The 57,671-nt window shown below is 41.3% G+C and carries 56 protein-coding genes and 1 tRNA gene (2 of these 57 cut by a window edge); 22 read left to right on the top strand and 35 right to left on the bottom strand.

Annotation, left to right across the window (positions count from 1 at the left end; translation table 11 throughout):
- Window positions 1-609, top strand: partial view of an acetyl-CoA hydrolase/transferase family protein gene (locus FPL27_RS07965; protein WP_143960586.1) — the end only. The gene continues 687 nt to the left of window position 1, outside the view; only the last 609 of its 1,296 coding nucleotides appear in the window; the start codon falls outside the window, past its left edge; the stop codon is at window positions 607-609.
- A gap of 4 nt (window positions 610-613) precedes the next feature.
- Here FPL27_RS07965 and FPL27_RS07960 read toward each other — a convergent pair whose 3' ends face one another.
- From FPL27_RS07960 to FPL27_RS07930, 7 genes are all read right to left on the bottom strand, one after another.
- Window positions 614-2,485 (bottom strand): tetratricopeptide repeat protein, encoded by a 1,872-nt coding sequence (locus FPL27_RS07960; protein WP_185974327.1) that lies wholly within the window; start codon window positions 2,483-2,485, stop codon window positions 614-616.
- A 172-nt stretch (window positions 2,486-2,657) separates the two neighbouring features.
- Window positions 2,658-3,248 (bottom strand): DUF2911 domain-containing protein, encoded by a 591-nt coding sequence (locus tag FPL27_RS07955; protein ID WP_143960584.1) that lies wholly within the window; start codon window positions 3,246-3,248, stop codon window positions 2,658-2,660.
- A gap of 73 nt (window positions 3,249-3,321) precedes the next feature.
- Window positions 3,322-3,918 (bottom strand): DUF3347 domain-containing protein, encoded by a 597-nt coding sequence (locus FPL27_RS07950; protein WP_143960583.1) that lies wholly within the window; start codon window positions 3,916-3,918, stop codon window positions 3,322-3,324.
- Between the two features lie 25 nt (window positions 3,919-3,943).
- Window positions 3,944-5,701 (bottom strand): efflux RND transporter periplasmic adaptor subunit, encoded by a 1,758-nt coding sequence (locus FPL27_RS07945; protein ID WP_143960582.1) that lies wholly within the window; start codon window positions 5,699-5,701, stop codon window positions 3,944-3,946.
- A gap of 33 nt (window positions 5,702-5,734) precedes the next feature.
- Window positions 5,735-7,219, bottom strand: coding sequence for a TolC family protein (locus FPL27_RS07940; RefSeq protein WP_235893394.1), 1,485 nt, complete (start codon window positions 7,217-7,219; stop codon window positions 5,735-5,737).
- Between the two features lie 30 nt (window positions 7,220-7,249).
- Window positions 7,250-11,119: an efflux RND transporter permease subunit gene (locus FPL27_RS07935; protein ID WP_143960581.1), complete on the bottom strand. Its 3,870-nt coding sequence runs from the start codon at window positions 11,117-11,119 to the stop codon at window positions 7,250-7,252.
- A gap of 96 nt (window positions 11,120-11,215) precedes the next feature.
- The gene (locus tag FPL27_RS07930) at window positions 11,216-11,602 is read right to left on the bottom strand and encodes an HYC_CC_PP family protein (protein ID WP_143960580.1); all 387 of its coding nucleotides are present in this window, start codon (window positions 11,600-11,602) and stop codon (window positions 11,216-11,218) included.
- A 111-nt stretch (window positions 11,603-11,713) separates the two neighbouring features.
- Here FPL27_RS07930 and FPL27_RS07925 point away from each other — a divergent pair, with 111 nt between their 5' ends.
- The 4 genes from FPL27_RS07925 (at window position 11,714) to FPL27_RS07910 (ending at window position 14,049) form a co-directional block, all read left to right on the top strand.
- Complete coding sequence (locus FPL27_RS07925) at window positions 11,714-12,793, top strand: AMP-binding protein (RefSeq protein WP_143960579.1); 1,080 nt, start codon at window positions 11,714-11,716, stop codon at window positions 12,791-12,793.
- Window position 12,794: 1 nt separating this feature from the next.
- Window positions 12,795-13,214 (top strand): DUF2141 domain-containing protein, encoded by a 420-nt coding sequence (locus FPL27_RS07920; protein ID WP_143960578.1) that lies wholly within the window; start codon window positions 12,795-12,797, stop codon window positions 13,212-13,214.
- Window positions 13,215-13,269: 55 nt separating this feature from the next.
- A complete protein-coding gene (locus tag FPL27_RS07915) occupies window positions 13,270-13,452 on the top strand; it encodes a CPXCG motif-containing cysteine-rich protein (protein WP_143960577.1) in 183 nt (60 codons plus the stop codon).
- Window positions 13,453-13,536: 84 nt separating this feature from the next.
- Complete coding sequence (locus FPL27_RS07910; protein ID WP_143960576.1) at window positions 13,537-14,049, top strand: hypothetical protein; 513 nt, start codon at window positions 13,537-13,539, stop codon at window positions 14,047-14,049.
- Between the two features lie 50 nt (window positions 14,050-14,099).
- Here the strand turns inward: FPL27_RS07910 and FPL27_RS07905 are convergent, their stop codons facing one another.
- The gene (locus FPL27_RS07905; RefSeq protein ID WP_143960575.1) at window positions 14,100-14,969 is read right to left on the bottom strand and encodes an SDR family oxidoreductase; all 870 of its coding nucleotides are present in this window, start codon (window positions 14,967-14,969) and stop codon (window positions 14,100-14,102) included.
- A gap of 238 nt (window positions 14,970-15,207) precedes the next feature.
- Between FPL27_RS07905 and FPL27_RS07900 the strand changes: the two genes are divergently transcribed.
- Window positions 15,208-16,014, top strand: coding sequence for a hypothetical protein (locus FPL27_RS07900; RefSeq protein ID WP_143960574.1), 807 nt, complete (start codon window positions 15,208-15,210; stop codon window positions 16,012-16,014).
- Window positions 16,015-16,136: 122 nt separating this feature from the next.
- Here the strand turns inward: FPL27_RS07900 and FPL27_RS07895 are convergent, their stop codons facing one another.
- From FPL27_RS07895 to FPL27_RS07870, 6 genes are all read right to left on the bottom strand, one after another.
- The gene (locus FPL27_RS07895; RefSeq protein WP_143960573.1) at window positions 16,137-17,543 is read right to left on the bottom strand and encodes a TolC family protein; all 1,407 of its coding nucleotides are present in this window, start codon (window positions 17,541-17,543) and stop codon (window positions 16,137-16,139) included.
- A complete protein-coding gene (locus tag FPL27_RS07890; RefSeq protein WP_143960572.1) occupies window positions 17,543-18,889 on the bottom strand; it encodes an HlyD family secretion protein in 1,347 nt (448 codons plus the stop codon). Before FPL27_RS07890 ends, FPL27_RS07895 begins: the two co-directional genes overlap by 1 nt.
- A gap of 4 nt (window positions 18,890-18,893) precedes the next feature.
- Window positions 18,894-20,600, bottom strand: coding sequence for a peptidase domain-containing ABC transporter (locus FPL27_RS07885; RefSeq protein WP_143960571.1), 1,707 nt, complete (start codon window positions 20,598-20,600; stop codon window positions 18,894-18,896).
- Entirely contained in the window at window positions 20,597-21,274 is a 678-nt protein-coding gene (locus FPL27_RS07880; RefSeq protein WP_143960570.1) for a TetR/AcrR family transcriptional regulator, read from the bottom strand. Before FPL27_RS07880 ends, FPL27_RS07885 begins: the two co-directional genes overlap by 4 nt.
- A gap of 160 nt (window positions 21,275-21,434) precedes the next feature.
- Window positions 21,435-22,754 carry an adenosylhomocysteinase gene (gene ahcY, locus FPL27_RS07875; protein WP_143960569.1) on the bottom strand — a complete coding sequence of 440 codons (1,320 nt, stop codon included), beginning with the start codon at window positions 22,752-22,754 and terminating at the stop codon, window positions 21,435-21,437.
- Window positions 22,755-22,835: 81 nt separating this feature from the next.
- Window positions 22,836-23,597, bottom strand: coding sequence for a biotin--[acetyl-CoA-carboxylase] ligase (locus FPL27_RS07870; RefSeq protein WP_143960568.1), 762 nt, complete (start codon window positions 23,595-23,597; stop codon window positions 22,836-22,838).
- 89 nt (window positions 23,598-23,686) lie between these two features.
- On the opposite strand from FPL27_RS07870, the gene rsfS reads away from it, so the two are divergent.
- The 5 genes from rsfS to FPL27_RS07845 all read left to right on the top strand — a co-directional run bounded on the left by rsfS (window position 23,687) and on the right by FPL27_RS07845 (window position 28,735).
- Window positions 23,687-24,031: a ribosome silencing factor gene (rsfS, locus tag FPL27_RS07865; RefSeq protein WP_143960567.1), complete on the top strand. Its 345-nt coding sequence runs from the start codon at window positions 23,687-23,689 to the stop codon at window positions 24,029-24,031.
- Between the two features lie 66 nt (window positions 24,032-24,097).
- Window positions 24,098-26,149, top strand: coding sequence for an ATP-dependent zinc metalloprotease FtsH (ftsH, locus tag FPL27_RS07860; RefSeq protein WP_143960566.1), 2,052 nt, complete (start codon window positions 24,098-24,100; stop codon window positions 26,147-26,149).
- A 78-nt stretch (window positions 26,150-26,227) separates the two neighbouring features.
- Window positions 26,228-27,475: a metallophosphoesterase gene (locus FPL27_RS07855; protein WP_143960565.1), complete on the top strand. Its 1,248-nt coding sequence runs from the start codon at window positions 26,228-26,230 to the stop codon at window positions 27,473-27,475.
- A 193-nt stretch (window positions 27,476-27,668) separates the two neighbouring features.
- A complete protein-coding gene (locus FPL27_RS07850) occupies window positions 27,669-28,121 on the top strand; it encodes a ferritin-like domain-containing protein (protein ID WP_143960564.1) in 453 nt (150 codons plus the stop codon).
- 167 nt (window positions 28,122-28,288) lie between these two features.
- The gene (locus FPL27_RS07845; protein ID WP_185974326.1) at window positions 28,289-28,735 is read left to right on the top strand and encodes a hypothetical protein; all 447 of its coding nucleotides are present in this window, start codon (window positions 28,289-28,291) and stop codon (window positions 28,733-28,735) included.
- Between the two features lie 9 nt (window positions 28,736-28,744).
- On the opposite strand, the gene FPL27_RS07840 is transcribed toward FPL27_RS07845, so the two are convergent.
- The 7 genes from FPL27_RS07840 to FPL27_RS07810 all read right to left on the bottom strand — a co-directional run bounded on the left by FPL27_RS07840 (window position 28,745) and on the right by FPL27_RS07810 (window position 36,204).
- Window positions 28,745-28,936 (bottom strand): hypothetical protein, encoded by a 192-nt coding sequence (locus FPL27_RS07840; RefSeq protein ID WP_143960562.1) that lies wholly within the window; start codon window positions 28,934-28,936, stop codon window positions 28,745-28,747.
- Between the two features lie 306 nt (window positions 28,937-29,242).
- Window positions 29,243-31,303, bottom strand: coding sequence for a methionine--tRNA ligase (metG, locus tag FPL27_RS07835; RefSeq protein ID WP_143960561.1), 2,061 nt, complete (start codon window positions 31,301-31,303; stop codon window positions 29,243-29,245).
- Between the two features lie 87 nt (window positions 31,304-31,390).
- Window positions 31,391-31,975, bottom strand: a complete 585-nt coding sequence (locus FPL27_RS07830) for a hypothetical protein (protein ID WP_143960560.1) — start codon at window positions 31,973-31,975, stop codon at window positions 31,391-31,393.
- Between the two features lie 201 nt (window positions 31,976-32,176).
- On the bottom strand, window positions 32,177-32,680 hold the full coding sequence (locus FPL27_RS07825; RefSeq protein ID WP_143960559.1) for a hypothetical protein: 504 nt from the start codon (window positions 32,678-32,680) through the stop codon (window positions 32,177-32,179).
- A 20-nt stretch (window positions 32,681-32,700) separates the two neighbouring features.
- Window positions 32,701-33,255 carry a hypothetical protein gene (locus FPL27_RS07820; RefSeq protein ID WP_185974325.1) on the bottom strand — a complete coding sequence of 185 codons (555 nt, stop codon included), beginning with the start codon at window positions 33,253-33,255 and terminating at the stop codon, window positions 32,701-32,703.
- 104 nt (window positions 33,256-33,359) lie between these two features.
- On the bottom strand, window positions 33,360-34,160 hold the full coding sequence (locus FPL27_RS07815; RefSeq protein ID WP_143960558.1) for a mechanosensitive ion channel family protein: 801 nt from the start codon (window positions 34,158-34,160) through the stop codon (window positions 33,360-33,362).
- Between the two features lie 388 nt (window positions 34,161-34,548).
- On the bottom strand, window positions 34,549-36,204 hold the full coding sequence (locus FPL27_RS07810) for a M28 family metallopeptidase (protein WP_143960557.1): 1,656 nt from the start codon (window positions 36,202-36,204) through the stop codon (window positions 34,549-34,551).
- Window positions 36,205-36,320: 116 nt separating this feature from the next.
- Here FPL27_RS07810 and FPL27_RS07805 point away from each other — a divergent pair, with 116 nt between their 5' ends.
- A complete protein-coding gene (locus FPL27_RS07805) occupies window positions 36,321-37,352 on the top strand; it encodes an alpha/beta hydrolase (protein WP_143960556.1) in 1,032 nt (343 codons plus the stop codon).
- Window positions 37,353-37,431: 79 nt separating this feature from the next.
- Window positions 37,432-37,514, top strand: a tRNA-Leu gene (locus FPL27_RS07800).
- A 56-nt stretch (window positions 37,515-37,570) separates the two neighbouring features.
- Here FPL27_RS07800 and FPL27_RS07795 read toward each other — a convergent pair.
- From FPL27_RS07795 to FPL27_RS07775, 5 genes are all read right to left on the bottom strand, one after another.
- Window positions 37,571-38,173 (bottom strand): hypothetical protein, encoded by a 603-nt coding sequence (locus FPL27_RS07795; RefSeq protein WP_143960555.1) that lies wholly within the window; start codon window positions 38,171-38,173, stop codon window positions 37,571-37,573.
- Window positions 38,174-38,238: 65 nt separating this feature from the next.
- Window positions 38,239-38,841 (bottom strand): ribonuclease HII, encoded by a 603-nt coding sequence (locus FPL27_RS07790; RefSeq protein WP_143960554.1) that lies wholly within the window; start codon window positions 38,839-38,841, stop codon window positions 38,239-38,241.
- The gene (locus tag FPL27_RS07785) at window positions 38,813-41,479 is read right to left on the bottom strand and encodes an MGH1-like glycoside hydrolase domain-containing protein (RefSeq protein ID WP_143960553.1); all 2,667 of its coding nucleotides are present in this window, start codon (window positions 41,477-41,479) and stop codon (window positions 38,813-38,815) included. The genes FPL27_RS07790 and FPL27_RS07785 overlap by 29 nt, the downstream gene beginning before the upstream one ends.
- A gap of 165 nt (window positions 41,480-41,644) precedes the next feature.
- Window positions 41,645-42,988, bottom strand: a complete 1,344-nt coding sequence (locus FPL27_RS07780; protein WP_143960552.1) for a sensor histidine kinase — start codon at window positions 42,986-42,988, stop codon at window positions 41,645-41,647.
- Window positions 42,978-44,363 (bottom strand): sigma-54-dependent transcriptional regulator, encoded by a 1,386-nt coding sequence (locus tag FPL27_RS07775; RefSeq protein WP_143960551.1) that lies wholly within the window; start codon window positions 44,361-44,363, stop codon window positions 42,978-42,980. The genes FPL27_RS07780 and FPL27_RS07775 overlap by 11 nt, the downstream gene beginning before the upstream one ends.
- Before the next feature lie 223 nt (window positions 44,364-44,586).
- Between FPL27_RS07775 and FPL27_RS07770 the strand changes: the two genes are divergently transcribed.
- Complete coding sequence (locus FPL27_RS07770) at window positions 44,587-45,015, top strand: FKBP-type peptidyl-prolyl cis-trans isomerase (RefSeq protein WP_143960550.1); 429 nt, start codon at window positions 44,587-44,589, stop codon at window positions 45,013-45,015.
- Between the two features lie 28 nt (window positions 45,016-45,043).
- On the opposite strand, the gene FPL27_RS07765 is transcribed toward FPL27_RS07770, so the two are convergent.
- The 5 genes from FPL27_RS07765 to FPL27_RS07745 all read right to left on the bottom strand — a co-directional run bounded on the left by FPL27_RS07765 (window position 45,044) and on the right by FPL27_RS07745 (window position 48,330).
- A complete protein-coding gene (locus tag FPL27_RS07765) occupies window positions 45,044-45,457 on the bottom strand; it encodes a hypothetical protein (RefSeq protein WP_143960549.1) in 414 nt (137 codons plus the stop codon).
- 61 nt (window positions 45,458-45,518) lie between these two features.
- Entirely contained in the window at window positions 45,519-46,328 is an 810-nt protein-coding gene (locus FPL27_RS07760) for a hypothetical protein (RefSeq protein WP_143960548.1), read from the bottom strand.
- Between the two features lies 1 nt (window position 46,329).
- A complete protein-coding gene (locus FPL27_RS07755; RefSeq protein ID WP_143960547.1) occupies window positions 46,330-47,094 on the bottom strand; it encodes a UDP-2,3-diacylglucosamine diphosphatase in 765 nt (254 codons plus the stop codon).
- Window positions 47,095-47,157: 63 nt separating this feature from the next.
- Window positions 47,158-47,643, bottom strand: a complete 486-nt coding sequence (locus tag FPL27_RS20135; protein ID WP_143960546.1) for a methylated-DNA--[protein]-cysteine S-methyltransferase — start codon at window positions 47,641-47,643, stop codon at window positions 47,158-47,160.
- 111 nt (window positions 47,644-47,754) lie between these two features.
- A complete protein-coding gene (locus FPL27_RS07745) occupies window positions 47,755-48,330 on the bottom strand; it encodes a hypothetical protein (RefSeq protein ID WP_143960545.1) in 576 nt (191 codons plus the stop codon).
- Window positions 48,331-48,700: 370 nt separating this feature from the next.
- On the opposite strand from FPL27_RS07745, the gene FPL27_RS07740 reads away from it, so the two are divergent.
- Window positions 48,701-49,204, top strand: a complete 504-nt coding sequence (locus FPL27_RS07740; RefSeq protein ID WP_143960544.1) for a GreA/GreB family elongation factor — start codon at window positions 48,701-48,703, stop codon at window positions 49,202-49,204.
- Window positions 49,205-49,207: 3 nt separating this feature from the next.
- Here the strand turns inward: FPL27_RS07740 and FPL27_RS07735 are convergent, their stop codons facing one another.
- A complete protein-coding gene (locus FPL27_RS07735) occupies window positions 49,208-49,705 on the bottom strand; it encodes a DUF6508 domain-containing protein (protein WP_143960543.1) in 498 nt (165 codons plus the stop codon).
- Between the two features lie 307 nt (window positions 49,706-50,012).
- Here FPL27_RS07735 and FPL27_RS07730 point away from each other — a divergent pair, with 307 nt between their 5' ends.
- The 3 genes from FPL27_RS07730 (at window position 50,013) to FPL27_RS07720 (ending at window position 52,967) form a co-directional block, all read left to right on the top strand.
- Window positions 50,013-51,236: an exo-alpha-sialidase gene (locus FPL27_RS07730; protein WP_143960542.1), complete on the top strand. Its 1,224-nt coding sequence runs from the start codon at window positions 50,013-50,015 to the stop codon at window positions 51,234-51,236.
- A gap of 188 nt (window positions 51,237-51,424) precedes the next feature.
- Window positions 51,425-52,318, top strand: coding sequence for a bestrophin family protein (locus FPL27_RS07725; protein ID WP_143960541.1), 894 nt, complete (start codon window positions 51,425-51,427; stop codon window positions 52,316-52,318).
- A gap of 28 nt (window positions 52,319-52,346) precedes the next feature.
- Window positions 52,347-52,967, top strand: coding sequence for a carbonic anhydrase family protein (locus FPL27_RS07720; protein WP_143960540.1), 621 nt, complete (start codon window positions 52,347-52,349; stop codon window positions 52,965-52,967).
- Window positions 52,968-53,006: 39 nt separating this feature from the next.
- Here FPL27_RS07720 and FPL27_RS07715 read toward each other — a convergent pair whose 3' ends face one another.
- Window positions 53,007-53,576, bottom strand: a complete 570-nt coding sequence (locus FPL27_RS07715) for an SAM-dependent methyltransferase (RefSeq protein ID WP_143960539.1) — start codon at window positions 53,574-53,576, stop codon at window positions 53,007-53,009.
- Between the two features lie 43 nt (window positions 53,577-53,619).
- Window positions 53,620-55,011 (bottom strand): APC family permease, encoded by a 1,392-nt coding sequence (locus tag FPL27_RS07710; RefSeq protein WP_143960538.1) that lies wholly within the window; start codon window positions 55,009-55,011, stop codon window positions 53,620-53,622.
- A 150-nt stretch (window positions 55,012-55,161) separates the two neighbouring features.
- On the opposite strand from FPL27_RS07710, the gene FPL27_RS07705 reads away from it, so the two are divergent.
- From FPL27_RS07705 to FPL27_RS20200, 3 genes are read left to right on the top strand one after another with little or no spacing between them, the layout of a single operon-like run.
- On the top strand, window positions 55,162-55,686 hold the full coding sequence (locus FPL27_RS07705; protein WP_143960537.1) for a DUF421 domain-containing protein: 525 nt from the start codon (window positions 55,162-55,164) through the stop codon (window positions 55,684-55,686).
- A gap of 19 nt (window positions 55,687-55,705) precedes the next feature.
- Window positions 55,706-56,068: an SDR family NAD(P)-dependent oxidoreductase gene (locus FPL27_RS07700; protein WP_317129432.1), complete on the top strand. Its 363-nt coding sequence runs from the start codon at window positions 55,706-55,708 to the stop codon at window positions 56,066-56,068.
- On the top strand, window positions 55,971-56,210 hold the full coding sequence (locus tag FPL27_RS20200; RefSeq protein ID WP_317129431.1) for an SDR family oxidoreductase: 240 nt from the start codon (window positions 55,971-55,973) through the stop codon (window positions 56,208-56,210). The genes FPL27_RS07700 and FPL27_RS20200 overlap by 98 nt, the downstream gene beginning before the upstream one ends.
- A 60-nt stretch (window positions 56,211-56,270) precedes the next feature.
- Here the strand turns inward: FPL27_RS20200 and FPL27_RS07695 are convergent, their stop codons facing one another.
- Window positions 56,271-56,921, bottom strand: a complete 651-nt coding sequence (locus FPL27_RS07695; RefSeq protein WP_143960536.1) for a DUF4328 domain-containing protein — start codon at window positions 56,919-56,921, stop codon at window positions 56,271-56,273.
- 365 nt (window positions 56,922-57,286) lie between these two features.
- Here FPL27_RS07695 and FPL27_RS07690 point away from each other — a divergent pair, with 365 nt between their 5' ends.
- A protein-coding gene (locus tag FPL27_RS07690) for a CinA family protein (RefSeq protein WP_143960535.1) crosses the window boundary here: on the top strand, window positions 57,287-57,671 show its 5' portion. It continues 143 nt past the right edge of the window; only the first 385 of its 528 coding nucleotides appear in the window; it begins with the start codon at window positions 57,287-57,289; the stop codon falls past the right edge of the window.

The raw sequence follows: 57,671 nt of genomic DNA, 5'->3' as shown, positions 1-57,671 counted from the left end.
ATCCATACGGAGATGTTCTCTGACGGAGTGGTTGATCTTTTGGACACAGGAGCTATCACTAATAAATTTAAGAAAAAACACCCTGGCAAGATCGTTACCTCATTTGCCATCGGGACAGAAAAGCTTTACAACCGGGTTCATGTCAACCCTGAGTTTACTTTCCATGAGGCGGCCTATGTAAATGACACAGCGGTGATCCGCAAAAATCCAAAGGTGGTATCCATCAACAGTTGTTTGGAAATTGACCTTACCGGGCAAGTTTGCGCTGATTCCATAGGGAGCTATCACTATTCCGGTGTGGGTGGACAAATGGACTTTATGCGTGGAGCCGCTCTTTCCGAGGGAGGTAAGCCAGTAATGGCTCTCAATGCTGCCACCAAAGGGGGTAAATCTAAAATTGTCCCATTCTTAAAGCAAGGAGCCGGAGTGGTGACTACACGAGCCCACATGCATTATGTAGTGACTGAATATGGCGTAGCATATCTATATGGAAAAAATCTTCGCCAAAGAGCCTATGAACTTATGAAAATTGCGGCTCCTGAACATCGCGAGGAATTGGAGAAAGCTATCCACGAGCGCTTTGGCCAATTCGTTTACGCCTTTCAGTAATTATTTAGGTTTGCAATTCAGCCACTTCCTGGGGGAAGCTCAGAATAAACTCTGTGCCTTCCCCTTCTTTGCTTAATATTTCAAGATTAGCGCCATTATTTATCACAAACTGCTTGACCAACAATAAGCCCAGACCTGTACCCTTTTCTTTTTCTGTCCCCATCACGGAATCCATCATTTTCAAATCACTCCCCTTCAGAAAATTAATTTGATCCTGATCCATGCCTACCCCGGAATCTTTTACATGCAACATTATTTCCCCAGCCGAATTGCAAGAATAGGAAAAGCGCACTTCTCCCTCCACTGGCGTAAATTTGATAGAGTTATTGAGTAGGTTTTGAAGGATAATTCTTAAATCACCTTTATCAAAAATCACCTCAACATCCTCAATAATCTCATGATAAACATTAATTTTTTTGGCTTGAGCCTGAAACTCATAAAGATCTATAACTTCCTCTACCTCTTTACTTAGGGAAAATCGCTGTGGCCTGACAACGGCACCTTCAATCTGCTGATTGGCCCAGTGGAGCAATTTCGCCATCATCTCATCAGTTTTCACGATCTGCTCATACAATAAGTCCAATGCTTGATCGGTCTCCTCTTGAGTAAACATCCCTTCTTTCTGAAGTTCTAACAGCTGTTTTATAGAATTAATTGGCGATCTCAAATCATGTGTCAAGACGGAAAATATCCTGGTTTTAGCTTCATTTAGCTGGTTCAAGGTTTTGTTCTTCTGCGAAATTTCCTTTTTCTGCTTTTGGATTGCCTTATTTTTCTTTTTAAGTTCCTTATTGAAAGCCTCCTTATGATTTAAACTTTTTCGGTATATAAAAGCGATAAATACAAAACCTAGCAAAACCATTATCAACAGAGAGAGAATGAAATTCTTACGGACCGCCATGTCATCCATGATTTCCTTCTCAGCTCGTAAGTTTTCATTATCAGACTTCGCGAGTTTAAGTTCAAGGGCAGCAATCTGAAAGTCTTTTGATTCTGAATATAGGCTGTCACTGTAACTCTTATGGAGTTTATTGAAGGTCAAAGCTCGATCATAATCGCCTTTAGCTTCATAAATATTAGCTAACGCATTCGTAACCCGGTCCAAATCCCAAAAAGCCCCTACCAAAAGACCGGATTCATAGCCTTGATGCGCCAAAGACAAGGCACGATCATATTTTCCTTGCCGCTGCTTGACCTCTGCTAAACCAGTGTAAGCAAAGGTTTTTTCCCAATTGTTAAGTTTTGCGGAATCCGATAAAACCTCTTTGTAATATTTTTCGGCCATAAGGATATCATCCAGATCAAAATAAGTTTTGGCCAGTCGATTTTTGATCATGAACCAGAGCTGATTGGTAGTATCCGGTTTTAGATAACCTAACCCCATTTTTAAATTTTTGAGGGCTAGGTCAAAGTTTTTCAACTCGGTATTAGCAATACCAAGGTTAAAATGATTTTTGGAAAGGGCGGTGCTGTCATTGATCTTCTGGTTCAGCTGCAAAGTGGTTTCCCACATTTCTATGGCATCTTTATATTGCTTTTGTCCAAGGTAAATCAGCCCCCTTCCATTTAATGCGAAAATATAATCTGGGGAATTCTTATCCTTTTGGAAAATATTTTCCGCTTCAACGAATTTATCTAAAGCGATCTGATAATTGCCAGCTATATAATGAATAGCACCTTCCCTGTTAGCAACCTTACCTTGTAATTTACGGCCACCAAGTTTGGCAGAAATATCTTTAGCCTGACTTATATAATAAAAAGCCGAATCTTTGGAGTCATATTGATTCTTTGCGGCTTTTTCTAAAAGCAGATGAAAAGTGTCTATATCAGATGCATAGGTCGGTTCCACAAGTCCAAGAAGGACTGATATTACCAAAACTTTTATAAAAACCCACCTAACCATTTTCTTTACTTCAGGACGCCTCTGCAATCGATTTCCTTTGTAAAATTATAGGCATTTTTTAATATAAAAGCTTTTTTCCAAATAATTTGATTAATGGTATTTCCCGGGCTGGAAAATACCATTGGCTTTAATCATATCAAATCAATTATTTATTGATAAAAGGCAAAATTACCTCCAATGTATCCCATCTCATGGCAATTTCGCCATTTTGATTATTTTTTTCGATTACTTCATACTCCAAGCGCTCAACCATTGATATTGGAGTTGGTTCCACCCTGAGTCGTACCAAGTCCTCTTCCTCAGAATAATCATCTGTCAAATGTTGATCCCAGTTTTTATTAAGGATCAAATGCCAGGTTTCCCTCCCTGGAACGGCAAAAAATCCATACTTTCCTTTTGGAATGGATTGGCCATTTACTTCTATAGGATTAGAAAACTCAACACTTGTTGCTTGGTGCGCACCTGCCACCCATACTTGGTCAAAAGCAACTAATCCTCCCCAAACATTTCTGCCTCTCACTCCCGGTGAATGGTACCTTATGGTAAGGTGATTGTCGCCTACTTGGCCATGAGCCTCCCGAGGAATGCTTTTTGGACTCTTCAGATCTTCCTCTGTAATTTCTTGGGTATGATTGTGATCATGCTGATTTTCCACTGACTCAGTATTGCTGTCAGTCGGTCCACAACCCCATAGGACTGTCAAAAGAGTAAGATTGAATAAAATTATTTTTCTCATGTCATTGTGATAAAAAACCCGCGGGAGGTCAATGCCTCCCAGCAGGTCTTCGGGAATTAAACAACTATTACTTTTAAATTGATTCCTTTACGGATCCACATTTCAACATTTTATCTCCAAAATACGGGTTCCGTATTTCTTTCACATCACTGACCCAGTAAGCCCCCTGATCATCGAATGCCATCGGGCAGTACTGCAGGTGAGCATTTTCTACACCATGGTCAGCAGCCTTCAGCAAGGTAAATAGGGACATACTCAACGTATTGAGCTCTTCTCTTTTCCCCTCCACTGATTCGCCATCCATATTTCTAAGACTGGCTTCCATTTGGGAAATTACTGCTGATGCTCTTCCCTCCATAGAATTGAAATTTTCGTTGTTAAGTAAGGATTGAAGGTTTTGGACAGACTTCTCAGAGCCTTCTTGATTGTTTTCTACAAGAGCATTTTTCAGATTTAGATACTCGCCATAAAAGGCCTTCACTTGTTCTACTTGTGAATGCTTTGATATAGAGAAATCGGCATGAACATCTGCGCCTTTCTCAGTATCAGTGGATGCTACGTGAGTGCTCCCATCATCATGATTATCATGGTGATCACCTTCTTCTTGAGTTTTGTTATCACAAGCGATAAAGAGGCCCATTAAGGCTGCTGCAAAGATTACTTTTTTCATGTTAATTATTATTTTGGTTATTTTTTTAATGTTGGTGCGTCGAGGTGGCTGAAGCTCCCTCACCTTCCTTATAATTTAATTTCCCTTTTACATAGACCTTTTTCACTTCCCCACAAGAAAGCATCATATCTCCATAATAAGGATTCCTGATTTCGCTTTCGGCACTTAACCAGAAAGCTCCTTTATCATCAAATGCCATTGGGCAAAACTGCTTGAACAGCTCATCTTGAGCAATGCCGAAATACTCCACCGCCTCGATCAAGTGCTCGGACAGCAATTCAAAGGCAGCCCTTTGCTCCTCCACATCATTTTGGGAAGCTATTTGCCGCACGTTTTCATTCATGACCTTATGCAGAGGCATATAAATATCGTGAGCAGAGCCATCCAAAAGGCTCATTTCCACGGCTTGCAATGCTTGAACCACTCTTTGAGCAGACTTTGAGGCAGCATCCGGCTCTGTTTCAACCAAGGCTTCTTTTAGTTCCAAATAATGGTTGATCACTTCGTTCAATTGTAGTCTGAAGCCTTCCGGCACTTCCAAGGTCTTGACTTCCGGTCTGTTCATCATGCTAAAATTCCCGGTTAGCTGTGCGGCAGCATCAATGGAGAACACCCCATTGGACACTACCTGATCCCCGGCTTTCAATCCATACAGCACCTGGTATTGGTCGCCGACCCGTGGCCCCAATTGGATTTCCACCATTTCAAATGCAGGGGCATCTCTAGTCCCCCTCTGGACATAGGCCACAGACCGCTTTCCTGTCCATAGCACTGCCGAACGTGGCAAGGTTGCCACACCCTCCTTAGCCTGCTGTCCACCTTGGACTATGGCATTGACAAACATTTCAGGTTTCAATACCTGGCCCGGATTTGGAACCTCGGCCCGTACAGAAACCGTCCTTGTGGCAGGGTTAATTATTGGGTCGATATAATTCACTTTGCCTTCAAACTCCCTTCCCGGCAAGGCATTAACGGTAAACTTCACCTCATTGCCCCTGCTCAGCCAACCGAGATCCGATTCGTAGGCATCCAACATAACCCATACCTTGCTCAAATCCACAATCTCAAATAAGACTGTTCCACGGCTGATAAAATCGCCGACAGCAATATTTCTAGCCATCACTATTCCACTGGCATCAGCATGGATGTCAAAGTTTGACTGAACCTCGCCCCTTTCTTCGATCTGTTGGATCTGCTGGTCGGAGATCCTCCATAACCTGAGCTTCTCCCGGGCTGCTTCATAAAGGGCAGGGCTTCTTTCCCTCATCCTTGAAGCTTCCAAAAGTTCCTTCTGGGCGTTGATGAGATCCGGGGAATAAATGGTGGCCAACCGTTCTCCACGACTTACCTCTTGCCCGGTAAAGTTCACAAAAAGCTGCTCTATCCTTCCGGAATAATCTGCAGCAATGCTGTTAACCCTTTGTTCATCAGGCTGGATCTTACCGCTTAGGCGAACCTGCTGGGTTCCGCCGCCTTCACCTACCCTTACCGTGGCCACATTGGCCAAAGCAATGGCTTCAGGGGTCATTTCAAAAACCATGGGATCGGTCGATCCTCCACCGTTTTTGGCCAAAGGTGTTAGATCCATGCCGCACAAAGGACATTGCCCGGGCTCATCCTGCCTGATCTGTGGGTGCATTGAACAGGTATAAATTGTCCCTTCCCCATCAGCATGGGCATGACCTTCATGATCTCCGCCTGAAGGGCTAAGTGTCCAACCTATAACCCCTCCAAAAAACAGGCAGCCAATTATGATGATGATGATTTGTTTATTTGATTTCATTGTAATTATCGTAAAGGGGCACCCCCGGTTTTTCTAATCCCTAACTTCGCTGGCAACCAGCATATCCAGCATAGCATATGCAGTGTGCTGGTTTACTATTGCATTTAATAAATCGATCCTATAGTCCAACAGTTCCCTTTGGACAGACAGCAACTCCTCGAATGAAGTGCCTTCACTGGCATATCCCGTCACCATCAGGTCCAATGCCTGTTGGGTCAATTCAACCTGGTCTTCCAACAAAGTCACCTTTCTCTCGGTGTCACGGATGTCCCTGATCACCTCTTCCAGTTGGATGATGAGGTTGTTCTGGGCATTCTCTTTTTGGAGCTCCATAGACTCCCTACCATATCTTGCCTCTGCCTGCGCGGCCTTGAACTTTTTGCGGTAGATGGGAAGGGTCAGAGTCACCATTGGCATCACCATATTATTGCCCATACCAGAGGGCATGTATTCCATGGCGCCACTGCCACCTGGGAAGCCCATTTCAGCTCTTGGCGAAAAGACCATATAGTTGGCCCCTACTCCGATCATTGGTCTTCCCTCCAGCTTGGCCATCTCCTCCTTCTTGGTAAATGCTGATGCCTCAGCGTCGAACATTTTTAACATGGGATTGTCTTCCAAAACACTGTCGATATAACTTTGCTCATCATAGAGCAAAAGTTTGGGCATTAGCTCCCTTTGCAGGGCGACGGAAGCATTTTTCTCCCTGTTCAAAAGCTTATTGAACCTGGTTATCAGGGGGGCTTTGTTGTCCGCAAGCGTTTCCAGCTGGCTTTCAGCGGCTCTTATCTGGATCTGCAACCTCAGAACATCGGAAAGCTTGCCACCGGAACCTCCGCCCTGATCCATACCGCCCATGCCTCCACCGGCAGGAGACTGTCCCATTTGGGGTTGTGCCCCAACGGTTTGGCCGGCTCCGCCCATACTCATGCTCGCCGCGGATGGTGTGCTTACATTGGTTCCTGCAGATCTGACAGCTTGGGAGGCACTTGTAGCGACCTGCCCGATACTCCCACCCTGATAACGGATGATCGCCAGACGCTCCATCATCCTTAGTATCTCAAGGTTTTCTTCCATGATCTCTATTTCATTCTGAAGCTGATGAAGCTGGTAATAAGTGTTCTTCACCTCAAAATACAATTGATTTTTGGACTCCCTGAAGCGTTCATAAGCGGCATTTGCCATCATACTGGCCTCATCTTTTTGAGTTCTGAGCATCCCAAACCATGGGAACATCTGCATCAGGGAAAGATCGGCTCTTTGGTTGCCCATAAGGGTTTCCATGGGCCGAAGGAATACCCCTAGGTTCAACTGCGGATCCGGTAGGGAGCCCACCTGGGGCACCCGCTCCAAGGCAGCCATATACTGCCTGAAATTTGCCCTCACCTCGGGATTGTTCTCCCCGGCCTCTATTAGGTACTCATTGAGTTCCTGGGCATTCACCGAAAAGCTGAGCATTGACAACAGGATCATCCCTATGCCTTTGAACAAATATTCTCTTACTTTTATTTCTATCATTGACATTTCAATTATGCTTATCGTCAATATTTATTTCAATCGTTTAATTTTCCTTTCCTCATTCCAGGAATAAAGCACCGGAACGATGAACAAGGAAATCAAAGCCACACTCATTCCCCCAAAGGCAGGAATGGCCATTGGGATCATAATATCGGATCCCCGCCCGGTAGAGGTCAAAATCGGCAGCAATGCCAATATCGTAGTGGCCGTGGTCATCAGACAAGGTCTTACCCGCTTCAAACCGGCTTTCACCACAGCTTCCCTTACCTCATCCCTGTTTTCAGGCTTCATTCTGTCAAAGCTCTGCTTCAAGTAAGTTCCCATCACTACACCATCATCTGTTGCAATTCCGAAGAGGGCAATAAACCCTACCCATACCGCAACACTGAGGTTGACCGTCTTCATCTGGAAGAGCTCCCGCATATTGGTACCCATCAGGTTGAAATCAAAGAACCAGGTCTGCCCATACAACCAGAGCATCAGGAAGCCCCCGGCGAAGGCCATGGCTATGGCGCTGAAAATCATCAGTGCTACAGCTGTGGACCTGAACTGGAAATAAAGGATCAGAAAGATCACTGTCAGACACAACGGCACCACAATGGCAAGCCTTTTTTCTGCCCTTACCTGGTTTTCATAGTTACCGCTGAAATTATAGGTCACCCCGGCAGGGACCTGCAGTTCCCCTGAAGCAATCTTCGATTTGATCAGTCGGTCCGCATCCTCCACTGCCGTCACCTCTGCCACATTATCCTGCCGGTCAAAGAGAACATAGCCCACTAAGAAGGAGTCCTCTCCCCTGATCATCATAGGGCCTGGCCTGTAGGTCACTTCGGCAATCTGCACCAAAGGAATCTGCCCTCCGTTTGGAGTATTGACCAACAGCCTGGCTACAGCATCAGGGTCATCCCTGAATTCCCGGGCAAATCTTGCACGGATAGCATATCTCTCCCTGCCCTCCACAGTGGTAGAAAGAGTCATGCCCCCTACCGCAAGTTCAATAAACTCCTGCACTTCAGCCACATTCAGCCCATACCGGCCCATGGCCATTCTGTCCAGGTCAATTTCCAAATAAGGCTTTCCTAAGGAACGGTCGGCAAAAACAGCAGCAGGTTTTACGGAAGAAACCTCCTTCAGCACTCCTTCCAGCCTTAGACTGAAATCCTCGATGGTTTTCAGATCCGGCCCGTAAACCTTGATCCCCATCGGCGCCCTCATACCGGTCTGCAACATGACCAATCGGGTTTCAATCGGCTGAAGCTTGGGTGCTGAAGTCACTCCTGGAAGGTTGGAAGTTCTGGCCTGGATTTCATTCCAGATGTCATTGGGGCCGGTTATTTGGTCCCTCCATTGCCTGTAATGCAATCCTCTGGAATCCCGGACCAGATATTTGTTGATATTCCTGATTATGGTTCTTGAACGGGCGGCTTCCATTTCTTGTCCATCCTCTTTAAGAATGACCTGGTTGGATCGATCCAAGAACCACTCTTCATTCAGGATATTGAGGCGGTACAGCCCATCAGTGGTGATGGCAAACCTGATTTTATTGGCTTGTTCGTCCTGAATGAATTCTGTTTTATAGTTGATAATGTTTTCATACATGGACATCGGTGCGGGATCCAAGGGACTTTCCGCACGCCCGGCTTTACCTACCACCATTTCCACCTCCGGAATAGCCTGTACCAGCATATCCAATTGCTTGACAATTTCCATGTTTGCCTCCACCCCGGAATGTGGCATGGAAGTAGGCATCAACAGGAAGGAGCCTTCATTAAGGGCCGGCATAAATTCCTTGCCCATCCCGGGAAAGGTATGCGCCATGGAAGACCATACCTTCTGTGTCCTGATGTTCCACCCAACCTGGTCAAAGCCTGTGGCCATAAAGCCAAATATTCTGGTAAACCCTAACCAAATCATCAGAGCAAGAAGCATGATGATCAAAGGAAGGGTAAGGAACAGTCTTTTATTGGCAAGACACCATTCCAGCAAATCTTTATAGAAACGTATAAATATCCTGAAGGTGCCCAAAACCAAGCCTATCACCAGTATGATGAACAGGAAGTTCACCAGGACTGATTGGGTCAGGCCCAAAGGTCGCCATTCAAAGGCAAGTAAAAAGGAAACCGCTATCACAACTACCCCAATGGTAATAGTGTCCTTGAATCTCCCATCCATTGTCCGGTCTGGAAAATGTGCGTGAACAATATTGTTTATAGCCAAAGCCAACAGGACCAAACCTGCCCAAGGCATTACCAGAAGAAGGGCCAATCCTGCAAAGGCCATGACATAATTGGCCATGTTGCGGCTGCGCTCAGACTTCAGTCTGGCTCCGAACAGCCAGTGTGCAAAGGCCGGCATAAATACCAATGTGAAGATCAATGCTGCGATCAGGGCAAAGGTTTTAGTAAAAGCCAAAGGCCCGAACAATTTACCTTCAGCTGCTTGAAGCGTAAATACAGGCAGAAAACTCACAATGGTAGTCATTACTGCGGTAAGGATCGCTGTGGCTACTTCGGTGGTGGCCTCATAGATTACCGTCAGCTTGGATTTACCTTCTTCAGCTATCTCCAAGTGGCGGAGAATATTTTCATTCAGGATAATCCCCAGATCGACCATTGTCCCTATGGCGATCGCAATACCTGAAAGGGCTACAATATTCGCGTCCACTCCCACATATTTCATCATGATGAAACACATCAGGACGGCAAGTGGAAGCAGGGCCGAGATCAGAAGGCTTGCCCGCAGGTTGACCACCATAACAATGATCACAATTATGGTGATCAGGATCTGAAGGCTGATGGCTTCATTTAAGGTGTTTAAAGTTTCATGGATGAGGCCTGACCGATCATAGAAAGGCACAATGGTGACTTTTGATACGGTACCATCCTCTAGGGTTTTGGTCGGAAGACCAGGGGAAATTTCCTCTATCTTTCTTTTGATCTCCTCAATGACGGCCAATGGATTATCTCCGTACCTTGCTACTACTACTCCACCAACCGCTTCAGCGCCTCCTTTGTCGAGGATCGCCCTTTCCGCTCTACTGGCAGGGCCTATGTTCACCTTTGCCACATCCCGGATCCGGAGGGGCACGTTGTTGTTCATTTTCACAACTGCGAGCTCTATATCCTCAAGGGATTTGACATAGCCCAAGCCTCTGACGATATATTCTACCTTGTTGACCTCCATGGTATTGGCCCCTATATCCAGGTTGGATTGACGGACGGCTTCCATGACCTCCATCAGGCTTACATTGTTGGCCTTCATGGCATCAGGATCCAGATCCACCTGGTATTCCTTGACATGGCCTCCGATACTGGCCACTTCTGCAACTCCAGAAGCTCCAGAAAGCCCATACCTTACATAGAAGTCCTGTATGGATCGAAGCTCGTGCAAGTCCCAGCCACCTGCCGGGTTACCCTCTTCATCACGGCCTTCCAGGGTATAGAAATAAACTTGTCCCAGACCGGTGGCATCAGGGCCAAGTTGGGGCTGCACACCTTCGGGCAGTAGCCCTCCAGGAAGGGAGTTCAGTTTTTCTAATATCCTACTACGGCTCCAGTAGAACTCAATGTCCTCCTCAAAAATGAGGTAGATACTGCTGAACCCAAACATGGAGGTACTCCGGATGGATTTGACACCCGGCATCCCCAAGAGGGCCGTAGTCAAAGGGTAAGTGATCTGGTCTTCAACGTCCTGGGGGGATTTACCCATCCAGTCGGTGAAGACAATCTGCTGGTTTTCCCCGATATCAGGGATGGCATCCACCGGCACTGGGTCATTGGGCAGGAAGCCCGTATCCCAGCGGAACGGCGCCACTACGATCCCCCACACCACAATGATGAGGAGAAGCAATACTGTTACCAGCTTATTCTCAAGAAAGAATTTGATTATAGAATTGAGCATTGGTTAAAATGATCAAATGAAGAAAATTGAAAATTTGCCCGTCTGGAATTTGGGCACAGAAAAGAAACGGTCAAAGATTGACCAAAAACAACAATGTTATATCAAAAAACTTTGGTTTTGGATATGTATAGGAGTGGTTTTATATGTAAGCAATTGCGGCTCAGGGATAGCCTCCTCCCAGTCCAAGGAGAAAGTTAGCTTGTGGAGCATGGCCACAAAAGCTATAAATGCAGAAGAGAAATCAGCTTTCTGAAACTGGTAGTCTGCCAAGGCCAACAGATTCTGGTCTGCCTGCTGTATTTCATGGTGCAGCACGTCAACACAGCATTCCATGTCCTCGTCACTTTCGGAACAGCATTTCTTTTCCTCTGCGTATAAGCTAATCGATTCCAACCTTTCACTGCAATAATGCATAGAATAGCTCATCCCTGCGTTAAAGAGCAGGTAAATCATTAAAAACGATATCTTTATAAAGCGATTCATGATAGATAATTGAAACAAATATAACAAATGGGTGTCAGATAGCTTTATATTTTTTTGGTAATTTTTAATAAGGCAAGGACTTGCTTAAATTTGGGAGGGAAAAATTTCACCATGGGAAGTCTTATAATCAATCAGAGAACATATTCATTTACCGTAATTCAAAATACCTACATCCAAGTCGAAGAAAGTTATTTCCAGAAGGCTATTGATTTTTGTAGAGAATGGTTACTAGGAGTGCAGCATTTTGAGTTGCAAACTTCCGGATCGACGGGAAAGCCTAAAAAAATCCTAGTTAGCAGAGCCCAAATGGAAGCCAGCGCAAGAGGAACTGGAGACTTTTTCGAAATTCAAAAAGGTGCATCCTTGCTTTGTTGCTTAAATATCGAAATGATAGCCGGCAAAATGATGCTAGTGAGGGCTTTGGAGTGGGGTGCTGATGTTTACGTTGTAAATCCTAGCGGAAATCCTCTGGAGAACAATAATGAGGGGATACATTTTGACTTTGCCGCTATGGTACCTTTACAGCTCGAGACCATAATGAATCATGAGGAATCTCAAGCAAAATTATTAGGAATAAAAAACCTGATCATCGGTGGGGCACCTATGAATGAAAGTCTTCGAAAAAAAGCTTTAACCTTTCCGATTTCAATATACCAAACCTTTGGAATGACAGAAACAGTCAGCCATGTGGCTTTGGCAAAAGTTAATCACCTCCAAACGCCTGTGTATAAGGCCCTGCCGGGTGTGAAGTTTTCCCAAACTGAAGACCGCAGATTGGTGATAACTTCCCCAATGGGCAGTGGAAACCGTCTTGAAACCCAAGATATTGTAGAACTTCTTTCAGAGAAGGAATTTATTTGGAAGGGTCGAGCTGACTTTACGATCAACTCTGGAGGCGTCAAAATTCACCCTGAGGAGATTGAGAATCAAATACTTCCAATATTTGAAAAAAAATTTTCGGGTAAAAATTATTTTATTTTTGGGCTTCCTGATGACAAGCTGGGCCAAAAAGTTTGTTTGCTCATAGAAATTGGCCAAGTCGATGAAAATCAGGCAAGGGATTTGCAAATGCAGATTCGAGCCCGAGTTTCCAAGTATGCAGTTCCAAAAGAGGTCTTTTTTTTAGAACAATTTGAAGTGACAGCATCCGGAAAAATCAATAGGCGAGCAACTATTGAACGATTAGAATAAAATGAAAAACATCCTGGTATTATTGGTATTGCTCATCATGATCAGACCTTCCAAGACAGACCTTACAGTAACATTTGACAACCTTGAAAACAACAAAGGTGTAGTCAGGGTATTACTTTTCAATTCCCCAGATGGCTTTCCGGATAATGCCGACAAAGCCGTTGGAAGTGCCGTTGTTAAAATTCAGAATGGGCGAGCCGTGTATCAGTTTAAAGATATGGCTGATGGTAATTACGCCATTTCCGCCTACCATGATGCCAATGAGGACGGCAAACTAAACAAAAACCTGCTTGGTGTACCACAAGAGGCCTATGGTTTTTCCAACAATGCAAGTGGAACCTTCGGCCCTCCATCTTTCTCCTCTGCTGCCTTTAGAGTGGACGATGAAAATGATGTACACACCATGAGTCTCAAAAAATAAGACTCAAATTCCAAACATCCTCCTCGCATGAATGTTCTGAACAAAAAGAACATTCATGCTTGAAGAACATTTCTTCACCTGCCCCTATTGCTTTTCCAATATCTCCGCACTGATTGACACCAGCGTAGCCGCTCAAACTTACATTGAGGATTGCGAAGTTTGTTGTCAACCCATTGAAATCAAGGTTCTTTTTGAAAATGGTGAGCTTTCATTCTTTTCTGCCCAATCAATCGAATGATTTTTTTTCATTCTTGATATTGCACTAAAGCGGAAATTGGTAATTTTGTGGCTGATTTTATTTATCTCCAAAAATCAGCATCCCATGAAAAAGTTTTTGTTTCTAGCAATTTGTTTCGTCTCACTTTTCAACAACCTTCAAGCCCAATCATCTGAAGAGGTGTGGGAGGCTGCACAGCAATACGCCTTGGCTAACCTCAATGAAGATTATGAGCTTTTGCTGGACTTCACCTATCCGCAAGTAATTGAGCAAGCCGGAGGTAGGGAGGCCTACAAGAAGGTTTTACTTCAGTTAAATGAAATCCAGAAAAACCGTGGGATGAGTTTGAGTGACTTTATCATCAAAGAGCCGATAGATAAAGTGAAGGCAGGAGATGAATGGCATATCATTGTTCCCTATCAATCTGTGACGAAAGTAAAAGGAGGGAGACTTACCACCGAAAACACGCTTATCGCAGTTGCCACCGAGGGCCGAAGTAAGTGGTATTTTGTGGAAACCGCATCACTTACAGAAAGAAATTTGAACAAGGTACTTCCCCAATGGAACAATACATTGATATTACCCTATAAGAAAGCTCCTGTTTTTAAGGAGGATTAAAAAAAGACGGGAGACGGGAGACCGAAGGTTGTTCCCATCTCCAGTCTCCATCACTTTTTCTTCCGGGATTCTGCCAACTGGGTCCACATTTCGTTTGGGATTTGGTCAAGATGGCTGAATTCGCCCGCACCTTTGAGCCATTCGCCTCCATCGATGGTGACTACTTCGCCATTGACAAAAGCGGAAAAATCCGACATAAGATAGGCGGCAAGGTTTGCAAGCTCCTGATGTTCTCCCACCCTTCCTACAGGTATTTTCTTTGCTGGGTCAAATTTTTTGACCAATTCGCCTGGTAGCAGTCTACTCCAAGCACCTTCCGTAGGAAAGGGCCCCGGAGCAATGGCATTAGACCTAATTTGGTATTTAGCCCATTCTACAGCTAGGGATCTGGTTAAAGCTAATACACCAGCCTTTGCCACAGCACTAGGCACCACATATCCCGATCCTGTCCATGCATAAGTCGTCACGATATTCAAAAATGTTCCCTGTTGCTTATTTTTTATCCAGTGTTTACCTGAAGTGAGGGTAACATTGGAAGTGCCTTTTTGAACAATGTCCACCACTGTTTGGAAAGCGTTGGCAGAAAGCATTTCGGTTGGGCTGATAAAGTTCCCTGCTGCATTGTTGAGCACCCCATGAATCTGGCCAAACTCTTGGTTGGCGTCGGACCACATTTTTTCCACTTGTTCTATTTCTCGCACATCACAACTTAGCGGCAATACACTTCCCCCAAAAGAATCTTCCATTTCACTGGCAGCTTGCTGCAGCACTTCCAACCTGCGGCTGGTAATAATAAGATTAGCTCCTAGCTTCAAAAAATACTCACCCATTGAGCGCCCAAGCCCGGTGCCACCACCGGTGATTAATATATTTTTTCCTTCCAAGGCTCCATCCCGGAGCATTCCTTCGGTATATTTCATGATTAGATTTTAGGTTGTTTAAAAACTGAATATAAGAATTAATCTTCTTTTTGATCACTTTATTTTTTCAAAACAAAATAGTAGAGTCACACTTAAATTCAATTATCTAACGACACTTCCGAGCAAATAACAAGCTGACAAATAGCATAAATAACAAAAACCAGTTTTAGGAAAAGTAAAATGCGTCAAGTAATTTTTAAAAAAGATAAAGTTGCATTGATTTTGCAATGAACTGGTCATGCGTAATATAATTCCATTTTTAATAGTGTGGTGCTGCCTAATCGGCGCTATCTTCTTTGCTTGCACCGATAGATTTGACAATCAACTTCAGACGGATCCTGAAGTGGAAGGTCAGGAAATATTCAATGCCTCCTATGTGTTGGATGAGCATCTATATTATTTGACAATGGATTTTGATGACTTTCAATTGGCTTCGAATGACAGTTTACAACTGCCTGGCTGCCCATTAATTAATATAGAGGAGGAGGGCCGAAAAGTAACCTTGACTTTCACGAACCAGGAATGTCCAGATGGCAATCCACGTCGTGGAGCTTTTGAGATCAGCTTTAAGGATGATAGTCTCCCCACTTCTTTACTTTATCAAGATTATCAGGTGCTACAAAACACCCTTGAGGGTTCAAGAACCTTCCTTAAAGACAGTATTTTGATTTCCGAAACTTCTGAGGATATTCTTATTTTTGATGCCTTTGGCTCTAGCACTAGAATCAATCTCCACCTGACTCATGAGCTAACTTTTCGATCCGATACCCTCAATGAAATTATTACTTCCGGAGAAGCCTCAGGTAGAAATTTAGCAGGAAGGACCTTTTCCATGCAGGTAGTAGATCCTAAAATCCAAAAACAAGAATGCTGGCAAGCTGGAATTAAAATGCCAGCTATTGGAAGTGAAAGCTGGGGAGTAGAAAGGCAAACCGGCACCACTGTTCGTCACCAAATATTATACGGAGATCAGGGAGATTGCGACAATCAGGCTGAGGTTGTTTTGAACAATGGGCAAAAATTACTTATGACAGCTGCAGATTAAAATACTAAGTTAATTCACCTCTAAATTGTTATTTTAATATAATATTAAATAGCAAAAAAGGCGGTCTCTTTTCAGGGACTGCCTTTTTATATTTAGCTCACTTGCAGTATTAAGTTTTTGTTCTAATCCTCGACATCTTGTTCAAACCCGAGACCTGCAGCAAACAGCAATTTGGCGTAAGCGATGTTTTTGCGAGCAATAACATCATTGAGGATCAATTGACCTTCAATTACACTTACTTCTCGGGCATTTATGAGGAATAGAGAACTTTCGCCCATTTCGAATCTTGTTTGCTCACCTTCCAGTAAGCGTTCTAATCCGAATAGGTTTTCAGAAAATGTTCTAAATTGCCCTTGAAGTGTCTCCATATTGTTAAGCTCACTTTCCAAAGTGGCTTTTAACCTGACAAATTTCATGTCTCTGTCTTGAGTGGTAAAGTTGATCTGCGATTTGACAATACCTAATGCTCCCCTTTCCCTTCGCAAAAACAATGGCATCCTCACCGTGGCTCCCCATTTATAATTGTTTTCAAAAAAGACATGACCACCGTTTTCAAACCCATTCGTCGTATTCGTCAGTATATTGTAATGCAATTGGGCGACAGGTTTGAGTTGATCAGCACGCCATCTTCTCTCTACCTCAAGGGAGGCAAGATCAAAGTCAAGTAATTGCAATTCTGGGTGGCGTGTCAAATTAGCCCGCAATAGTTCCAAACTGTATGACATATCGATTCCCTTTGATAAGTCTTGAGGAATCACCTGTTCACCAAGATTCATAGGCTCATTGTATTCATCCCATAAATAGATTTCCAACATCTGCTGAGCCTCAAAGTATTCCATCTCCTTTGCCTGAAGTCTATACTCCCTGTTCAGTACTTGGGTATGGGCTTCCAATGTATCAATGGCCGGCAAGTCACCATAAATAAAGCTATCTCTGATACCTCTAAATCTAACCTTAGCAAGTTCCACCGCCTCTCGCATGACTGTGACATCTTGATAAGCGGCCGCCCATCGCCAGTAAACCTGATTGGCATCCAAATACAGCCTGTTAAGCATCAATTGCTGCTCAGAGAGCGTAGCATCCCGGTAGATTTCAGCTTGCCGAAGCGCTCTCCTCCTGCTATCTATCATCAAACCCTGACCCAAATTAACCGAAGCACCAACTGTCATCAAACCCTCTGTGGGCACTCTTCTTTCGGGGTTAAGGTATTGTCCAGTGTTTTGCTCGACTAATCCTTTCAACTGTACACCTCCCATTGTAGGGACTACCACACCAGCTTCACGCTTGTGATAGTAACCCACATTGTTATATTCTTTTTCATCCAGATTGCCAAATAGGAAAGGATCAAAGCCTCCCCTTGCCATCCTCAGTTCTTGACGCCCCATCTCTGTTGTGATGACGGCTTGATTAACCACCGGATGGTAAAAGGAAACCCACTTGATAAACTGGTTGTAAGAAAGGGTGTCTTGTGCGCTGACATTAGATAACAGAAAAACAAGCAACCCAGTTATTCCAATTAGTCTCCTCATTATTTCCTAGCTTGTCTCTTTTCTTCTGCAGTATAGTAATCTGCTGGGAATCCATTCAGTTGTCGCCAGATCTCATACCAGATCGGAACATCATTAAGCAGGGCGATACCATCCGCTGCTGAACCTATTTGAAGTCCATCTGGCCAAGGTTTTTCCTCTGGGTCCTGTGCTACTACCACACGGTACCGGTTGTTTTCACTTGTAAATTTATCTATTGCTACCACTTTCCCTCCAAAGGTACCATTGGAAATCTGGGGCCAACCCGAGAAAACAATCGCCGGCCAACCGTCGAAGATAAACCTTACCTTATTTCCCAATCGAACCAATGGCAAATCTATGGGATCCACATACATTTCCACAGCCAAGGCAGCATCAGCCGGCATGATGCTCAGAATTTGCATCCCTTCATTTACCGTTTCCCCAATACCGACTTGTAAAGCTCTGGCTATATATCCATTTTGAGGCGCCAAAATATACCGCATACCTGTACGGACCTCATAGTTGCTATATTGGTTCTCTAGCTTAGTAGCTGTTGCTTCAGCGTCAAATTGGGAAGACATGGCCGAAAACTTATCCGCTTCAGCTTTAGCCAACCTGTCTCTAAACTCATTATCAATAGCATTCAGCTCGATTCTAGCTGCAATTTCTTCATTCCTACTACTAAGAAGGGTATTTTCAGCTGCGATGAGATTTGCTTGAACTTCCTGAAACCTCAATCTTCTTTGTTCTAAATCAGTTAGAGAGCGCAAACCTTCCTCAAATAATTTTTCAGCACGAGCTACCTGATCCTCCCCAATATTAAAGTTGACTTTAGCCTGTTCAAATCGGATACTGTCCGATTGCACTTTCAACCGGGCCATTTCAAGCCTATTTTCCGCCTGCTCTATCCTGAGGACATTATTGGCTTTCAAGGCTAGTATTTGCCCTTCCTGAGCTTTAACCCGCTCACCATAAGATCTTGCGGAAAGGTTCTTTGCGTCAACTTGCTTTAGGGTTCTTTCCAGTAATAAAGGATCAAAATAATCATCCCTAATTTCAGAAATCAACATCAATGTATCTCCCTTGTTGACATAATCACCTTCCGCTACATTCCACTGTTCGATCCGGCCTGCAATGACCGTCTGGATGGTCTGAGGCCTATGGTCTTGCCTTAAAGCAGTTACCATTCCTTTGGACCTGACAGATTGGGTCCAAGGAAGAAAAATGAAAAGCAGCAAGAAAAGGAAAATATAAAGCAGGATCTTCACCCTTTTTTTGCTCTCGCTGGCAGGAAGGGTCATGCTGAGACTTTTGAAGTTCTCAAAGTTGACCTTGCCTTCTAACTTGTTGGAAGAAATATTGAGCATATCCTTAATTGTTACTGTTTTTATAATTTTTAAATTCCGCAGGTGTACCTATAAACTTCACTTTACCTTTCGAAAGTTCTATTACCTTATCAGCCTTAGAAATCAGTTTATCATCATCTGAAATAAAAACGGCTGTCCAATCTCCATCGAATATATAATTGATTATTTCTTCTTCCTCACCATTTAACTGGCTCCAAAGGTCTTCCAGCAGGAGAGTTCGTGGCGAATGAACCAGGCAACGAGCTACTATTAGTTTTCTAATATCTACCTGACTCAAACCTTTCCCTTCCGGCATGAGCATGGTCTCCATATCTTCTGGCAGGCTAAACACATATTGGTTGAGCCCTACAAGCTCCAAAACCTTTCTTACTTGGGGCTCCTCAACATCACGCCCCAATGTGATATTTTCTCTCATCGTGCCGTGAAAAATGTATTGGTTATTGAAACTTTCGCCTAAATACCCTCTAAACTTGTTAACGTCCAATACATCCAGCGGTAGGTCGTTAACAATAATTTTACCTCTGTAATCTTCATAAAGACCTGCAAGAAGATGTAATAGAGTGGTCTTTCCACTTCCACTTGCCCCAGTTAGGATGACTTTTTCCCCCGCGTCTATAGTGAGGTTAATATTTTCTAGAATATTAAACTGCTTATCGGTCGATTTGAAGTAAAGTTTATTTAGTTGGAATTTTAGGCCATGAACATTTTTTACGAGAGATTTTTCAGTACCATTTTGCTTCTCGATAGGCATATCCATTATTAACCCCAATTTTTCGACTGCCGTCAATGTATCATAAACAGTTTCCAGACTCAAGATCATTTTCTCAACAGAGCCAATTACAAGTATGATCACAATCTCGGCTGCCACGAATTGTCCTATACTTATCTCTTCATTGATCAACAAAAGAGAACCTACACCCAATAGTGCTGTTACAATCAAGACTTTGAAAGCAATCAAGACTTTGTATTGAAAGATCAGTACGTTAAAATGCTTATTTCTGAAGTCTACATAAGACTGAAGCAGGTAATCTACTTTAAGCAAAGGCAGTTTGGAACTCCCAGATAGCTTGAAACTTGGTAGTGCTCTGGCAACTTCCTCAAGCCAATATGCCACGTTGTATTTAGCCGAAGATTCCTTCAAGGCAGTTTCCATACCTTTGGGGGAGGTAAAGTAGAAGATGGCTATCAGGATGAGTATAAGGATTACCCCAAAAAGGATAAAGTAAGAGTGATAAAAGGCCAATAGGATCAACCCAAATAAAACCTGTAGGATCGCAGTCGGAAAATCCAAAAGCAATTTTGCTGTCCCTTTTTGAAGGTTTACCGAATCAAAAAAACGGTTGACCAATTCAGGTGCATATTTGTTTTGTAATGAATCCATTTTTAGGCGGGGAAACCTATAGGCAAATCCCAATGCCGATTTGGTGAAAATTCTTTGTTGAAGTTTCTCCGTCAAATAAAGCTGACTGATCTGCAGAAATCCACTGAAAGTAAATCCAGCTGCCACTAGACCTATTAAAATCCCCCAAGAAGTAGACACCCTACCACCAAGAATAAAATTAAATAAAGCCTGAATAGCAAGAGGCAAAATCAGCCCTACCCCACCGTTAAGGACAGCATAGAAGTAAATAGCATAAACATCACGCTTTTCTTGGTTTAACAATTTGCCAAACCTCTTTATTGGAGTGATTGCCGGGTTAACTACTTTCATTTTTTATCGATAACATTAAAAACTAATTCCTTGTAAAACTCCAATCTTTCTGTTCCTGATGCTGTCATCTCTGTCAGAACGGGAATATGCTTGACATAATAAGGTTGAAGAAGGCTGGATTCCATGATAGTACTGGCCAAAGTCTTGGGAAATTTATATTTTGGATTAAGCTCATGGATGATTTCGGCTATCCTTTCTCCGATTTTAATGTAAGAAGAGAAATATCCGTTTTTTAAATCCCGTTCCACTTCCTTTGTCATAATAGCCTTAAACGATTCTTCAATCAGCATCTGACGGAGAGGGACAGGGTTTACAAATTCATTGTTTTTCCCAATCGGTCCATCGATCAATATTTGCAGAGCAATGTGTAATTTTTGTTTAGGATCAGAGAGGTTTGTGATCCCCATCACCAAGTTTAGCTCCAAGTAGCCCCAATACCAAAGATTTAGAAACAATAGCAACTTATGCTTATTCTCAAAGTAGCGGTAAATAGCAGCCTCTGTGCTACCCACCTCTACTGCGAGCTTTTTAAAAGTAAAGCTTTCCAATCCAAGGTTGGCCATTACCTTTATACTCTTGGCAATGATATCCTTCCCAAGTTCAGAACTAAATGGATCCTTTAGGTAAACGCTCTCGTTTACATCCACCCGCATTCTGTTCAGCAATTGTTCCATATTCTATCAGCTAACGACACCCATTACATTATGTTTGCAAAAGTAATTATAAGTTAGTAATACTAACAATAATAGATGTTAAATATTTTAAGAGTTTGTATAGCTTTGAGATAGGGCATAAAAAAAAGCCGCTATGCGGCTTTTTCTAATTTTTCTGAGATTAATATCTATAATACTCTGGCTTGAATGGTCCTTCCTGTGGTACCCCGATATATTCGGCCTGGTCCTCAGAAAGAGTTTCCAATTCCACCCCTAATTTGCTCAAATGCAATGCGGCTACCTTCTCATCCAAATGCTTAGGCAATACATATACCCCCGGCTCATATTGATCCGTATTGGTCCAAAGCTCAAGCTGCGCCAAAGTCTGGTTTGTAAAGGAGTTAGACATTACAAAGGATGGGTGACCTGTAGCACAACCCAGGTTCACCAATCGACCTTCGGCCAAGACGATGATTTCGTTACCATCCACATTGTAAAGATCAACCTGCGGCTTGATGACATCTTTGGTATGACCAAAAGTTTTGTTCATCCAAGCCATATCGATTTCATTGTCGAAGTGACCGATGTTACAAACGATGGTCTTATCTTTCATCGCTCTGAAGTGTGGCTCACTAATAATATCCTTGTTTCCGGTAGCTGTAACAACGATATCTGCTTCTTTAACCGCATCTACCATTTTCTTCACAGCAAAACCATCCATAGCAGCTTGAAGTGCACAGATTGGATCGATTTCAGTAACAATAACTCTAGCACCGGCACCTCTAAGAGAAGCAGCAGAACCTTTTCCTACATCACCATATCCAGCCACAACAGCAACTTTACCTGCCATCATGACATCGGTAGCTCTTCTAATCGCATCCACCAATGACTCTTTGCAACCATATTTATTGTCAAATTTTGACTTGGTTACAGAATCATTTACGTTGATGGCAGGCATTGGAAGTGTGCCTTTCTTCATTCTTTCATAAAGTCTGTGAACACCAGTGGTGGTTTCCTCAGAAAGACCTTTGATTCCCGCTACCAATTCCGGATATTCGTCCAATACCATATTAGTAAGGTCGCCACCGTCGTCAAGGATCATGTTCAAAGGAGATTGCTCTTCGCCGAAGAACAAAGTCTGCTCAATACACCAGTTAAACTCTTCCTCAGTCAGACCTTTCCAAGCATACACGCTGATACCTGCAGCAGCAATAGCCGCAGCAGCATGATCCTGAGTCGAGAAAATATTACAAGAAGACCAAGTTACTTCTGCACCAAGGGCTACCAAGGTTTCGATCAAGACAGCAGTTTGGATTGTCATATGAAGACAACCGGCAATCTTGGCGCCTTTTAAAGGCTGAGATTTACCATATTCTTCTCTCAAAGCCATCAAACCCGGCATCTCTGCCTCAGCTAGCTTGATCTCTTTTCTCCCCCAATCAGCCAAAGAAATATCTTTAACCTTATACTTGACGTATTTTTTTGATGTAGTTTCTGACATGTATTTATTAATTTATGGATTATTAACAATTTTAGGAAAGCCAAATTTACTCAAATGCTGAGACAAAAGAAAATTAGGCGATTAAAGAAATTCAACCTCTTTGAAGGCATATAGGTTCAATTGGCCGGTGTCTTTTTCAATTTTAAGCTTACCTTCCATGGTTATACCTGTGATTTTACCTGAAAACACCCCTGATTTAGTGTCTCTGTAGCTTGCCCAGTCATTGTATCGATAAAGGTTTTGGATAAAAAGCTTTCGGAGTAACTCAACCTCACCCCTCTTTAATAATAAATAGTACTTTTCGATAGACTTAATAATTAATCGAAAAACCTCCCACAAATCTACTTCACTTCCGGTCAACCGAGCAAGTGAGGTAGGACCAGGAAAAGCAAAATCAGTTTGATTGACGTTCAAACCAATACCAACTAAAGACATGTCGAGCCCCCTGTTGCTAACACTGTTTTCTATTAGTACACCACCAAGTTTACCTTCATACTGATGTAAGATATCATTCGGCCATTTAACCTTTATGTCAGGTGCATATTGGGCTAGCACTTCCTGCACTGCCAACGTAACAATAATATTCAAATCAAACTGCTGACTAGCATCCAAGAATGAAGGAGCAAGAACTAAGGTAAAAGTCAGATTCTTAGCGGGTTCACTATACCACTGGTTCCCCCTCTGCCCTCTGCCTTTTGTTTGCTTATCGGTGATGACAATGGAACCTTCTCGGACCATTCCTTGCTTATAGAGTTGCATAGCTTCATCATTGGTCGAGTGACACTCTGGCAGAAAATGAATGTCTTTTCCCAAAAAAATCGTATTGGCAAGGATTTTATGCATACAAATATTAGTTATTTTGTCCCACAATAAAGATATTTATCGTTTATTTGGAACTCTAAAAATACAGCTTAAAATACTAAATTAATAATATGACAGCAGAACAGCTGAGTAAAGTTATCGTGAAGGGAATGGAAGAGAAGAAAGCTTCCGATATTGTAGTAATGGATTTAAGAAATGTAAATAATTCAGTTTCAGATTTTTTCGTTATTTGTTCTGCAAATTCAGACACACAGGTTGAGGCAATCGCCACCTCCGTAGAAGATGAAGTATTTAAGATTACCCAGGAATCCCCATGGAGAAGTGAAGGAAAAAACAACCGCCAATGGATCCTGATTGATTATGCCAATGTAGTAGCACATGTGTTTTTGAAAGACAAAAGGGAGTTTTACGCCCTTGAAGAACTGTGGGGTGACGCTAAAGTGACCACAATCTGATAATCCTGCAAACTTATATTTTTCAAAAACGTTCTACTTTAAGTTTATTGCCTTAATAATTATACAATGAGTGATAAAAACAAGAATAAAAAATTCATTCCTAAACCTCCTCAGAGACCAAACTTCCAACTATGGCTGATTATCACAGCGGTGATCGTCCTGATTGGTGTTTCTTGGTTTAGCCAGCGTAATGCTGTGGTGGACATTACTATGAAGCGGTTTGAGGACATGGTTACTGCCAATGATGTGGCCAAGGTTGTAGTTGTATACAATCAAAATTATGTAGATGTCACTCTAACAGAAAGTGCTCTTGAAAAGTCACGGTATGCGGATGAACTTGATCTGCAAAACAGGTTTTCAAGCACCTCAGGACCTCATTATAGAATCAACATTGCCTCTGTCGACAAGTTTGTCGAAGATTATGATAGATTGGAAAGTCAATTGCCCGAAGAGCAGAGGATAGGCTATTCTGCCGAAAAGCAGGAAAGCCTCTGGAATGCCTTTGGAAGTTTTGGCTTCCTAATACTTCTTTTCTTCCTGTTTTGGATTATGATGAGAAGGATGGCAGGACCTAGCGGACCAGGTGGCCAGATTTTCAATGTCGGCAAATCCAAAGCGCAGTTATTTGATGCTGAAAATAAGGTTAAGATCACCTTTGGTAATGTGGCCGGCCTTGATGAAGCTAAAGAAGAAATCCAGGAAATTGTAGAATTTCTTAAAAATCCAGGCAAGTTCACTAAGCTTGGTGGTAAAATCCCGAAAGGTGCCCTTTTGGTAGGACCTCCAGGTACAGGTAAAACATTGCTTGCAAAAGCTGTAGCCGGTGAGGCAGGTGTTCCGTTCTTCACCCTATCAGGTTCCGACTTTGTGGAAATGTTTGTCGGTGTAGGAGCCGCTAGAGTAAGGGATTTGTTTAAGCAAGCTAAGGAAAAAGCCCCTTGTATCATCTTCATTGACGAGATTGACGCAATCGGTCGATCAAGAGGCAAAGGCCAAATGCCAGGTTCAAACGATGAAAGAGAAAACACCTTGAATTCTCTCTTGGTAGAGATGGATGGTTTTGGTACTGATACAGGTGTAATTGTATTGGCAGCTACTAACCGACCAGACGTGTTGGATAGCGCTCTTTTAAGACCAGGTAGATTTGACCGTCAAATCAGTATCGACAAACCAGATATTGTAGGAAGAGAAGCTATATTCAAAGTTCACCTTAAGCCGATCAAAACTGGTGAAGATGTGGAACCAAGAAAACTCGCAGCTCAAACTCCAGGTTTTGCCGGAGCGGAAATTGCTAATGTCTGTAACGAGGCGGCATTGATCGCAGCTAGAAGGAATAAAAAGGCAGTAGATATGCAGGATTTCCAAGATGCGGTAGACCGTGTGATTGGAGGTCTTGAGAAGAAAAATAAAATCATTTCTCCAGAGGAAAAGCAAATTGTTGCTTATCACGAAGCAGGTCACGCAGTGGCAGGCTGGTTTCTGGAACATGCCGATCCATTGGTGAAAGTGAGTATAGTACCTAGAGGTGTAGCAGCATTGGGATATGCCCAATACCTACCAAAAGAACAATTCCTTTATCAAACAGAGCAGCTAATCGACGAGATGTGTATGACACTTGGTGGTCGTGCTGCAGAAGAAATTGTGTTTGGTAAGATCTCTACCGGTGCCTTAAGTGACTTAGAAAGAGTAACCAAAATGGCCTATTCAATCGTGTCAGTTTACGGTATGAATGAAAAAATAGGAAACGTATCTTTCTACGACAGCAAGCAGTCAGATAGATTCAGTAAGCCTTATTCTGAAGCCACCGCTGAAACTATTGATCAGGAAGTTAGAAAGTTAATCTTGTTTGCATATGAAAGAGTGAAAGACCTTCTTTCACATAACAAGGAAGCCTTAGAAATATTGGCCAAAGAACTTCTTGAGAAAGAGATTCTCTTCCAATCTGATTTAGAAAAACTGATCGGTAAAAGGCCTTTTGAAAAAGAAACAGCATACGAGGCATTCACCAAGAAAATTGATGCAAAGGAAAAAGAAGAAGCTGAAGAAAAAAAGAATATCGAAGAAGGTATTAACGAATCAGTTACTGAAAAAATAAGCACTAAGAATGATGACAATTAATCATTCTTAAGAAAATTTAAAGGCACATAACAATTAGTTATGTGCCTTTTTTGTTGCTTATCTATATAGCTAAAGTATATGAATGGAAAAGGAACAATCATCTTTATAGTAATATTTTCACTTTTATCTACCTTTATCAACTGGTATGTCTTTCAAGGCATTAAAACTTTGGTTGAGGACTGGAGCCACAATTCAAGGAGGTCTTTTTTTGTGGGTTACTGGCTTATATTCGGAGGAATCACTCTATTCTCTGTTATTACCTTTATACGGATTGCCGTAGAGGGTAAAATTCCGCCCAGTGCATACAACCTAGTTAATGTAATCCTAACCGTCACAAGCACCCAGATAGTCTTTATACTATTTATGTTAGGGGAAGATTTGGTCAGAAGTATGGTAATGGGAGCAAAATATGTAGCATCCGATGAAGCAACACTTCCCTCCCGAAGAAAATTTGTCGCCCAACTTGGTCTGGTGGTGGCGGCGATACCTTTCTCTGGTTTTATCTATGGGATTTTCAAAGGGAAATACAATTTCAAAATACATCACCAACCTGTTTTCTTCAGTGATTTACCAGAAGAGTTTGACGGTTTTAAAATTGTACAGTTATCCGACATACATTCTGGAAGCTTCAAGGATTTCGAGGCTGTAGAGCGAGGTATTCAGATGGTAATTGACCAGAAGCCTGATCTTTTTGTATTTACCGGCGATCTGGTGAACCATCGGGCTGGGGAGATTGACCCTTTTATGGAAAAATTTAGCACCATAAAAGGCAAACACGGGCAGTTTTCCATTTTGGGCAACCATGATTATGGAGACTATATTCCTTGGCCCACTCCAGAAGAGAAAAAAGCCAACTTTAATAGAATGATTGAACAACACGGCAAGTTAGGTTATCAGTTATTGATGAATGAAAATACCATCGTATCTAAAGGGAATTCAAGCATCCGCCTCTTGGGAGTGGAAAATTGGGGCGTAGGGTTCAATCAAAAAGGTGATATCGATAAGGCCCTTGTTGGAGTAGACAAAAACGAATTTAAAGTACTTCTCAGTCATGACCCCAGTCATTGGGAAAAGGTTGTAAAGGACCATCCCTCAAATATTCACCTTACTCTTTCGGGTCATACGCACGGGATGCAGTTTGGAATTGAAACGCCAGTGGTTCGATGGAGTCCTGCGCAGTACAGATATCCTCATTGGGCTGGCTTGGCACAATCCCTTAATCGTTATTTATATGTAAATCGGGGATTTGGTTTTCATGCCTTTTCAGGAAGAGTGGGGATATGGCCAGAAATCACTGTGATAGAACTAAGAAAACAACAGGTGTAACTTTTTCTGCCCAATTTGTACTTCAGTTACAATCCTTTTCAACAAGTGAACAGGTAATTAATTTCTATAAACATTGAAATAAGACCAATTAAAGGTGTTTTATTCCTTTATAATCAATCTATTTCACTAGGTTATTTAGTGGCATTATGATGGCACTGTGTTCATCGAACAAACCACTAAAACCTTATTACAGATGGATAATCCGAATAAAGAGAGCATTGACAAACTTAATGATCTCATAGCCATTGCCGCTGATGGCAGAGAAGGTTATGAAAACGCCGCAGAAAACATTGAAGACCATGGGGCAAAAGCTTCCTTTCGACAATTCTCTCAAGAAAGGGCTAGTTATGTCAGTCAACTGCAACAGGAAATTATTGCATTAAATGGCAAGCCTAAGGATAGCGATGGAGATGTACAAGGTGCTCTACATCGAGCTTGGCTCGACATAAAATCCACTTTCACAGGAGGTGACCGAGAGGCAATCGTTGATGGCTGCATAACTGGAGAGGAATCGGCAATTGAGAGTTATGAAAAAGCTTTAGAAAAAGAATATATTAGCGGCAATACCAGGAGCCTGCTGAATGAGCAGTTGAGCGGTATCAAAAACGCTTTAAATGTCATAAAGAGTTATCGTGACAATCCATAATTTTTTACCGCATGGATTAAGAACAGTAGGGGCTGTGCCTTTACTGTTTTTTTTATTTATACCCATGATAAAATCCCGTCAGAATCTTTAATTTATAACAATTTATATTTTAAACCGTACTATAATAAGGACACTAACCGAACTTTGCCATGTTACGATTTATCATATTGTTAGGATTTTTGATAATTAGCCAACCTCTATATGCCCAGATCAGCTACCCGACTTACCGGATGACCAATGGTGTGCCAGATGCCTCAGGGATTTTGGTCTCAAATCCAACCCCTAATGGAGGATTATTAATCTATAACAGCAAAAATGGTCAAGCTACAATGGCACCTATGAAAATTAGAGAGTTTCAGCCTGAAGATAATGATGTTTTTAACGGAAGGATACAAACTATAAAGGAACCAGAAATGACATTTACTCCGGAGGTCTTACCTGATTATAGACCAACCAGTCAGTACATTGCTCCTATTCCGATGCGGACCCGTTTGTTGGACTTTAATATGCCGGACTTTTTAAAACATAACCCTTCCTTACAGATTAATCCTGTATGGAATAATCCTATTTTAGAAGAAAAGAAACAAGGAGATTTTAACTTAAGACAGGATTAAACAATCACCCTATTTTCCACACTCTTGGCAGATTTTAGCCGCCGGCTCTTGTTGGGAAATCCTTCTCAAGGCTTCCTCACTATTGTTAAATGGACCTAAATATCTTCGGTTCATCATGTCAGGCATATTTGCACAGCCTTGAGCATGAATTTTTTTGACTCCAGATTCTGACAGGTTCTCGTCTATATAAAAGAATTTCATAATACTAAGCAAATCGTTTGACAATTTAGGCAATCATTTTTAATCCTGAAATACCGCGATTGGGGTATTTTTCACATTTTTTTCATGTTTTTTGCCAATTATCTCTGCTTTCTCCAGACAATTTCACTTAGGTGCTTATTATAGTGCTTGATTACCCATATGCTATTGTAATACAGTCCATATTTCGGAAGGCATAGGCTCGGGGGAATTCTGATCAGCAGCCTTTTTAAAAGTTATTTGATAAATAGAAAAGGCCTTCCAAATTGTCTCTGGAAGGCCTCTTCTATCTTCAAAAGCTAACTTAAATTAGCTTATGGATGCACCGGGAGTTGTATCCCTATTCGGCTGAAGAAGTCTTAAGGAACCATCCTTATCCTCTGCCATAAGTATCATTCCCTCAGAATCAATCCCCATCATCTTTCTTGGCGCCAAATTGATCAGCATGGTTACCTGCTTACCGATAAGGTCTCCAGCTTCAAAATGCTCAGCAATTCCGCTCAACACAGTCCTTTTCTCTAATCCGGTATCCACCAATAATTTCAACAGCTTTTTGGATTTTTTTACCTTTTCGGCTTCTAAAACTGTCACTACTCTCATGTCCAGCTTCGTAAAATCATCAAATGCTATGATATCCTTCATTGCCGGCACCGAGGCATTTTGCAATTCATTCATTTTCTTCGATTCCAATAATTTATTCACCTGTCTTTCGACTAACTCGTCTTCTATTTTTTCAAATAGTAAAGTAGGTTTATTTATAGAGGTTCCAGACTTCAATATTTGCTCATTTCCTGCATCTTGCCACTCCCTTTGATCCAAATGCATCATATCATAAAGCTTCTTGGAAGTGAACGGCAGAAATGGCTCTGCAACAATTGCCAAATTGGCCGCAATGTTCAATGCCAAATTAAGCACCGTGGCAGTTCTTTCTTGGTCTGTTTTGATCGTTTTCCAAGGCTCGGTGTCGGCAAGATATTTATTGCCCAAGCGGGCAAAATCCATCACAAACGATAAGGCTTCTCTAAACCTGTATTTCTCAATCGAAGAAGCAATTTTGGCTGGGAATGCCTTCAATTCCGCTATGGCATCTCGGTCAAACTCTGTCCACTCCCCAGCTACAGGCACCTGACCATCAAAATATTTGTGAGTCAGCACCACCGCACGATTTATGAAATTGCCAAATACAGCCACCAATTCGGAGTTATTGCGGGACTGAAAATCCTTCCAAGTAAAATCATTATCCTTGGTTTCAGGAGCATTGGCCGTTAGCACATATCGCAACACATCCTGCTTTTCAGGAAATTCCTCAAGGTACTCATGCAGCCAAACCGCCCAGTTTCTCGAGGTTGAAATTTTATCGCCTTCCAGGTTCAAAAATTCATTGGCCGGTACATTTTCCGGAAGGATATATTCTCCATGCGTTTTAAGGATTGCAGGGAAGATGATGCAGTGAAATACAATATTGTCCTTCCCGATAAAATGCACCAATTTGGTATCCTTATCTTTCCAATATGGTTCCCAATCAATGCCTTTTTCCTCAGCCCATTCCTTAGTGGAACTAATGTACCCTATCGGGGCATCAAACCATACATAAAGTACTTTACCTTCTGCACCCTCGACCGGCACGGGCACTCCCCAATCCATATCTCTAGTCATAGATCGAGCCTGCAAGCCCTCACCTGCTTCGAGCCAAGAACGACATTGGCCCAACACATTGTTTTTCCAGTCACCTTGGTGTTCTTCCAGAATCCACTTTTTCAAAAACTCCGTATATCTACCCAAATCCAAAAACCAGTGTTTGGTTTCTTTCAATACAGGTACATTGCCGCTCAATTTCGATTTGGGGTTGATAAGATCCGTAGGATTAAGTGAGGTTCCACATTTTTCACACTGGTCACCATAGGCAGATTCATAACCACATTTTGGGCAAGTACCCTCTATATATCTGTCGGCTAAAAACTGATTTGCTTCTTCATCGTAATATTGCTCTGTGGTCTGTTCCACAAATTCTCCTTTGTCATACAGATCCTTAAAAAATTCTGACGCCGTCTGATGATGGATTTTAGAGGAAGTACGGGAATAATGATCGAAGCTGATCCCAAACTTATCGAAACTTTCCTTCATTTGGGCATTATAGCGGTCCACGATTTCCTGAGGCGTTACCCCCTCTTTTTTGGCCTTGATAGTAATTGCCACTCCATGTTCATCAGAACCACATATAAAGGCCACATCCCGTTGCTGGGAGCGCAAGTATCGCACATAAATATCGGATGGAATATAGCAACCCGCCATATGGCCAATATGCAAAGGGCCGTTAGCATAAGGCAATGCTGCTGTAATTGTATATCTTTTGAATTCTTTGTTGCTCATAGCTTGCAAAGATAGGGAAAAGTGGCTTTAACAAATAAAAAAACACCTGCTTTAAGGCAGGTGTGGTCGTAGATGAAGTGAGAAAAACTATCTTTTGCCAAGTAATACAGTTGGAACGGTAAGTGTGCTTTCCTCCACAGTGATCCCCTGTTTTCGTAAATCCTTAAAAACCTGGTTTAAATTTTTAGTGTTTTTAAATCGGAGGTTTACAATACTTTGTTCACTTTCAGTGTAAAAAACTGCTTGATCAGAAAGTTTTTTCGCAACTTCTCCTAAGGTATAGCCATATATGTTCATTTTCCCACCATTTCGGCTTGTATATAGTTTTGTGTTTTCAGGTAATTTTTCTTGATGAACGTCATGAGCTAATTCTCGCTTGTAAGTTTTTAATAGATAAGAAGGTTGATTCGTGTCTTTAATTTCAAAAGAATAACCTGCTGATTCTGCTATTAAAGAGGTAATTTTCTCAATAAAGCTTTCTTTTTTCACAAAGTACTTGAGTTCCATCAGGTATTCAAATCCATCATCATCAGCATCATTCAAAACCAAATGGTTTGGAAGCAATTGTTCAAATATAACATCCAAATTGCCCTTCGCTTTTAAAAAGCCTGGACCTTTTCCTGTGCTTTTGGATATACTTAGGGGAAGGCTTTTTTCCCTATAAAGCTTCAATTCGTAGTTCTCGTTAATCTCCTCAATCAGTAACTCTCCGTTAAAATCCGAGGCAAAAACTTCCACCGAAAAGATCAATGAGCATAAAAGTACTGTTAATAGATAATTACATCTAGAATTCATAATGTTATAATTTTATGTGAAACTCTGATTTATTTCAATAAGTCCCGCTAATTCTTTCTTACGTCTTCGGTCTTCTTTTTAAAATGCATATCCAAACGACAATTGCGGCCATAAGGGCCAAAAAGCAGAAGAGTCATAAATCGGCGTGATACCTGCCCTAAACAAAAAGCCACCATCGGTAGGCTCCAGTCTGTAACCTAGGCTCATCGTCCCAATTGCTCCACTTTCTCGGTCCCTCTCACCGGCCGGTCCGAAACCACCTTGATTACCTGCTGAACCCACTAATATCGTAGCACCAACCCCTATTTCAAAAAAATGCTTGTCATGACCAAACAAATAATTAACAAGCAGGGGAACAGATGTAAATCTTACTCCATCCATGGCAATATATCCAATACCTGCCCTTCCTCCCAAGCCATTCATACCCTGTGAGAATCGTGTGTCATAATTAACTGAATATATTAACCCATTTCCCAAAACCTCCACAAAAACGCTTTGTCCTCTTGACCTATCCGGAGCTTGAGCCTGGCAAACCTGGCCAAGGGAAATCAAGAAAAACACACTCAAAAATAAACTTTTCATTTTAATTGAATATTAAATAGTTAATTAAATGCATACCCAAACCCGATCCCGAACCAAAGCGGCCAAAAACCATTGTGGTTGAAAATAGGATTGAGATTGGCCTTGAAGGTGAACCCACCATCTACCGGAACTCTTCGATAACCTAAATTAAGTGTTCCCATCAAAGCTGGCGTGTCTCCGGTATCCAAAATGAAGTCCCAATTTGTTCTCGTTTGCACCGACTGATTACCGTACCACTGTGTATAGGTATCCCTGTAGCGCACAAAGGTGGCTCCTGCTCCTATTTCGAAAAAATGCTTTTGTCGCCCTAATAACCTATTAATTTGAACGGGAATGGTAAGCACACTAGTGGATGAATTTTCACCTTGGTTTAATGCCCAACCGCCAATTCCGACTCGCATTCCCCAAGAATCAACCCTTTCTCTATCAAAGCGGAAATCATAATTCACGGAATAAGGTAATCCTGCCCCTCCAAGCTCCACATACACTGCACGTGTTGGTGGACCGAAGACTTCCTGGGCAAAAGTAGGTAATGTAATTAACGCGAAAAGCGCGGATAAAATAGCTATTTTCATAATTTCAGACTAAAGGCTTCTTAAATATAGGAAGTTTTTTTGATCTGAAAGTTTTTATTAAAAAAATCTTAAAAAATGATACATTAAACTATTCTCAGCAAAGTTTACCAAGTATCTACTATTTTCTGAACTGTAAGCATGGCTTTGTTTTTCACTTGTGTAGCAGGTATTTTTCGAGTAAAGGTATCGACCCAAAAAAGGACAGAGACCACCACTACCCCTCCGGAAATGTCTTTAATCTGCAGGGATGTTTTTCGCCGGCCTTTCAGCACACCTTCTACAAGGTTGACTTGGTCCTCGATTTGTTTTAATTTGGATTCATAATCGGATTTAACAGGGATCTTTAGCTCGAATTCATGTCTCAAAAAACCATCAATGGTGAAATTTGTCAATGGATTTTTTACAATTGTTCCGTTTGGCATATACACATCCTTACCATCGAAGGTTTTCATCTGAGTGTCTCGTAAATTCAAGGATACAACCCTTCCTTTTACACCTGCTATCTCAATAGTATCACCTATCCTGAAAGGACGCTTGAAGGCCAGCAAAATTCCAGCGAGGAAATTCTCCCCAATGTCTTTGAGCGCAAATCCAATAACAAAAGCCGTGATTCCTGCCCCAGCCAAAATACTACCCACTACGCCAGTAAGCCCCCAAAATCTCAGCACAAATAGCAAACCCAAGATAAAGATGACAGACCCTATGAGCCTCGCAAAAAAAGAGGCCAATAAAGAATCATTCATGTTTTTCTGCAATCTATTGGTTGAAAGTTTTTTTACATAAAAACTTAAATACCAAAAAACCACCAGCATTACCAATGCAATGAGCAACCGAGGGGTGAGGGCGACGATAGAGTCGTAGTATTCTGCAAATTGTTCGCGTATATCAGACAGGAAGGTTTCCATTAAAAAATATGCTTTTAGGACTTGATAGCAAAAAAAGCACCAATTGAACTATCAATTATTGCTGTTATACTTTTAATAGTCTCACTCCTTAACCAACGCAACACAATACCATATAAAAAGAACGTAAAACCTATATTATAAAGAACAATAATACATGATTATATAGATAATCAGTATATTATTAACCTATAATTAACCAATCATATACTGTTTCTACACTGGTCTAACACTGGTTTAATACTGGTCTAAGACTGGTTAATATTAAATTAATACCCAAGTATTACCTAGGGCTTTGGTAGTGTTAATATAAACTAAGAAGTGAATAAAAAACAGTGGCCAATCCATCAAGGATTGGCCACTGTTTCACTAAAAGAACTTAAGTTTGAAATTACTTCATATAGGCATCTCTCGCGGCTTTGAATTCAGAACCTTCTTTCCAATTTGGCCAATCAGAACTGAATGCCAATCTTTTCCCAACTTGATAAAGCAACTCTACATCATCCAATGCCCCATCAAGGTTCCATCTTTCAGGATCGTATTCATCACTTGGCTTGTGGTAATATTGGGCAGTATAGTTATCCTGAAGTTCTTTGCCGTATTCCTTACCTTTTTCCGCATGGTCAATTCCAGTTCCTGTATAGAGGGCTGGAATTCCGATTTTGGCGAAATTGAAATGATCCGATCTGAAATAATACCCAGCAGAAGGTGTCGGTTCGGGGGATGTGTATCTGTCTACTTTTTCAGCCTCTTCTTCAAGCAATAATTCCAATTCTGACTGCCCCTTTCCTACTAGCACAATGTCCTTCATTTTGCCATAAGGATTAATTCCGTCCATATTAATATTGGCTACTGTTTTTTCTTTTGGGAAAACAGGGTTTTCAGCATAGTAAGCGGATCCCCAAAGCCCTTGCTCTTCGGCAGTCACAGCCAAGAAGACCACTGTTCTTTCAGGCTTTTCATTTGCTTCTTGGAAGGCTCTGGCAATTTCTAGCAGAGCGGCAGTTCCACTGGCATTGTCCAAAGCACCATTGTAAATACTGTCCCCAGTCTCATCAGGCTTACCAATCCCCAAGTGGTCCCAGTGAGCGGTGTAGATGATATACTCATCAGGTCTCTTACTACCCTCCACCTTGGCTATCACATTTTGAGAGACATCATATTCAGCACTCACTTCCATTGATGAAGAAGCCTTCATATTCAGAGCCACCGCCTGAAAATCAGCTTTTCTGGCCTTTGCAAGCATCTCACGTTCGTTGAGCCCAGCCAGGTCAAACAGTTTATTTGCGATTGGTAAACTAATCCAGCCCTCAAATGCATTTTTATAGGCAGTTGATCCCCTATCATCCAAATATAGCTTGGAGGTGTTCCAGTTGTTTTGAACCACATTGAATCCATACCCTGCCGGAATGGTATTATGCACAATCAGACATCCCAATGCTCCTTGCCGCGCGGCTTCTTCATATTTATAAGTCCAGCGACCGTAATTGGTCATGGTGTTGCCTTTGAAAAGCTCCTCATCCTCAGTCCCGAATCCAGGATCGTTCACCAATACCACCACAATTTTATCCTTGACGTCAATATTTTTGTAGTCATCCCAGCCATATTCAGGCGCCACAATTCCGAATCCTGCAAAGACCATTTCGGCATCCTCAAATTTCACTTGCTTCTCCGTCCGCTGGGTCCAAATGACGTAATCCTTCAGGCCTTCCAGTTTAAGGTCTCCTTTATCTGATTTTATCTTCATCTGATCCGCAGGGGAGGCTGTTATTTTTACCAAGGGAACCTCTTGAAAAAAGCTGCCTTCATTTCCCGGCTCAAGTCCCATTTCCTCAAAATTGGACTTGAGATAATTGATCGTTTTGGTTTCCCCTTCAGTAAAAGGCATCCTGCCCATAAAGTCGTCCGAAGACAAAGTCTGAATATGCCTTTCCAAGTTTTCTTTCTTGATAATCTCAGAATGCTGGTCGTATTCTTCCAGTTCTTGCTGACAGGAGAACAAAAGGCCCAGACCGGCCAACCCTAAAAGCGCGTTCATTTTTCTCATAAAATTGTTGATATGTGTATTTTACACGATCAAGATACTCAAAATATCTTATTCGGATAAATGCAGATTGGATTTTGACCTAAAAGCACCTAGTTTTATGGATAAAATCCTAAGACATGTTAAGAAAAATTTTGGTTGTGCTGCTCGTGCTAGCAGTAGTTTTAGCTATTGGTTACGTGATGGGACCTAGGGAAAGGGTTGCCCCGTTGACAGGAGAATACCCTGAAGTCCCAACTGATCCTTACGAATTAGAAACTTATCTTAGACAACGGGAAGATACCGTTAAGGGTCTTAAAGAAGACAATGAGGCTAAAATCATTTGGGCAGATTCCCTTACCAAGCATAAAACCGAGTATGCTTTCGTCTACATTCACGGCTTTGGCGCCAGCGAAAAGGAAGGCCATCCCCTACACCGAGAGCTCGCACAATATTTTGGTGCAAACTTATTTCTCACCAGATTGCCTGAGCATGGTATAAGCCGAAATGATGCATTTAAACATTTGAGTGCCCAGGAATTGGCAGATGCCGCTAGGGAGGCTTATTCCATTGGGAAAGCCATTGGTGAGAAAGTGGTGGTAATCGGCACTTCCATGGGTGGGGCATTGACCTTGATGCTGGGTTCTGAGCAAGAGGATATTGAGGCCTTAGTTCTTTTATCACCCGCGATCAGGGATTTTGAAGGTCGACTAGAGCTTCTATTTCAACCATGGATGAAAAATCTACTTGCATCAGCTATCACAAATGACGAAGGGGTGCAAATCGTAGAACGGACTGGGGACAAGGCACGATACTGGTCTGAGGAATATCATGTGAATGCTTACACCAGTTTAGCCGTTTTGCTAAAATCAAAAATGAATATGCAAACCTATGAGCAGGTAAAGCAGCCTGTCTTTATGGGCTATTATTTCATGGATGAAGAAAATCAGGATTTCGTGGTATCAGTGCCAGCCATGCTGAAAATGTTCGAGAATTTGGGAACCGATGAGGACATGAAAGTGAAAATGGCTTTTCCAGAAGCAAATGATCATGTAATCGGTTCGGCTATTACCTCCGAAGATTGGGAATCAGTATTGGAAGCTTGTAAAGAGTTTCTGGCTCAACGAGTTGGAATCCCGGTACCTCTGGAAGAATTCGCTGATGCAAAATAATTTTTCATACAAGGAGCAAAATATAGGTTATCGGTTTGCAAACACCCTAAAACCTTCATACTTTTGCTCTCCCTTTACTGCGCACGTGGTGAAATTGGTAGACACGCCATCTTGAGGGGGTGGTGCCCTCTGGGCATGGAAGTTCGAGTCTTCTCGTGCGCACAAACAAAAAAAGCCGCTAAAAAGCGGCTTTTTTTGTTTCTCAAATTTCTAATTTTTTAACTAATCAAAATCGGGGTCTTCACCGGTATCATCTCCATTTCCCCGAACTTCTGAACCACTTTAGCCTGCAATAAGAGATTGATACCTAAATCGCTTACATCAAAGTCTTTGGCATCTGTTCCAAAAAGGTTTTCAAGAGTTTCCTTCAACCCGAACCCTTCTGATTCTAGACCTGCCTTTCTTGTAAACTCAGCCGCCAATACTTTCAAACACACCACATCTTCACTTGCGACCGTTTCTGCTATTGAAAATTCTTTTAAGATAGTATTGGAATCAAACGATATCACCATATTGGCTTTATTCAAATCTTCCTTGAATTCAGCTAGTGTTTTCTCCACCATAGCTCCACTTGCTTGGTCAAAACCTTCGTGTTCTTTTATGGCTACCAGATTACAATCCTTATCCAGTGTCAACCAGCCAAACTTTTGCTCACTCTGATCTTGAATATAGGAAGGGATAATAAAGTGAATAAGGTTGGTTTTGGACTTATTGAACCTCAGATGCAGGTTTCCTTTTTCTTTCATGAAATAAGTTGGAATAATTGTCCTTACGATAAAGAACCCAAGAAAACCCGTAATCGCTAAACCTAAAATACCCATTCACTTAATTTTAATTGGTAGAAACTCTCATTAGGATTGGCAAACTAAGTAATTTACACCAACTATCAAAAACTAATCTCCAATTGATCGGGCAATAGCCGGAAGCTTTTTCGGTGAATCGGCGTTACTCCTAGCTGCTCAATACCTTTACGATGAGCTTGGGTGGGATAGCCTACGTTGGTACTCCAGCCGTAACCAGGGTACTTTTGATCGTATTTGGCCATGAGCTCATCCCTGTATTCTTTAGCCAAAATGGAAGCGGCCGCAATGCTCGCGAATTTTCCGTCACCTTTGATAATGCAGTCGTAGGGTATTTTTAATTCACTGACAAACCTATTTCCATCAATTAACAGGTGATCAGGGCAGACAACCAAGGACTGTATTGACCTAGTCATAGCCAAGAAAGATGCTTTCAAAATATTGATTTGATCTATCTCCTCCACACTCGCTTCGGCAATAGCCCAAGCAATGGCATTGGCCTTGATTTCTTCCACCAAGGCCTGTCGATTGCTTTTGGTCAATTTCTTTGAGTCATTGATCAATTCATTCGCATAATCAGGGGGCAATATCACTGCCGCGGCCACTACAGGACCACACAAGCAGCCTCTTCCAACTTCATCACACCCCGCTTCTACTCTGTCAGATTCTAAAAAGGGTAAAAGGGTCATGTACAACTTCTTCTTCTTTGTAAACTTTATGGATCAACTCAGCTACAAGGCCAGTCCAACCCGTCTGGTGAGAGGCTCCTAAACCTTCACCCGTATCTCCATTGAAATATTCGTAAAAAAGGATATAATCCTTAAAATGGGGATCATTTCGGAACCGCTCGTTTAAGCCATAAACAGCCCTTCTCCCATCTTTGTCGGCTTTGAAAATCTTTATCAGCCTCAAAGATAATTCTTTGGCCACCATATCCAAGGTCATGTGTTTTCCGGAACCAGTAGGGTACTCTATTGCAAAATTACCTCCGTAATAGAAGTTGAATTTCTTTAAAGATTCAATTACCAGGAAGTTAATTGGGAACCAAATAGGACCCCGCCAGTTGGAATTACCGCCAAACATCACCGTGTCGGATTCCCCTGGAGTGTATTTGATGGAATGCTCAATACCGTTTAAATTAACTGAATAAGGGTTTTTCTCATGAAATTTGGACAAAGAGCGAATGCCGTAAGGTGAAAGAAATTCTTTCTCGTCAAGCAGCTTATTCAGAATGCTTTTCATCTTTTGGCCTCTCAGCAAAGAGAATAAACGCCTTTTGTCCTTACCCGGCTCAATCCAACTAGAAACCAATGCGGCTAATTTGGGCTTTTCCTTAAGAAAAAAGTCAAGCCGCTTCTTGAACTCCGGTAAGTTCTCAAACATCTCTTCCCGGATAGGTTCCACTGCAAACATCGGGATTATACCCACGATAGATTTCACCTTCATCAATTCGGGCTCCTGTCCATCCATATGGAGAATATCATAGAAAAACTTATCCTTATCATCCCAAAGTGATATGGAATCGCCCTTAATATTGGCCATTGCCCCGGCTATATAGAGAAAGTGCTCAATAAATTTCGTCGCCGTATGCTGGTAGATTTTGTTGTGATTGCTGAGATCCAGTGAAATTCTCAACATATTCAATGCGAACATGGCCATCCATGATGTAGCATCCGCCTGTTCTAGCCTTCCACTGAATCTTTCAGGATTGCTTCTGTCAAAAACGCTTATATTGTCCAGCCCCAAAAAGCCACCTTCGAATATATTCTTACCTTCGCTATCTTTTTGATTTACCCACCAAGTAAAATTTTGGATCAATTTAGGAAAAGCCCGTTCTAGAAACTCATAATCGGGTTTACCATTGTATTTTTGATCGATTTGAAATACTCTGAGTATTGCCCAAGCATGGACTGGTGGGTTCACATCCCCAAAATTCCACTCGTAGGCCGGCATCTGACCATTGGGGTGCATGTACCAGTCATTTAGCAACAAAATTAACTGGTCTTTTGCGAAATCAGGATCCAACCTGGCCAAGGGAATGCAGTGAAATGCTAGATCCCAGGCGGCGTACCAAGGGTACTCCCATTTGTCAGGCATGGAAACGATATCATAATTCTGCAAATGCCTCCAGTGGGTATTTCGTCCCTTCTTCCTTTCCTTTGGCGGAACGTACCGACCTGGATCCCCTTCCAGCCATCTTTCTACATTATAATAATAAAACTGTTTGGTCCACAGCATACCTCCAAAAGCCTGCCTTTGAATGTTGACCAATTCTTTGTCCTTAACCCTCCCCTGCAATTCAGCGTAAAAATCGTCACAGTCCTTTTTGCGACTGGCTATTATCTCATCCGCACTATCCACACCGGTAGCAGACTTCTCATGCGACATTCTAACAGTTACCGACACAGACCCTTCAGCAGGCACCATAACTTTATAAATTGCTGAAGCTTTGGTGCCAACACAGTTTGGGTTTAAATGCTTGTTATCACCATGAATCACGTAATCATTTACGGCATCCTTAAGGTATTTTTTCTGGTTTTCGATCTGATAAAGCCGTTCTCTATTGGTTTCATTATCACAAAACACTAACTCTGGCTCATCAGAGAAAGAAAATGTGTAATTGCCAGATTTTGGCAAAAAGGCTCCGATAGTATTGTTTTCCTCTTGTGCAAGCCTAGGCATGAATGATTCCTGCCCCGTAAACCAGTTTTTTCTAAACCAAAGGGTGGGAATCACCCAAAGCTCTTGGTCTTCTTTGCCCCTGTTATGAATAGTAGCCCTACAGACTATATCCTCAACATCATGCTTGGCATATTCCATAAATATGTCAAAGTAGGCATTGTCATCAAAAACGCCCGTATCAAGAATCTCGAATTCAGGATCTTTTTTACTTCTTCGGGCATTTTCATCCAAAAGTGCTTGATATGGAAATTCCGCCTGAGGGTACTTGTACAGCATTTTCATATAGCTGTGGGTAGGACTGGAATCGAGGTAATAATACAGCTCTTTTACATCCTCCCCATGGTTGCCTTGGTTGCCGGTTAATCCAAAATACCGTTCTTTCAGCATTGGATCTTTTCCGTTCCAAAAAGCCCATGCAAAACATAGTTTTTGCTTATGGTCACAAATACCTCCGATCCCTTCTTCTCCCCATCTGTACGCCTTACTTCGAGCATCATCATGGGTCACATTTTCCCAGGCGGCTCCATCTTCACTGTAATCCTCCCGGACGGTTCCCCATTGTCTGTCGGTTAGGTAAGGCCCCCACTTTTTCCAGTGTTTTTTACGATCTCGGTCTTCTCTTAATTTGAGCTTTTCTATATTCATTTTAGTAATTACATCCAAAAATTGAGTTCGAATTTAAGTTTTTTATTCAAAAATATCGTCCCAATATGTAAGCTTATTTTAAGCCAAAAGTTTTAATCGATCACTTATATGGCAAATTAAGATAAAATTAAAAAAGCCAGCTGTCTAATCGCTGGCTTTCGAATTTTATCCGTTAAAAATCAATTTGAAGACTGTCCCTTCTCCTACTTTTGAGCTAACTTGGATATTCCCCTTGTGGCGCCTCATGATCTGCTTCGAAAGGCTCAACCCTATGCCTGAGCCTTTCTGCTTAGTGGTGAAAAACGGAATAAAAATCTTGCTCAACGCCTCCTCTTCAATTCCTTTTCCGCTATCCTTTATCTCAATTATGATCTTACTATTGTCATCTATAAAAGCTCTCATACTGATCTTTTTCACTTCCGAATGCTCTACAGCATGGAAAGCATTCTGCAAAATGTTAATCAACACTTGCTCTATCATCGTAATGTCAGCAAAAAACACCAAATCAGCAGGCACAATTTCCTTCTCGCATTCTATACCCAACTTTTCTCTTTGGTGCTGAAAAAGGATTTCCATCCTTTCAAAAAGATCCACGATGGTAATAGCGGAAAATTTGGGATTGGGAATATGGGCAAGGCTTCTGAAATCACTCACAAAATTGATAAGTCCTTCACTTCGCTTTTCAATTGTACTCACCCCCATCAGGTAATCTTCCACCTCTTCCATAGTAGCCCCATGACTATGGTCAATCTTATCCTCGATGTCACTTCGGATGGTGGCAGCAAGTGATGAAATTGGAGCAATGGAATTCATGATTTCGTGGGTCAGCACTTTTACCAAGTTTTGCCACGCCTCCATCTCCTTCTCTTCCAGTTCGCTTTGAATGTTCTGAAGTGATACCAGCTTGATTTTGGTTTTGCGAAGCACCAGTTCAATCACATATACCGACAGCTGCATGATTCCGTCAGGATGCGCAATCTTAATCAACTCACTTCCACCCGTTCTCAGACTTCCAATAGCGTGATATAGCTCCTTGTTGACATTATTGATCTCAGCGATATTTTCCAGATTTTTGATATTGAGCATCCGCTTGGCAGCAGTGTTAAGAATCTGGATAGAACCATCATCCTGAAATGTTATCAGGCCAATGCTAAGGTGCTGAAATACTGAACGGAAGTAATGATAATTGGCCTCTTTTTCGGCCTGATCCTCTTTCAGCTTGGCAAGTATAGTATTGAATTCAATGTGAAGATCATCTGTTTCGGTACCATCAAACTTCACAGGGTATACGGTGGCATAATCATTTTGCTTGATGTTGTTGAGAAATTCACGCACCTTCTTGAAGCTGCTTTCAGAATACCTGATCAAAAACACCAATTGCGCAATTGCCAAAATAATCAACAGGGAAACGGGAAATACTCCCCCGCCTCCCTGTATGAGATAAGCTGTCAAAAACAGGGTTACGGCCAACAGCACCACCCTGCCCAGCAACCCTATTTTATAATCCATATTTCTCTAATCTTCTATATAAGGATGCTCTGGTGAGCCCCAATTCTTTGGCTGCTTTTGAAATGTTGCCTCCATTTTTATCAATTGCTTTTTGGATCACGTTTTTCTCCATGTCATCCAGGTTTAGCGTATTTGCTGCGGGAGCATGTTTTTCATTTACAGGCTTGTTGGAAAGGAAGAAAAAGTCCCTGCTATCCAATTCGGTACCCTCCGCCATGATGATAGCCCGCTCTAAGGCGTGCTGTAGCTCTCTGATATTACCAGGCCATGTATACCGCTGCAATAATTGCATCGCATTGGGTTTAAAACCCGTAAAATTCTTTCTGTATTTATTGGAATAAACCTTCAGAAAATGCTCCGCTAGCAAAGGTATATCCTCTTGCCTGTCCCTAAGGGGTGGCAAAAATATTTCAACCGTATTTATTCTATAAAGCAAATCCTGACGAAATGTGTTTTCCATAACCATATCATGGATTGGCATGTTGGTAGCACAAATCAAACGAATATCTACTGGGATTGACTTATTAGTACCGATCCGGGTTACTTCTCTTTTCTGCAAAACGGTAAGTAATTTGGATTGAAGCGGCATGGAAAGATTTCCGATTTCATCCAGAAACAAGCTACCCTTATCTGCAACTTCAAATCTACCGGCCCGGTCTTCCTTGGCATCGGTAAAGGCACCTCTCTTGTGACCAAAAAGTTCACTTTCGAAAAGCGTTTCCGTAATGGCTCCCATATCCACTCCCACAAAAATCTCATCGCTACGGTGAGAGCGATCATGAATTGCTCTGGCTATAAGCTCCTTACCCGTACCGTTTTCACCAAGAATCAATACATTGGCATCCGTCTCCGCTACTTTGTCAATGATGGCAAAGACATTTTTCATCGAAGGACTGCTGCCGATAATATCTGCGAAAGGCTTTTTTAATTCCGCCTGAAGAGCTTTTTGTTTTTTGGAAAGCTTTTCTACTTCATTGTAGCTTTCTTTGAGTCTTACCGCGGAGGTAAGAGTTGCAATAAGTTTTTCATTCTGCCATGGCTTGAGGATAAAGTCGGTCGCTCCCTCTTTCAGTGCCTTCACCGCCATTTCTACATCCCCAAACCCAGTAATTAGAATCACTACAGCTTTTGGATCGATTTCTTTAATCTGTTTCAGCCAATGAAAACCTTCCTTGCCAGAAGTGGTATCTTCAGTAAAATTCATGTCTAGCAGGATGACATCAAAATTGTTATTGTTGACCAAAAATGGTATTCTACGGGGATCCTTTTCGATCACCACTTCTTTGGCGTGTTTTTTCAGCAGCATTTTAGCTGCAAATAAGAGGTCCTCATTATCATCCACTATCAGGATCCTACCTAAATTCTGGTCTTCCATATTTATCTAAAGAAAAGTTTAGCTATAGCATTGCCTAAACGGTGCCATATATATATTCTGTGAATATAAGCAAATTTGGGCATTTTAGACTATCGAGATGTTCATTATCGTACAAATACTTTATGTAAGCGGACACTTTTCTGATTAATACCGGACATACTTTTAATCCTCTTTTATAATCGTTATCTTTACTTTTATCACAAATCAAAAAAACAAATATTAAATGTCTGTAGCAACTAAAGGAAATACCGTAAAAGTACACTACACTGGTAAATTGCAAGATGGAACTGTATTCGATAGTTCTGAAAACAGAGAGCCCCTTGAGTTTACTCTTGGAGATGGAAATATGATCAAAGGGTTTGATTCAGCGGTTCACGGTATGGCTGTAGGAGAAGACAAGAGTGTCACTATCCCATCGGCAGAAGCATACGGCGAGAAAAGAGACGAAATGATGGTAGATATTCCACGTACTCAGGTGCCTGCGGATATTAATCCGGAAATAGGCATGGATCTTTCTATACAAAATCAAAATGGACAGCCTATGCCTGTAAAAGTGGTTCACGTAGATGAAGAAAAAATAACTTTGGATGCGAACCATCCATTGGCAGGAAAAGATTTGGTCTTTGACATTAAGTTGGTAGAGATTGCATAATTTAAAAAACCGGCTTAGGCCGGTTTTTTTATTTGTCTTTTTTTCTCCGACCTGCAGGATTAGCGTAGATGCTCTTTGTTTTGTTGTATTTTGAATTCCCTATCTCTACCACAAAAAGCTGGGTATTGACATCCCGCATATCATACTTTTTCAGAACACCATCAGAAGGTTTTATTGTATCCTCCACTATCAAGTTGCCTACCATATCATAGACTTTTACCCGAGTAGAAACCTTTGCCTCAGTATTCAATTTTATCATAAACTGCTTATACCCTTGACTTTCCAGATTAAAGTCAACCTTGGGTTGATTAATATCTTTTGGGAATTTAAATTCTTTTTCAGTTGCAGTACCTTGGGCACAGGTGTTCTGTAGACTTACCAGAGATAAGCAAGTGATGAGGATAAGAAATATGTAAAATTTGCCTCGTAGAGTTTTTTCCATTCGACCGCAAACTCGCAAAAATCTAACCAGTTTGAAATAAGAAAATGAATTTTATATCCAATTATCTAAATGGATTTTTAAATATCTGAAAGCCAATATTGTTATAAAACACTAATAATCCTCCCTGCAATTGTACCGCAGAACCTGAAATTGGAACAGGTAAATTTAACTCTTCAACTTTTCCATTTCTATAATCCTGTTGGCTTAAACTTCCGTTTATGACATAATATAAATGGCTGCCATATAAAGCCATTTTATCTTTTCCCGCATATGCGTATTGCTTAAGATAATTCCCTTGATTATCAAATAAAAACACCTTAGCATTTGTCCTGACAAAAAGTAAATTTTGGTATTCGCGGATTTCCTTAATATCCAATGCTTCCTCCCCGAGTAGTAAACTCAAAGGTTGATGCTGCAAAACAACCATCCGTCGGTGATCTAGTTTTAACAAGTCCAAATTGCTTTCATCAAAAATCCATACTGCTTGATTATTACCAAGAGTGGCAGCCTTTATTAGTCCGATTGGACTGTCGAACCTTTTAGAAACAACTGGATTTAAAAATCTGTCAAAAATGCTGATTTCCTGAAGGTCATAGGAAAAGGCAAAAATATTCACCGTGCGGTCTGCATCTAGGTGAGTGATTTGTGCCTGCCGACTAGGGGAAAAGTGATTTATCTGCTCACCTTGGGAGTTAAACTGATAAATACCGCCACTGCCATCAGATACAAATACGTTCTCCCTATTGTCAATAGCTATTTGACTAAGTCCTTTCAGGTCTACCTCAGCCAAACTAACCAACTCTATTTTATTTTGGGCAAACAGACCAAAGTTGACAATAAAATAGGCGAGCAACAAGGTGCAAAACCTCATTTCAAAACTTAAAAGGCTTAACACTCATACCCTCTCCATCAAAAACTCCATAAGTGTATTGGCTCACCCACTCTCCCAGGTTGAAATATTTGGCACTATCCCCTACCGGAAGTTCTAAAGGCAGATGGCGATGCCCAAACACATAAAAGTCGTGATGCATCTGGTTTTCCACCTGCTTGCAGTATTGCCATAACCATTCGTTTTCTCCTTTAAAGTGGTCCTCATTTTTCTCCTGATTGGTGATCCGACTGCTTCCAGACCACTTTTGAGCAATACGGATCCCTATATCGGGGTGGAGCCACTTAAATAGCCACTGGCAGGCCTCATTGGTAAATACTTTTTTGAGGACTTTATACTTATTGTCGCCTGGGCCCAAGCCATCGCCGTGGCCTACCAGAAACTTCTTGTCGTTTATCGTTATCTGAATCGGGTGGGCAAAAACCGGAATGTCTAATTCCTTGGTAAAGTAGTCCTTCATCCACAAATCATGATTGCCTGTAAAAAAAACAATAGGTAAACCTTTATCCCTCAGGTCTGCGATTTTACCCATAAATCTGATGAACCCTTTTGGAATCACTTTATCGTACTCAAACCAAAAATCGAAAACATCTCCTACTAGAAATAAAGCCGCTGCTTCTTTTTCTATGCTATTCAGCCAACGAATAATTTTCTCCTCCCGCTTTTTACTACTCTGTCGATCTGGAGCTCCGAGATGGAAATCTGATGCGAAAAAAACTTTCTGGCCTGGCTTTAAACTTATGTTCATGTTGTGAGGATAAGCTGCAAATTTAGAAACTTTATCCCAGCGACAAAAAACTGTGTGGCCAAGCTAAAATCCGAGACAATATTGATTGCCTGGCAGGTCACGCATTTCCAGCTGCAGGAGCTTTACTTTTCGCCACAATCCACCAGCGTAACCAGTCAGTGCTCCTGACTTGGATATGACCCGATGGCAAGGCACCACAATCAAAAGCGGATTATCGCCATTGGCTGCTCCTACTGCCCTAGCCCCATTTCGGCTTTCTAGTTGATTGGCAATTGCTTCATAGCTGCAAGTTCTCCCATATGGGATTTCACCTACTTTTTCCCAAACCTTTTTCTGAAAACCTGTTCCAATGGACTCAAATGAAAAATCAAACTTACGCAGATCGCCAGCAAGATAGCTTTTCAGCTGCCTTCTTACTTCCAAAAGAAACACCGAACTGATTTCCAAAGAGAAATTATCCTCCGTAAAATAAAGGGAAATCAGTTTTTCATCTTCCGCCACCAACTTGATGTTGCCCAAACTGGAACGCATTACCATCGTCTCTTTCATAAATAAAACTTACAGCCCAAAATTAACTGATTCTGCCTTATTAAAAAATCCAGATTAAAAGCAAAAAAACCGCCCAAAATGGGCGGTACATAAACTATATATTTTAGTATGTCAGTTATGGAAATACTCTTTGTGCCCATTTTTATCCGTCACAACTACGAATACTCTGTCTGACGAAATAGATTTAAGGTTATATTTTCTAGCAAAAGGCTCTTCGTTATCGATAAATTCTCGATAAATCACCTTGTTTTCATCATCAAACAATTTTACATCCAATCCTGCTTCATTGACTTCATAAACAGAAAGTTTCACGAAATTGTCAGTTTTTCCTCTCTTAAGAGCAGCTTTGAATCCTGGTGATTTTGGAGCTCTGGATTTTGTCTCTATCACATGATCGACTTTTTCATATCTATTTTCGATACGTATGGTATAGGCAGCTCTGGGTAAATCTGCAAGATCATACGGAATGCTTACACTTTCCTTTACGTTCAGGGACTTGCAATGAAGCCTATTGCCTTCCTTATCATAAAGTGAAATTTTTACTCTCCCTGCTCCCTCTAACAAGGTGACTTTTGCTTTATCATATGCAAAAGAAACTCCGGAAAGCTCCAATAATTTATTTGTTGGGCCGGCAAAACTCATCAAAGTTACACCCAAGGCCAGTGCGAATGTGAATAAGGTTTTCATAGTAAGTAAAATTTAGAAGTTCGTTACTTCCAATAATCCACCTTTTGTTCCACATTTATCCCTGACAATCAATTGACAACATAAACCATTCTGGCATAGGGAACTACCTGTACGCTTTTATACATTTTTGGATTTTAAATTGTCCACATGTTTTGAAAATGGACAAATTATCGCTGAAACAGTTAATTTATTAAGTGAAAAAATTCAAGGTTTATCCTTGGAAAATCTTAGCAGAAAAAATTTTCCTTCAGAATTCTAGAAATTAGAGTACATTATCGGACAGCGTTTGTTCAAATTTGTATGATTTTAGAGGATGATCAGACAAAAAGTATCAGTTATCCCTGAAATTGTTTAACTTAACTAAAAAAACATGAGCCGTGGATTTGTAAAAGAAGACGATCAGGAAGAAGCTCCTCTCATACCACCAAGAGCCGCACTTCCACCTGGCGTCACCAACTATGTGACTCCCGAGGGGCTTCAAGCATTATTGGAAGAGAAAATCTACTTAGAAAACGCTAAATCCCAGAATAAGCATGAAAATGATGCTGCCCGTCGCTATGAAAATTTGATGATTGAGGGTAAACTGAAGCTATTGATAGAGAGAATCAATTCCGCTAAAGTAGTAGAACCGAGCGAAAACACAGATGAGGCAAGATTTGGTTCGACAGTCAAGCTAAAAACCATTACTGGCTTAAAGCCTGGAATGGTCCGAAAATTCAAAATAGTAGGGGTAGATGAAGCAGATGTGAAAAATAATAAAATTGCCTTTACAGCTCCAATTGCCAAGGCTGTAATCGGCAAACGTCTGCATGAAAAATTAGAGTTTCAGATCGGAAACACTATAGAAAAACTTGAGGTATTGGAAGTTAGCTGAATATTAGCACATAGGTCTACCCGAGTTGCTATAGGTTAGTTTGTTATCAAACTGATGACGGATTGCTTTGATAAGGGCATAAAGAAACTTATCCTGAAGCCGCATAGAAATACCACCGGGAGTTTCCTTCTCACTCATTATCAAAACGGTGAGGATTTTACATAAGGTAAGTGAATTGAGCAAAATGAGGTCTTCATAACGGTTGTTTTTAAAATCCTTCAATTCCTCTTTCCATTCCTCCCAGTCAAACCCTACGCACAGACCGGTTAATCTGATACAGTTCAAAAACCTGCTATCAAAGCCCTCAAGGTTATAATAAGTTTGAGCATTTTTGGGAGTCAATACTCTCCCCACGCATTTGTCTACCCATTGGTATTCTTTCTCAATTTCATCCGCTAATGAAAAGAGAGGGAGTAATGTGTCGGCGTCCAAGCTTTGCCACATCCCTGGGAATTTTTCTATCGGCGTTAATGAAATATCCATCATCCAATCGTTAAACATTTTAAATTCTTATGTTGACAAATGTATACGTCTGGATTAACAATACCTAGAAATTACTTTTATACTTTGAATAATTTCTTACGCGTATTCCTCCAATACATACTCAAAATCAATCACTTACACGTTTGGTTAAAAACATCAGTTTATATAAATATATTAAGATTGACTTGTCTTTTATCACTTAATTTTGTTGAAATAAAACATGAACAAATTCAACAAAATAAATTTTAAAAGTAAAATCAATAATATCGGATATTTAGCCTGCTTTTGTTAACTTCCCAATTATATCAGTACAACTACCGAAATTATGCTTAAATCCATATTGACTATTGCTTCTGTGCTATTACTTTTCTCCTGTACCCAGGAGAAAGCTAAAGAAAGAGAAGAATTAATTGTCAAACCTTTAATTTTTGAATTGGACACCATTTCCCATTATGGGCAACCTTATCTGTACACGAATCAACAAGGGGAGGTCTTGATGAGTTTTATTGAAACCAAGGATGAAAAAGCTCATTTACTTTACACCAAGCTAAAAAATAACACCTGGACTGAACCGAACCTGATTGCCCAGGGTACTGATTGGTTTGTAAACTGGGCGGATTATCCACAAATCAGTAGTTTTGCCGAAAGTGGACTTTTAAGTTTTTTTCTTCAAAAAAGCGGTGATGGGGTCTACTCTTATGATATCAAGCTGACTCATTCTGAAGAAGGAGCTGATTGGACGGAACCAAACACTTTGCATGATGATGGACAGCAAGCCGAACATGGCTTTGTATCATTTGTTCCTTTCCAAACCCATATACTTGCTGCCTGGTTGGATGGCCGAAATACGGGAGGAGAAAGTGATGCTGATCACCACGGACATCACGAGGGGGCGATGACACTTCGTGCAGCACTTGTTAATAATAAAGGGCAAAAGGAAGCTGAATGGGAGCTTGATGACAGAGTTTGCGATTGTTGCCAGACTAGTTCTGCCTTGACCACCAATGGCCCTGTAATTGTATATCGAAATCGCTCAGAGGGTGAGATTAGAGATATAGCCATTGTACGATACTTAGATGGTAAATGGACCTCTCCCCGACCGGTGTATCCAGACAACTGGAAAATCCCAGGCTGTCCAGTAAATGGACCTCGAGTTGATGGAAAGGACAATCTTCTGGGTGTAGCGTGGTTTGCCGCTCCACAAGGTCAAGGGGTAGTAAAAGTTGCATTTTCTGAAAATTCGGGAGAAAGGTTTTTGCAACCAGTTACTATTAATACGGGTACCACAATAGGTCGTGTGGATTTTGCATTAATCGAGGACAGCAGCGGAATTGTAAGCTGGATGGAGGGTACTGAAATCCTAGCTAGAAAAGTAACGCTTGACGGGCAATTGGGCCCTGTCGTCCATATTGCAACTTCTTCCGATCAAAGGAGCAGTGGATTTCCCCAAATGACCAAAGGGGAAGATGAAATGGTTTTTGCATGGACAGATTCACAGAGCAAAAAATCACAAATCCGCACTGCAACTATTTCTATAGATGCCTTTTAGCTAGTACTTTGGTAATTCCCACTAGATTTATTAATTTTAAAAAGACTTATATCAAGCCTAATGAAGAATTTGGGCTTTTTTTATGCTCAAGCTCCCATTATTTAGGGTAAATTTTACCTAAACCAAAGTCCCCTTCTTTAAGTTTAGAGAATAAGTTTTTCCTAATCTACAAAACCCTCTTCAAAGGAATGTTAATCCCCAAGAAAGTACCATACATTTACATAATCAGTAAAATCCGATTTGATTTGCTTTATGTACTTGCAGTTGGAGTAATTGTACATCTTCTTACCAGGTCATTTTATACATACTTACCGGACATGCCACTTTCTATTCCCATGTTTATGGGTACGGCAATTTCTATTTTGCTTTCATTTAAAATGTCGCAGTCATATGACCGCTGGTGGGAAGCCAGAAAAGTTTGGGGGGCTATTGTAAACGACTCGAGAAGTTTTACTATTCAGCTTCAAACATTCATCGACGGATCTTTTTCGCCTTTGATCCGAAAAATGGCCTTTAGACAAATTGCCTGGTGCTACGTGTTAGGCAACTCACTCCGAGGACTTTCCCCTTTGGAGAAAATGGACGAATTCATAGAAAAGGATGAGCTCAAACACCTCTCTACCCATACTAATAAGGCTTTGGCAATTCAGCAGTTGAACGCTCAAGAGTTAAAAAAACTAAAGGAAATTGGAGAAATTGACAGTTTCACCCATATCCACATTAACAGCACTATTTCAAGATTAATTGATCATATGGGGATGGCCGAAAGGATTAACAATACTTTCTTCCCTGTCACATACAAGATGTTTCTTCATATGTCCATCTACCTCTTTGTCATTATCCTTTCTATTTCACTTAGACATGTCAGCTTTATTTTTGAAATCCCTTTGTTAGTGGTGATTTCTTCAGTGTTTTTCCTTTTGGAAAAAGCTGCCTCCCATTTACAGGATCCTTTCGAAAACAAGCCTAACGATACTCCCGTTACTGCTATAGCAAGAACCATAGAGGTCAACATTAAACAACTACTAGGGGAAGAAAAAGTACCTGCCCCTATAAAACCGGAAGGTTTCTATATTTTATAATCATACGTTAACCTAAACTATAATAGCAATGTTAAAAGCACACACTAAAGAAACTCAGAGCAAAATCAATCCAGACAAGGCTATTGAAATGCTCAAGGAGGGCAATGAAAGGTTTGTCAAAAATATTAAATCTGAGCGCAACCTACTCGAGCAAGTACAGGACACCACCATGGGACAATTTCCATTTGCGACAGTATTGAGCTGCATGGATTCTAGAACCTCGGTAGAATTGATTTTTGATCAGGGAATCGGGGATATATTCAGTATCCGAGTTGCCGGAAATGTAGTCAATGAGGATGTATTGGGAAGTATGGAGTATGGATGTAAAGCTGTGGGGACCAGAATTGTCCTCGTACTTGGCCACACAAAATGCGGTGCTGTAGCGGGAGCCTGCGACCATTTTGAAATGGGTAATCTGACTTCCTTATTAAAAAAAATAGAGCCTGCCATGGATAAGGCAGAAGCTTCTGGCGAGAAAAACGGTAAAAATTTGGAATATGTCAATGAAGTAGTAAAGAAAAATGTGGAATTGGTAATGGACCAAATTCGTGAAAAAAGTCCAATTGTCGCTGAACTTGAACAAAGTGGGGACATCAAAATCGTTGGAGCCATTTACGATGTGGACAACGGCAAAGTCAAATGGTTATAAAAAAAAAGCCAGGGTAGGTAAATTGCCCTGGCTTTTCTTCTATTTGGAATCTTTTTCAGGCACCACCCAATAATATATGGTGTGAACAAAACCTTTGTCACTCTCAATTTTCCTCATTTTAAGTGGTTCCCAATCCCCCATGTCATAATTGTGAGATACTACTCGTGTTCCAGGTTTCAGGTCCAGGATTTTAGGCCTCAATTTCATATTAACCTGAGGTAGAAGGTAAAGGGTTACAACAGTTGCTTCACTAAAATCAACATCGAAAATATTGCCTTCGATGAACTTCACTTTGTCGGTCACTTCTTCTTTTTCGGCCCTGGCATTAGCTTCTTCTATTCTGAGTGGATTGATATCTACCCCTACCCCTCTTGTGCCAAATCTTTTAGCAGCCGTAATAGGGATTCTACCATCACCGGATCCAAGGTCGTATAAAATATCATCTCCCTTCACATCGGCCATTTCTAGCATCTCATTTACGATTTTTTCTTTGGTAGGTACATACGGTACATCAAGAGCGACCGAGGGTAAGGTCTTTTGAGCGTATACCATTGGGGTAATACAAAAAATCAGAATACCCACAGCAAATAATTTTAGTAAGTTTTTCATTAGAACTTGTGGTTAGGTGAATTATATCATAACTACTTTTAGGTCATTTTGATTTTAATTTTTTATTCTTTTGAAGTACCAATGGAAAAAAACCTATTATCAACACCCCTATACCAACCAAAGCCCCCCACCCTGTATAAGCCACACTGGAATACAATAAATAGAGGCTGGTTAAGCAGAAAATTATAGGTAAGACGGGGTAAAAAGGCACCTGAAAAGCAGATTTCTGCGCCCTATATTTAACCCTCAATATGAAAAGACCAATTCCGGTCAGTAAAAAAAAGAACCAGAAAACAGGTGCAGTATATTCTACCATGGTTTCAAAACCATCCCTAGAGAAAATTCCTAGCCCCACTAAGGACAATGAAACCACCCCTTGAACAATAAATGCCATTTTTGGAACTGAAAGATCATGGTTCCAATTACCCAAAGCTGAAAACACCTCAAAGTCACGCCCTAGAGCATAATTGGACCTAGCACCTGTAAAGATGGTAGCATTGGCCGAGGTCAATGCCGCTATTGCTACCAATACAACGATAACAATTGCCCATCCTCTTCCCAAACTTGCCATCATCATATCGCTAGCAATGGCAGAAGAAGTAGCCATCCCCTCTAGCCCCAATACTTTTAAATAGGAAAGGTTGATCAATCCATACAGCAAAGTAATTATTCCAATCCCTATCAAGAGAGCCCTTACCATTTGTTTTTTTCCCGACTTCAGCTCAGCGGAAATGTATGCAGCCTCATTCCATCCTCCAAAAGTCAAAAGTACAAACACCATCGCCAGCCCGAAATTGGTATTTAAAATTGAGTCATTATCTAGCATTTCAGCGCCAGAGACAACACTTTCACTACCATAAAAAACGCCCACTCCAATCAGAAGCAGAATACCAACAATTTCCGCAAGAGTCAGTATTTTCTGGACTCCAGTTCCCATATTCACTCCTAAAATATTGATTGAGGTTAAAATCAAAATTGCTAAAGCTGCATATATAACGGAGGAATAGTCACCTAAAGCGTATAGTTGCGTAGCATAATCACCGAAGATAAAAGCCAACAAAGCAATAGAACCGGTTTGAATAACGCTCATCCTAGCCCACGCAAATAAAAAGGCCACTTTTCTTCCAAAAGATAGCCGAATAAAGTGATAATCTCCTCCAGCATTTGGGTATGCCGTGGTCAACTCTGCATAACACAGCGCTCCTATAAACGAAAAAACACCTCCCAATACCCAAACCCCCATGAATCCTGCAGCCGAGTCCACGTGGCCTGCCACAAGAGAGGGAGTCTTAAATATCCCTGCTCCGACCACTAATCCCACAATTAAGGCTATAGCATCAGTTGTTGATAGTGACTTTTTGGGCTTATACGTAGCCTTTTCATCCTTTAGAACATCAGTCTTGACTGTATCAGAGTTTTTAGTGAGGTTTTTCATTATATTTTAAAAAATTTAGTGTGTAAGATTATTACCATATAACTTTTAACCTACCGACCTGTTTAAACCATACCTTTTGAGCCTGTTATTTTTTTGGCAATTTGCCCGTAACATATCGATGGGTACATAGTTATTAATAAAAGCCTAACCATGGAAGACTTATTCTTTGAAGATTGGAACAGCATTTTTCGAACTTTCATTATCACCATAATAGCCTATATTTCTCTGATTACAATGTTAAGGGCTTCGGGCAAACGGACCCTTTCAAAAATGAACGCCTTCGATTTTGTAATTACAGTGGCTCTAGGCTCTACATTAGCCAATGTTTCATTGAATAAAGATGTAGCCTTGCTTGATGGGGTTTTAGCCCTTTTCATATTGATAAGTCTCCAATTTATAATCACTTGGCTGTCAGTAAGGGTTTCTTTTATTAAAGGTTTGGTAACTAGCACCCCTTCCTTAATTTTATATAAAGGAAGACCATTGGAAAAAGCCATGAAGCACGAAAGGGTAACCATAGAGGAAATCCGGTCGAAAGCACGCGATCAAGGCTTTGCTAGCCTAGCCAATATTGATGCAATCATATTAGAAACTACTGGAAGCATTACCATTATACCAACTATAGATTCCCAGATCGATAATGTAAAAAACCTAAACTTTTATCCTCCTAAATGACACTAAAATTTTAACGTCCATGAAATGCCTTGAAAACAAAGTAGCCCTTGTTACCGGAGCTGGTTCTGGAATTGGCCATGCAGTAGCAGTCTCCTACGCCAAAGAAGGCGCCAAAGTAATCGTAAGCGATTTAAACGAAGAAGGTGGCCACAAAACTGTGGACGACATTAAAAAAGATGGCGGAGAAGCATTTTTTATCCAGGCTGATGTTGGTAAGGCTGATGGAAATCAACAATTGGTAGGCAGCCAAACACGGTGTGGTTGGGCTTACCAAGGCTACCGGCTTGGAATATGCCAATCAAAAAATCCGGTGGAACTCTGTAGGTCCAGCCTATATCAAAACGCCTTTACTAGACAACAACCTCGCCCAAGAGCAACTTGATAGGTTAGTCACCCTTCACTCTATTGAAAGATTAGGTGAATCCTCTGAGGTGGCAGAATTGGTATTATGGCTAAGCTCAGATAAGGCTTCCTTCGTCACAGGTTGCTATTATCCGGTGGACGGTGGTTATTTGGCACAATGAATATAAAAAGGGCTGAAGAAATGTTTTCTCAGCCCTTTTCTACATATAAACCCAAACTAATCAAGCTCCTATTAAATTCTGCCTAGCAGTAATTAAATCCCTTTCAAACTCCATCACTTTATGGATCAAGCTAAACGTAATAAATAAAGTAAACAACCCGAGAAGGTCCATGAATATACCCATTTGCGTAGCATTATGAATTTCCAAAACCGTATCTGCATGAAAGGCTAAACGCAAATAAACAATTCTTCCTATTACATTGATCACACATAGTACCCACCATAAATCTATCAGGGGAGTGCGCTGCACTTGCGTCCCGTAGTTAAACTCCTGAGTTTTTACCCAGATTTCCTTCATGATCTGATAGGGGTGATAAAAATTATAGATTGGCATCAACCAACAAACAATCGACCAACGCTCATTGAAAGCCAGGCTTTTGGTATCTATTTGATGAAGGTTATGATAAGCTGTTTTAAACCATTTTACAAATAGGTAAGCAGCTCCAATCAGAAATATAATCTGAAGGTTGCCCAAAAGACCCTGTCTCAAATCGACCATCATTGAGGGTATGGCATTTCTACTTGTCATTCCAGAGAGCATTTGTAATTCCAAATAGCTGAAAAACAAGCATGAAAGTGTCAGGAAGAACACGATTGCCAATATGGACAAAACTCTGTAAGCTCGATAATCATTCTGTAAAACTTGCCCCATAATCAATGTGTTTGTTGGTGAGAAATTGGTTGAAAATTCAAAATACTAATTTATGTAGACTATCGACAACTGAAACAAAACATTCAATTACCCTACATTTCAAATCAAGCAATTAATTCTATTAAAATCAAAAAAAATATCACAAAGCAAAATAAGGGTTATAAAAACAAAATTTATTACTTCAAATAGCTTTCTTCAATTTATGCTTTTGAATTTCAACTGGATACCTGTACCAACACGCAAATTCATTATCAAATACACACTGAAAATTGGAATGGTTTTAGTTATATGTCAACCACATTTTTGATCTTTAAAAATCACGCTAAATCTCGAGTACTTAAAGTTTAAAGCATAAATGAGAGTATATGGCAAAGGATACACCGATTGCATTTCATAAAAACATTAAGATTGACCTTGACCTGATCAAAGAGCATTGCAAGAAAAATAAGTTAACCTTGGCGGTTGCAGAAAGTGCTTCTTCGGGGGCACTCCAATTGCTGTTTAGTGCTGAAGAAGAGGCTGGGTTATTTTTCGAAGGTGGACTTACCGTTTATAATTGCGAACAGAAGAAAAGACAGCTAGAGGTCCCCCTATCTCTCAGCGAACCTTGCAATGGGGTATCATGGGAGGTATCCAAAATGCTAGCTGTCAACATTTGTAAGCTATATCAATCGGATTTTGGTCTAGCTCTGACTGGCTTTGCCTCTCCTTATCCCGAGGAGGGCATATATGATCTATATGCCTATGGAG

It is taken from the genome of Litoribacter populi, assembly GCF_007483685.1.
In the GTDB taxonomy this organism is placed as follows: domain Bacteria; phylum Bacteroidota; class Bacteroidia; order Cytophagales; family Cyclobacteriaceae; genus Litoribacter; species Litoribacter populi.
The sequence above is the reverse complement of the archived record's forward strand: the minus strand, read 5'-3'. Positions and strand labels throughout refer to the sequence as shown.

Coding starts and splice junctions, on each gene's coding strand:
- ahcY (WP_143960569.1), bottom strand. CDS start 22,754: ATGTCAGAAACTACATCAAAAAAATACGTCAAGTATAAGGTTAAAGAT.
- FPL27_RS07885 (WP_143960571.1), bottom strand. CDS start 20,600: ATGAAAGTAGTTAACCCGGCAATCACTCCAATAAAGAGGTTTGGCAAA.
- FPL27_RS07755 (WP_143960547.1), bottom strand. CDS start 47,094: ATGAACATAAGTTTAAAGCCAGGCCAGAAAGTTTTTTTCGCATCAGAT.
- ftsH (WP_143960566.1), top strand. CDS start 24,098: ATGAGTGATAAAAACAAGAATAAAAAATTCATTCCTAAACCTCCTCAG.
- FPL27_RS07815 (WP_143960558.1), bottom strand. CDS start 34,160: ATGGAAACCTTCCTGTCTGATATACGCGAACAATTTGCAGAATACTAC.
- metG (WP_143960561.1), bottom strand. CDS start 31,303: ATGAGCAACAAAGAATTCAAAAGATATACAATTACAGCAGCATTGCCT.
- FPL27_RS07820 (WP_185974325.1), bottom strand. CDS start 33,255: ATGAAAATAGCTATTTTATCCGCGCTTTTCGCGTTAATTACATTACCT.
- FPL27_RS07930 (WP_143960580.1), bottom strand. CDS start 11,602: ATGAATCGCTTTATAAAGATATCGTTTTTAATGATTTACCTGCTCTTT.
- FPL27_RS07730 (WP_143960542.1), top strand. CDS start 50,013: ATGCTTAAATCCATATTGACTATTGCTTCTGTGCTATTACTTTTCTCC.
- FPL27_RS07910 (WP_143960576.1), top strand. CDS start 13,537: ATGAAAAAGTTTTTGTTTCTAGCAATTTGTTTCGTCTCACTTTTCAAC.
- FPL27_RS07790 (WP_143960554.1), bottom strand. CDS start 38,841: ATGACCCTTTTACCCTTTTTAGAATCTGACAGAGTAGAAGCGGGGTGT.
- FPL27_RS07880 (WP_143960570.1), bottom strand. CDS start 21,274: ATGGAACAATTGCTGAACAGAATGCGGGTGGATGTAAACGAGAGCGTT.
- FPL27_RS07825 (WP_143960559.1), bottom strand. CDS start 32,680: ATGAAAAGTTTATTTTTGAGTGTGTTTTTCTTGATTTCCCTTGGCCAG.
- FPL27_RS07775 (WP_143960551.1), bottom strand. CDS start 44,363: ATGGAAGACCAGAATTTAGGTAGGATCCTGATAGTGGATGATAATGAG.
- FPL27_RS07890 (WP_143960572.1), bottom strand. CDS start 18,889: ATGCTCAATATTTCTTCCAACAAGTTAGAAGGCAAGGTCAACTTTGAG.
- FPL27_RS07770 (WP_143960550.1), top strand. CDS start 44,587: ATGTCTGTAGCAACTAAAGGAAATACCGTAAAAGTACACTACACTGGT.
- FPL27_RS07785 (WP_143960553.1), bottom strand. CDS start 41,479: ATGAATATAGAAAAGCTCAAATTAAGAGAAGACCGAGATCGTAAAAAA.
- FPL27_RS07840 (WP_143960562.1), bottom strand. CDS start 28,936: ATGAAATTCTTTTATATAGACGAGAACCTGTCAGAATCTGGAGTCAAA.
- FPL27_RS07705 (WP_143960537.1), top strand. CDS start 55,162: ATGGAAGACTTATTCTTTGAAGATTGGAACAGCATTTTTCGAACTTTC.
- FPL27_RS07740 (WP_143960544.1), top strand. CDS start 48,701: ATGAGCCGTGGATTTGTAAAAGAAGACGATCAGGAAGAAGCTCCTCTC.
- FPL27_RS07795 (WP_143960555.1), bottom strand. CDS start 38,173: ATGGGTATTTTAGGTTTAGCGATTACGGGTTTTCTTGGGTTCTTTATC.
- FPL27_RS07915 (WP_143960577.1), top strand. CDS start 13,270: ATGCTTGAAGAACATTTCTTCACCTGCCCCTATTGCTTTTCCAATATC.
- FPL27_RS07805 (WP_143960556.1), top strand. CDS start 36,321: ATGTTAAGAAAAATTTTGGTTGTGCTGCTCGTGCTAGCAGTAGTTTTA.
- FPL27_RS07940 (WP_235893394.1), bottom strand. CDS start 7,219: ATGATAGAAATAAAAGTAAGAGAATATTTGTTCAAAGGCATAGGGATG.
- FPL27_RS07720 (WP_143960540.1), top strand. CDS start 52,347: ATGTTAAAAGCACACACTAAAGAAACTCAGAGCAAAATCAATCCAGAC.
- FPL27_RS07950 (WP_143960583.1), bottom strand. CDS start 3,918: ATGAAAAAAGTAATCTTTGCAGCAGCCTTAATGGGCCTCTTTATCGCT.
- FPL27_RS07855 (WP_143960565.1), top strand. CDS start 26,228: ATGAATGGAAAAGGAACAATCATCTTTATAGTAATATTTTCACTTTTA.
- FPL27_RS07695 (WP_143960536.1), bottom strand. CDS start 56,921: ATGGGGCAAGTTTTACAGAATGATTATCGAGCTTACAGAGTTTTGTCC.
- FPL27_RS07905 (WP_143960575.1), bottom strand. CDS start 14,969: ATGAAATATACCGAAGGAATGCTCCGGGATGGAGCCTTGGAAGGAAAA.
- FPL27_RS07780 (WP_143960552.1), bottom strand. CDS start 42,988: ATGGATTATAAAATAGGGTTGCTGGGCAGGGTGGTGCTGTTGGCCGTA.
- FPL27_RS20135 (WP_143960546.1), bottom strand. CDS start 47,643: ATGAAAGAGACGATGGTAATGCGTTCCAGTTTGGGCAACATCAAGTTG.
- FPL27_RS07945 (WP_143960582.1), bottom strand. CDS start 5,701: ATGAAATCAAATAAACAAATCATCATCATCATAATTGGCTGCCTGTTT.
- FPL27_RS07745 (WP_143960545.1), bottom strand. CDS start 48,330: ATGAAAACCTTATTCACATTCGCACTGGCCTTGGGTGTAACTTTGATG.
- FPL27_RS07955 (WP_143960584.1), bottom strand. CDS start 3,248: ATGAGAAAAATAATTTTATTCAATCTTACTCTTTTGACAGTCCTATGG.
- FPL27_RS07765 (WP_143960549.1), bottom strand. CDS start 45,457: ATGGAAAAAACTCTACGAGGCAAATTTTACATATTTCTTATCCTCATC.
- FPL27_RS07810 (WP_143960557.1), bottom strand. CDS start 36,204: ATGAGAAAAATGAACGCGCTTTTAGGGTTGGCCGGTCTGGGCCTTTTG.
- FPL27_RS07735 (WP_143960543.1), bottom strand. CDS start 49,705: ATGTTTAACGATTGGATGATGGATATTTCATTAACGCCGATAGAAAAA.
- FPL27_RS07715 (WP_143960539.1), bottom strand. CDS start 53,576: ATGAAAAACTTACTAAAATTATTTGCTGTGGGTATTCTGATTTTTTGT.
- FPL27_RS07700 (WP_317129432.1), top strand. CDS start 55,706: ATGAAATGCCTTGAAAACAAAGTAGCCCTTGTTACCGGAGCTGGTTCT.
- FPL27_RS07870 (WP_143960568.1), bottom strand. CDS start 23,597: ATGCATAAAATCCTTGCCAATACGATTTTTTTGGGAAAAGACATTCAT.
- rsfS (WP_143960567.1), top strand. CDS start 23,687: ATGACAGCAGAACAGCTGAGTAAAGTTATCGTGAAGGGAATGGAAGAG.
- FPL27_RS07895 (WP_143960573.1), bottom strand. CDS start 17,543: ATGAGGAGACTAATTGGAATAACTGGGTTGCTTGTTTTTCTGTTATCT.
- FPL27_RS07920 (WP_143960578.1), top strand. CDS start 12,795: ATGAAAAACATCCTGGTATTATTGGTATTGCTCATCATGATCAGACCT.
- FPL27_RS07760 (WP_143960548.1), bottom strand. CDS start 46,328: ATGAGGTTTTGCACCTTGTTGCTCGCCTATTTTATTGTCAACTTTGGT.
- FPL27_RS07710 (WP_143960538.1), bottom strand. CDS start 55,011: ATGAAAAACCTCACTAAAAACTCTGATACAGTCAAGACTGATGTTCTA.
- FPL27_RS07925 (WP_143960579.1), top strand. CDS start 11,714: ATGGGAAGTCTTATAATCAATCAGAGAACATATTCATTTACCGTAATT.
- FPL27_RS07850 (WP_143960564.1), top strand. CDS start 27,669: ATGGATAATCCGAATAAAGAGAGCATTGACAAACTTAATGATCTCATA.
- FPL27_RS07900 (WP_143960574.1), top strand. CDS start 15,208: ATGCGTAATATAATTCCATTTTTAATAGTGTGGTGCTGCCTAATCGGC.
- FPL27_RS07725 (WP_143960541.1), top strand. CDS start 51,425: ATGTTAATCCCCAAGAAAGTACCATACATTTACATAATCAGTAAAATC.
- FPL27_RS07935 (WP_143960581.1), bottom strand. CDS start 11,119: ATGCTCAATTCTATAATCAAATTCTTTCTTGAGAATAAGCTGGTAACA.